General features: G+C 58.6%; 53 protein-coding genes and 5 pseudogenes (1 of these 58 only partly in view). 41 read left to right on the forward strand and 17 right to left on the reverse strand.

Annotated features, from left to right (window positions below; all coding sequences use genetic code 11):
• The 3 genes from RWK44_RS28180 to RWK44_RS28190 form a co-directional block, all read right to left on the reverse strand.
• Positions 1-349 carry the 5' portion of a PIN domain-containing protein gene (locus tag RWK44_RS28180; RefSeq protein ID WP_316029714.1) on the reverse strand. Its footprint begins 83 nt before the window's first position, so the window shows 349 of its 432 coding nt (coding positions 1-349); its start codon is at positions 347-349; the stop codon falls past the left edge of the window.
• Entirely contained in the window at positions 349-648 is a 300-nt protein-coding gene (locus RWK44_RS28185; protein WP_316029715.1) for a hypothetical protein, read from the reverse strand. The genes RWK44_RS28180 and RWK44_RS28185 overlap by 1 nt, the downstream gene beginning before the upstream one ends.
• Positions 649-802: 154 nt before the next feature.
• Positions 803-1942: an ROK family transcriptional regulator gene (locus RWK44_RS28190; RefSeq protein ID WP_316029769.1), complete on the reverse strand. Its 1140-nt coding sequence runs from the start codon at positions 1940-1942 to the stop codon at positions 803-805.
• A 99-nt stretch (positions 1943-2041) separates the two neighbouring features.
• Between RWK44_RS28190 and RWK44_RS28195 the strand changes: the two genes are divergently transcribed.
• The 6 genes from RWK44_RS28195 to RWK44_RS28220 all read left to right on the forward strand — a co-directional run bounded on the left by RWK44_RS28195 (position 2042) and on the right by RWK44_RS28220 (position 8590).
• Positions 2042-3415, forward strand: coding sequence for an ABC transporter substrate-binding protein (locus tag RWK44_RS28195; RefSeq protein ID WP_316029716.1), 1374 nt, complete (start codon positions 2042-2044; stop codon positions 3413-3415).
• 69 nt (positions 3416-3484) lie between these two features.
• On the forward strand, positions 3485-4396 hold the full coding sequence (locus RWK44_RS28200) for a carbohydrate ABC transporter permease (protein ID WP_316029717.1): 912 nt from the start codon (positions 3485-3487) through the stop codon (positions 4394-4396).
• Positions 4396-5460, forward strand: a complete 1065-nt coding sequence (locus tag RWK44_RS28205) for a carbohydrate ABC transporter permease (protein WP_316029718.1) — start codon at positions 4396-4398, stop codon at positions 5458-5460. Before RWK44_RS28200 ends, RWK44_RS28205 begins: the two co-directional genes overlap by 1 nt.
• Positions 5461-5465: 5 nt before the next feature.
• Positions 5466-6578, forward strand: a complete 1113-nt coding sequence (locus tag RWK44_RS28210; RefSeq protein WP_316029719.1) for an ABC transporter ATP-binding protein — start codon at positions 5466-5468, stop codon at positions 6576-6578.
• A gap of 12 nt (positions 6579-6590) precedes the next feature.
• Complete coding sequence (gene ugpQ, locus RWK44_RS28215; RefSeq protein ID WP_316029720.1) at positions 6591-7313, forward strand: glycerophosphodiester phosphodiesterase; 723 nt, start codon at positions 6591-6593, stop codon at positions 7311-7313.
• Entirely contained in the window at positions 7313-8590 is a 1278-nt protein-coding gene (locus RWK44_RS28220; protein WP_316029721.1) for a metallophosphoesterase family protein, read from the forward strand. The genes ugpQ and RWK44_RS28220 overlap by 1 nt, the downstream gene beginning before the upstream one ends.
• 576 nt (positions 8591-9166) lie before the next feature.
• On the opposite strand, the gene RWK44_RS28225 is transcribed toward RWK44_RS28220, so the two are convergent.
• The 3 genes from RWK44_RS28225 to RWK44_RS28235 form a co-directional block, all read right to left on the reverse strand.
• On the reverse strand, positions 9167-10465 hold the full coding sequence (locus RWK44_RS28225) for a DUF6602 domain-containing protein (protein WP_316029722.1): 1299 nt from the start codon (positions 10463-10465) through the stop codon (positions 9167-9169).
• A 113-nt stretch (positions 10466-10578) separates the two neighbouring features.
• Positions 10579-10866 (reverse strand): hypothetical protein, encoded by a 288-nt coding sequence (locus RWK44_RS28230; protein WP_316029723.1) that lies wholly within the window; start codon positions 10864-10866, stop codon positions 10579-10581.
• Between the two features lie 561 nt (positions 10867-11427).
• Positions 11428-11727 (reverse strand): hypothetical protein, encoded by a 300-nt coding sequence (locus tag RWK44_RS28235; protein ID WP_316029724.1) that lies wholly within the window; start codon positions 11725-11727, stop codon positions 11428-11430.
• A 735-nt stretch (positions 11728-12462) separates the two neighbouring features.
• Here RWK44_RS28235 and RWK44_RS28240 point away from each other — a divergent pair.
• The 8 genes from RWK44_RS28240 (at position 12463) to RWK44_RS28275 (ending at position 20681) form a co-directional block, all read left to right on the forward strand.
• Positions 12463-12765 carry a hypothetical protein gene (locus tag RWK44_RS28240; RefSeq protein ID WP_316029725.1) on the forward strand — a complete coding sequence of 101 codons (303 nt, stop codon included), beginning with the start codon at positions 12463-12465 and terminating at the stop codon, positions 12763-12765.
• Positions 12766-13191: 426 nt separating this feature from the next.
• Entirely contained in the window at positions 13192-14148 is a 957-nt protein-coding gene (locus RWK44_RS28245) for a sugar-binding transcriptional regulator (RefSeq protein ID WP_316029726.1), read from the forward strand.
• A gap of 140 nt (positions 14149-14288) precedes the next feature.
• Entirely contained in the window at positions 14289-14918 is a 630-nt protein-coding gene (locus RWK44_RS28250; protein ID WP_316029727.1) for an SIS domain-containing protein, read from the forward strand.
• Positions 14919-14922: 4 nt separating this feature from the next.
• Positions 14923-16368, forward strand: coding sequence for a xylulokinase (gene xylB / locus RWK44_RS28255; RefSeq protein WP_316029728.1), 1446 nt, complete (start codon positions 14923-14925; stop codon positions 16366-16368).
• A 20-nt stretch (positions 16369-16388) separates the two neighbouring features.
• Entirely contained in the window at positions 16389-17414 is a 1026-nt protein-coding gene (locus tag RWK44_RS28260) for an ABC transporter permease (protein ID WP_316029729.1), read from the forward strand.
• Positions 17415-17483: 69 nt separating this feature from the next.
• Complete coding sequence (locus RWK44_RS28265; protein WP_316029730.1) at positions 17484-18443, forward strand: substrate-binding domain-containing protein; 960 nt, start codon at positions 17484-17486, stop codon at positions 18441-18443.
• 58 nt (positions 18444-18501) lie between these two features.
• Positions 18502-20001, forward strand: coding sequence for a sugar ABC transporter ATP-binding protein (locus RWK44_RS28270; protein ID WP_316029731.1), 1500 nt, complete (start codon positions 18502-18504; stop codon positions 19999-20001).
• Positions 19983-20681 (forward strand): hypothetical protein, encoded by a 699-nt coding sequence (locus RWK44_RS28275; protein ID WP_316029732.1) that lies wholly within the window; start codon positions 19983-19985, stop codon positions 20679-20681. The genes RWK44_RS28270 and RWK44_RS28275 overlap by 19 nt, the downstream gene beginning before the upstream one ends.
• A gap of 185 nt (positions 20682-20866) precedes the next feature.
• Here RWK44_RS28275 and RWK44_RS28280 read toward each other — a convergent pair.
• Positions 20867-21301, reverse strand: a pseudogene (locus RWK44_RS28280) (LysR substrate-binding domain-containing protein); the annotation flags it as partial.
• Between the two features lie 78 nt (positions 21302-21379).
• Here RWK44_RS28280 and tnpA point away from each other — a divergent pair.
• From tnpA to tnpC, 3 genes are read left to right on the forward strand one after another with little or no spacing between them, the layout of a single operon-like run.
• The gene (tnpA, locus tag RWK44_RS28285; protein WP_410056144.1) at positions 21380-21826 is read left to right on the forward strand and encodes an IS66-like element accessory protein TnpA; all 447 of its coding nucleotides are present in this window, start codon (positions 21380-21382) and stop codon (positions 21824-21826) included.
• Positions 21807-22160, forward strand: coding sequence for an IS66 family insertion sequence element accessory protein TnpB (tnpB, locus tag RWK44_RS28290; RefSeq protein ID WP_316029734.1), 354 nt, complete (start codon positions 21807-21809; stop codon positions 22158-22160). The genes tnpA and tnpB overlap by 20 nt, the downstream gene beginning before the upstream one ends.
• Positions 22161-22213: 53 nt before the next feature.
• Positions 22214-23803 carry an IS66 family transposase gene (tnpC, locus tag RWK44_RS28295; protein WP_316029735.1) on the forward strand — a complete coding sequence of 530 codons (1590 nt, stop codon included), beginning with the start codon at positions 22214-22216 and terminating at the stop codon, positions 23801-23803.
• 77 nt (positions 23804-23880) lie between these two features.
• Here tnpC and RWK44_RS28300 read toward each other — a convergent pair.
• A pseudogene (locus tag RWK44_RS28300) lies at positions 23881-24360 on the reverse strand (LysR family transcriptional regulator); the annotation flags it as partial.
• A gap of 119 nt (positions 24361-24479) precedes the next feature.
• Between RWK44_RS28300 and RWK44_RS28305 the strand changes: the two are divergent.
• From RWK44_RS28305 to RWK44_RS28340, 8 genes are all read left to right on the forward strand, one after another.
• Positions 24480-25412 carry a VOC family protein gene (locus RWK44_RS28305; protein ID WP_316029736.1) on the forward strand — a complete coding sequence of 311 codons (933 nt, stop codon included), beginning with the start codon at positions 24480-24482 and terminating at the stop codon, positions 25410-25412.
• A 174-nt stretch (positions 25413-25586) separates the two neighbouring features.
• Entirely contained in the window at positions 25587-26504 is a 918-nt protein-coding gene (locus tag RWK44_RS28310) for a LysR family transcriptional regulator (protein ID WP_316029737.1), read from the forward strand.
• 724 nt (positions 26505-27228) lie between these two features.
• Complete coding sequence (locus RWK44_RS28315; protein WP_222007191.1) at positions 27229-27918, forward strand: hydrolase; 690 nt, start codon at positions 27229-27231, stop codon at positions 27916-27918.
• Between the two features lie 62 nt (positions 27919-27980).
• Positions 27981-28268: a XapX domain-containing protein gene (locus tag RWK44_RS28320; RefSeq protein ID WP_003519470.1), complete on the forward strand. Its 288-nt coding sequence runs from the start codon at positions 27981-27983 to the stop codon at positions 28266-28268.
• A complete protein-coding gene (locus RWK44_RS28325) occupies positions 28268-30250 on the forward strand; it encodes an amidohydrolase (protein WP_316029738.1) in 1983 nt (660 codons plus the stop codon). The genes RWK44_RS28320 and RWK44_RS28325 overlap by 1 nt, the downstream gene beginning before the upstream one ends.
• Before the next feature lie 171 nt (positions 30251-30421).
• On the forward strand, positions 30422-30865 hold the full coding sequence (locus tag RWK44_RS28330) for a DoxX family protein (RefSeq protein ID WP_316029739.1): 444 nt from the start codon (positions 30422-30424) through the stop codon (positions 30863-30865).
• Positions 30862-32460, forward strand: coding sequence for an MFS transporter (locus tag RWK44_RS28335; protein ID WP_316029740.1), 1599 nt, complete (start codon positions 30862-30864; stop codon positions 32458-32460). The genes RWK44_RS28330 and RWK44_RS28335 overlap by 4 nt, the downstream gene beginning before the upstream one ends.
• 173 nt (positions 32461-32633) lie before the next feature.
• The gene (locus RWK44_RS28340) at positions 32634-33311 is read left to right on the forward strand and encodes a YoaK family protein (RefSeq protein ID WP_316029770.1); all 678 of its coding nucleotides are present in this window, start codon (positions 32634-32636) and stop codon (positions 33309-33311) included.
• 380 nt (positions 33312-33691) lie between these two features.
• Here RWK44_RS28340 and RWK44_RS28345 read toward each other — a convergent pair whose 3' ends face one another.
• The 4 genes from RWK44_RS28345 to RWK44_RS28360 form a co-directional block, all read right to left on the reverse strand.
• Positions 33692-34360: a response regulator transcription factor gene (locus RWK44_RS28345; protein WP_316029741.1), complete on the reverse strand. Its 669-nt coding sequence runs from the start codon at positions 34358-34360 to the stop codon at positions 33692-33694.
• A 30-nt stretch (positions 34361-34390) separates the two neighbouring features.
• Positions 34391-34759 (reverse strand): response regulator transcription factor, encoded by a 369-nt coding sequence (locus tag RWK44_RS28350; protein WP_316029742.1) that lies wholly within the window; start codon positions 34757-34759, stop codon positions 34391-34393.
• Between the two features lie 70 nt (positions 34760-34829).
• The gene (locus RWK44_RS28355) at positions 34830-36713 is read right to left on the reverse strand and encodes a PAS domain-containing sensor histidine kinase (protein ID WP_316029743.1); all 1884 of its coding nucleotides are present in this window, start codon (positions 36711-36713) and stop codon (positions 34830-34832) included.
• Positions 36714-36870: 157 nt separating this feature from the next.
• Positions 36871-37749: an AraC family transcriptional regulator gene (locus RWK44_RS28360; RefSeq protein WP_316029744.1), complete on the reverse strand. Its 879-nt coding sequence runs from the start codon at positions 37747-37749 to the stop codon at positions 36871-36873.
• A 376-nt stretch (positions 37750-38125) separates the two neighbouring features.
• Here RWK44_RS28360 and RWK44_RS28365 point away from each other — a divergent pair, with 376 nt between their 5' ends.
• Positions 38126-39163 (forward strand): alpha/beta hydrolase, encoded by a 1038-nt coding sequence (locus RWK44_RS28365; RefSeq protein WP_316029745.1) that lies wholly within the window; start codon positions 38126-38128, stop codon positions 39161-39163.
• A gap of 50 nt (positions 39164-39213) precedes the next feature.
• Here the strand turns inward: RWK44_RS28365 and RWK44_RS28370 are convergent, their stop codons facing one another.
• On the reverse strand, positions 39214-40116 hold the full coding sequence (locus tag RWK44_RS28370; RefSeq protein WP_316029746.1) for a LysR family transcriptional regulator: 903 nt from the start codon (positions 40114-40116) through the stop codon (positions 39214-39216).
• A 123-nt stretch (positions 40117-40239) separates the two neighbouring features.
• Between RWK44_RS28370 and RWK44_RS28375 the strand changes: the two genes are divergently transcribed.
• The 3 genes and pseudogenes from RWK44_RS28375 to RWK44_RS28385 all read left to right on the forward strand — a co-directional run.
• On the forward strand, positions 40240-40977 hold the full coding sequence (locus tag RWK44_RS28375; protein ID WP_316029747.1) for an SDR family oxidoreductase: 738 nt from the start codon (positions 40240-40242) through the stop codon (positions 40975-40977).
• A gap of 46 nt (positions 40978-41023) precedes the next feature.
• On the forward strand, positions 41024-41920 hold the full coding sequence (locus RWK44_RS28380; RefSeq protein ID WP_316029748.1) for an SDR family oxidoreductase: 897 nt from the start codon (positions 41024-41026) through the stop codon (positions 41918-41920).
• A 41-nt stretch (positions 41921-41961) separates the two neighbouring features.
• Positions 41962-42416, forward strand: a pseudogene (locus RWK44_RS28385) (OB-fold nucleic acid binding domain-containing protein); the annotation flags it as partial.
• Between the two features lie 281 nt (positions 42417-42697).
• Here the strand turns inward: RWK44_RS28385 and RWK44_RS28390 are convergent.
• Complete coding sequence (locus tag RWK44_RS28390) at positions 42698-43570, reverse strand: LysR family transcriptional regulator (RefSeq protein ID WP_316029749.1); 873 nt, start codon at positions 43568-43570, stop codon at positions 42698-42700.
• Positions 43571-43631: 61 nt separating this feature from the next.
• Here RWK44_RS28390 and RWK44_RS28395 point away from each other — a divergent pair, with 61 nt between their 5' ends.
• The 5 genes and pseudogenes from RWK44_RS28395 (at position 43632) to RWK44_RS28415 (ending at position 48233) form a co-directional block, all read left to right on the forward strand.
• The gene (locus RWK44_RS28395) at positions 43632-44576 is read left to right on the forward strand and encodes a DMT family transporter (protein ID WP_316029750.1); all 945 of its coding nucleotides are present in this window, start codon (positions 43632-43634) and stop codon (positions 44574-44576) included.
• An 84-nt stretch (positions 44577-44660) separates the two neighbouring features.
• Positions 44661-45569 (forward strand): DMT family transporter, encoded by a 909-nt coding sequence (locus RWK44_RS28400; protein WP_316029751.1) that lies wholly within the window; start codon positions 44661-44663, stop codon positions 45567-45569.
• A 96-nt stretch (positions 45570-45665) separates the two neighbouring features.
• Positions 45666-46083: pseudogene (locus tag RWK44_RS28405) on the forward strand (MFS transporter); the annotation flags it as partial.
• A 788-nt stretch (positions 46084-46871) separates the two neighbouring features.
• Positions 46872-47549, forward strand: coding sequence for a transcriptional regulator (locus RWK44_RS28410; RefSeq protein ID WP_316029752.1), 678 nt, complete (start codon positions 46872-46874; stop codon positions 47547-47549).
• A 129-nt stretch (positions 47550-47678) separates the two neighbouring features.
• The gene (locus RWK44_RS28415) at positions 47679-48233 is read left to right on the forward strand and encodes a hypothetical protein (RefSeq protein WP_316029753.1); all 555 of its coding nucleotides are present in this window, start codon (positions 47679-47681) and stop codon (positions 48231-48233) included.
• 217 nt (positions 48234-48450) lie between these two features.
• Here the strand turns inward: RWK44_RS28415 and RWK44_RS28420 are convergent, their stop codons facing one another.
• Both RWK44_RS28420 and RWK44_RS28425 read right to left on the reverse strand, forming a co-directional pair.
• Positions 48451-49302: an SDR family NAD(P)-dependent oxidoreductase gene (locus tag RWK44_RS28420; RefSeq protein WP_316029754.1), complete on the reverse strand. Its 852-nt coding sequence runs from the start codon at positions 49300-49302 to the stop codon at positions 48451-48453.
• A gap of 334 nt (positions 49303-49636) precedes the next feature.
• Entirely contained in the window at positions 49637-50701 is a 1065-nt protein-coding gene (locus RWK44_RS28425) for a GlxA family transcriptional regulator (RefSeq protein WP_316029755.1), read from the reverse strand.
• A gap of 183 nt (positions 50702-50884) precedes the next feature.
• Here RWK44_RS28425 and RWK44_RS28430 point away from each other — a divergent pair.
• From RWK44_RS28430 to RWK44_RS28445, 4 genes and pseudogenes are all read left to right on the forward strand, one after another.
• Positions 50885-51913 (forward strand): annotated as a pseudogene (locus RWK44_RS28430) (class I SAM-dependent methyltransferase).
• A 299-nt stretch (positions 51914-52212) separates the two neighbouring features.
• Complete coding sequence (locus RWK44_RS28435; RefSeq protein ID WP_316029771.1) at positions 52213-52323, forward strand: DUF982 domain-containing protein; 111 nt, start codon at positions 52213-52215, stop codon at positions 52321-52323.
• Between the two features lie 159 nt (positions 52324-52482).
• Positions 52483-52794 carry a hypothetical protein gene (locus RWK44_RS28440; RefSeq protein WP_132613619.1) on the forward strand — a complete coding sequence of 104 codons (312 nt, stop codon included), beginning with the start codon at positions 52483-52485 and terminating at the stop codon, positions 52792-52794.
• Between the two features lie 69 nt (positions 52795-52863).
• Positions 52864-53103: a hypothetical protein gene (locus RWK44_RS28445; RefSeq protein ID WP_132613621.1), complete on the forward strand. Its 240-nt coding sequence runs from the start codon at positions 52864-52866 to the stop codon at positions 53101-53103.
• A 244-nt stretch (positions 53104-53347) separates the two neighbouring features.
• Here the strand turns inward: RWK44_RS28445 and RWK44_RS28450 are convergent, their stop codons facing one another.
• Entirely contained in the window at positions 53348-53572 is a 225-nt protein-coding gene (locus RWK44_RS28450) for a hypothetical protein (RefSeq protein WP_316029756.1), read from the reverse strand.
• A gap of 221 nt (positions 53573-53793) precedes the next feature.
• Here RWK44_RS28450 and RWK44_RS28455 point away from each other — a divergent pair, with 221 nt between their 5' ends.
• From RWK44_RS28455 to RWK44_RS28465, 3 genes are all read left to right on the forward strand, one after another.
• On the forward strand, positions 53794-55896 hold the full coding sequence (locus RWK44_RS28455; RefSeq protein WP_316029757.1) for a putative bifunctional diguanylate cyclase/phosphodiesterase: 2103 nt from the start codon (positions 53794-53796) through the stop codon (positions 55894-55896).
• Between the two features lie 276 nt (positions 55897-56172).
• The gene (locus tag RWK44_RS28460; protein ID WP_410056145.1) at positions 56173-56583 is read left to right on the forward strand and encodes a ferritin-like domain-containing protein; all 411 of its coding nucleotides are present in this window, start codon (positions 56173-56175) and stop codon (positions 56581-56583) included.
• 156 nt (positions 56584-56739) lie between these two features.
• Positions 56740-57336 (forward strand): alpha/beta hydrolase, encoded by a 597-nt coding sequence (locus RWK44_RS28465; RefSeq protein WP_316029758.1) that lies wholly within the window; start codon positions 56740-56742, stop codon positions 57334-57336.
• The last annotated feature ends 59 nt before the right edge of the window (positions 57337-57395 follow it).

The following is a 57395-nucleotide window of genomic DNA, read 5'->3' on the forward strand; positions in this document are numbered from 1 at the left end:
TGGATTGAGCGACGGCAGCCACGATCGTGTCCAACGCACTTCGCGGGCGACCCGCCGCCTTTCCCTGCGCCATCAGTTCTCCCCAGATGAGAGCGGCTTTTTCGTCGAACGGAAGGACACGACCTGCGAAGAGTGATTGTGGCCCTTCAGTGCCCGCAAACCACTTTTCGAGAGTGGCTCGCTTTTTACCGAGCGGTTTTTCCAATATCCCTCGATGTATCTCGGCGACGGTAAGCGATGCGATGAATAAATCAGTGTCAGCTTGCTCGGCCATCCATGTCAAAAGTGACACTGACGGTTCTGGTTTCGTGATGTTGCTGAGAATGTTTGTGTCGAGCAAGTAGCGCATTACAGATCGATCTCACGACCTTCTTCGCGTGAGCGAGCTAAATCAAGATCTGCTCCAACAAGTGGCGAACGGCGGAGCGCCGCCAAAATCCCACCCTTCTTTGGCGGCTCACCGGCGAGCGTCTCGCTTACAACAGCGCGCAGGTTAGCTGCCTCGGGGCCATCTTCTGCCAAACGGCGCGCGAGTGATCTAATTAAGCTGCGATCACTATCACGTCCAAGTACCTCGAAACGAGCGAGACCGCGGTCGCCCAGGCGGCTTCTATAGTTCTGAATTGCACGTGTCTGTGAGCTGGCCACTGGACCCTCCATATGTTTCCAGTAATATAGCCAGACGCGCTACCTTCTGCAAGCAATATGACAATCTGACGTCTGACGCAAATAGCAAGGTCGGTTGGAAATGATAGCAGGACCACAGGTTCGGATCTTTTCAAGGCGGCAGACATGACCATTGCTAAATCACCTTAGTTCCTGGGCCGCTATGCAGGATCATTGCGGCCGCGCCGAAAGCGACGGCGTCGCTCGCCGAGATATCCGGAATGAGTATTTCAGGTTGAATGACCCGTGCCCCCTCAAACGGATTTGACGTCGAGAACTCAAGCCATGTTGCGAGCTTCTCCCGAACCATCCGGGGCAGCGTTCCACCAAGGTAGATCGCCGATGGTGCAAGAACGGCTGTCACCATGAAGGCGAGCCTGGCGAGTTCCAGCCCGGCTCTTTTCAGCCATTCTTCAAGCACAGTCGGGTTTGCTTGCAGATAGGCAGTCCATTGGTCCGAGGATCTGCCTTGCGGTATGCTACCTTGTTGCTCTTTGCACCAGGCTGCCAGATCCTCAAATGACGGGCGTGACAATCCGCGCGCACGAAGAGCGCCGATTTCGCCAGCATTTCCCAGATTGCCGCGATAGAGTTCCCTGCCGATGATAATGCCGGTGCCAATGCCCTCGGACAAATAAAGATACGCAAAATTGTCGTGTTCGGCGGCGTTGCCCAAGGCGAGCTCGCCCATGGCTGCGGCATTGGCATCGTTTTCGATCGTCACCGGGCAGCCCAGTGTCTCTTGCAAAGTGGAGGCAAGATCCGAGCCCGCCCAAGACACGACTTCCTCTGCAAGGTCGAGGATCGCCTCCCCCCGGCGGAACCGAGTCGGCATGGCGACACCGGCACCGATCAGCAGGCGTTCATCGATGCCGTTCGATGCCAGGAGCTCGGTCTTGAGACCCGCCAGGGTGGTTTGGATGTCGGAAAAAGTATCGTAAGGCCCGTCGAGCTGTTGCTCACCAATTTGTTTGCCGCAAAAATCGAGCAGCGTCAGTGTCAATGAGTAGCGATTTGCGTGCACCCCAAGTGCATATCCAATGTTTCCGTTGAGCATCAGGTCGATGTGAGGCGCGCCACGCCGACTGAGGCGCTTAGCACCTTCGATGACGATGCCGCGCTCGATCAGGTCGCGTGTCATCGTGCTGATGGCAGCTGGCGTAACGCCGCAAAGTTCGGCGATTTCTGCGCGCGACGCAATGCCTTTGCGACGTAGGTGCTTGAGCACCGCCGCTTGTGTGTTGCCGATACCGTCCAGGGGCCTTCGTTTGTTCAGCACCGGATTCGGTCCCTCCAAATTAATAATCTGGCGATGTCATAAATCAGTTACTTAAGCAACTTAATTAAACATCCATCTCCAACTGGATCGACAGCCATGACTAAACACATCACCTTTCTCGCCACCGTGGCGATCTCTGCCCTTGCCAGCGGATTTGCGCATGCCGAAGACATCACGATCAAGCTTTCGACGCTTGCTGAAAAGACGGCCCCGGCACGTATCACCAACATCGAAGCCGCCGCAGAGATCATGAACAAGCAGTTCAAGGCCGCCGGCGTCGACAGGCATATCGTAATCGAAGCCAACAACAGTTCCGTGAAGGGCTGGGACGATCTGGCGTTGGAAACCCTGAAGGCATTTTCGGTCGGTCAGGGCCCGGATATCTATGTCCTGCCGCACGAGTGGATTGGCCAGTTTGCAGAAGATGGCTACGCATTGCCGATGGATGAGCGGATCGCAGCTGCTCCTTGGGTTTATGGCGATATCCTGCCTGTGCTGTGGAATGCCGCAAAGGGCACCGATGGCAAGATCTACGGCGTGCCGCAGGATGCCGAGATTCGCATGTTCTTCTACAACAAGGACATGCTGCGCAAGATCGGTAAGGATGAGGCCTTCATTGAAGGTTTGCCCGCCAAGGTCGAGGCAGGCGAGTTCACGCTCGACGATTTGACCGCACTCTCCAAGGAAGTGGTGGACGGCAAGGCTGCGCAATACGGCATGCTGCATCGCCCCAATGTCGGTATCGACTACCTCATGGTCTTCCAGTCCTATGGCGTGAAGTTCATGGATGAGAAGACCGGCAAGCTGATTTTCCCGAAAGCCGAAATGACCAAGGCGCTCGGCTGGTACGAGCGCAACGCCAAGGAAGGTGTTACCCCGGTCGATAACACCGCCATGAGCTGGGAGGCCATTCAGGGTGCCTTCAAGCAGGAAAAAGCCTTCGTCTTCCATCAGGGCGTCTGGGCGGTTGCCTGGCAGGTTGGTGAGAAGAATGGTGCGACGTGGCCGACCGACAGGCAAGGCTATTTTCACAAGATTGGCTGGATCCCTGCACCGGCAGCGGAAAAGGGCGGCAAGCCCGCCAACCTCTCACACCCGCTGCTCTATACGGTCAACGCCAAGAGCCAGAATGCGGATATCGCTGCCGACCTCGTCGCGCTCGCCACCCTGCCGTATTTCAACAACGAGCATGCCGTGACGTCCTATCACACGGCGATCAGCAATGCGCAGACAGCTATGCCGAAATACAAGGACAATTGGGTCCTGTCGGCCGCGTCGCCGATGATGGCGCATGCCCAGTTCGTGCCGAACCACACCCAGTTCAGCAGTTACAATAAGGTCTTGTTCAGCGGCTTGCAGGCTGTAGAGACAGGCAAGATGACAGCAGCTGAGGCTGTCGAATTCATCGCTGACGAACTGGAACTTCAGTTCGGTGCCGATGTCGAAATCCGGGGCGCAGCTAGCAACTGAGTTGTAGCGCTCTTCGTGCCGCCCGGCCTGCTTGCCGGGCGGCACCTCTGTTTTCACAGGTCCTCAACAATGTCCCAATTCCAGCTTCGAGCGCACCGTCCGGCACGGCCGATGCTCTATCTTACGCCAGCCATCGCGCTGCTCGCGGTGTTTTTTCTCGCGCCCATCGTCGTCAATACGGTCATCGCCTTCACCGATATGGGTGCGAACCTGCGCGTCGGGCATTTTACGCTGCAGAATTTTGAGCGCATCGTCCAGCGCGATGCGCGAATGCCGATGGTACTGCTGACAACGCTGATCTACGTGACCGCGACCCTTTTCATCTTCAATATCGGACTTGGGGCACTTCTGGCGATAACATCGACCGCGATACCCGACAGGCTCGGCAATTTCTTTCGTGGGTTGTGGCTTTTGCCGCGTATGAGCCCGGCCGTGCTCTATGGCATTTTGTGGATATGGATTGCTGATCCGACACCGACCGGTTTGCTCAATCAGGTCACCGGCACGTTCGGTCTGCTGCCAATAAACCTGCGTAACGACTTTCCGCTCTTCCTCATCATTCTTGCCAATGGTGTCGTCGGTGCGTCCTTCGCCATGGTCATCTTGACCTCATCGATCCGCTCCATTCCCTCGCACGTTGCCAATGCGGCGCGTGTCGATGGTGCCAGCGAATGGGGTGTGTTGCGCCATATCGTGGCGCCAGCGCTTTCGCAGCCCATCCGCTTCATTACCATCTATCAGGCGCTTTCGCTGATGACGACCTACGAATACATCCTGCTCATCACAGGCGGCGGTCCCGTCTACGATTCCACGCCCTATGCCCTCTACATCTATCGCCGCGCATTCGAAAACGGTGCCTATGCCTATGGTGCAGCGCTAGCGCTGGGTTTGATGGTCATCGGCGTTGCTGTCACCCTCGTGCAATGGCGCGTCACCAACATGCGCTCCACTTTCACTGCCCCCAAGATCGAGGTGCTGTGATGACTCTTGTCCAGACCGACACCGCTTCTTCCGCCGATTGGCGACGCCTTGAACGCCGGGGTACCGTCAACAGAGCCGGCTTTCTGTCGGCAATCATTCTCTTCCTGACAATTATGTCCGTTCCGGTTCTGCTGCCTTACCTCTGGCTGCTGGTGAAGTCGCTGACCTTGTCGGATGATGCCGTCAGCCGGCTTGTCCTTTGGCGGACGTCGGCCATCGCGGGCGTTGCCTATCTCGGCGCGATTGCTCTTGCCCTTCTGGCGGACCGGTTGCTCAAACCTGCCCTTTCCTGGGCCGTGCTCGGCATCGTGATCGTCATTCTGGTGGCGATCTTCCTTGCTCCTCACATGACGATCGACAACTACCGCTTCCTGTGGGAGCGCGACATTGCCGGAACCGCCACCACCCGGATGGACCTGATGCCATCGATATGGGCGGCACTCGGAAGCTCGGTTGTCTTCGCAGTCAGCCAGACGGTGATCGTCACGCTTGTCGCAACGCCTGCAGCCTATGCGCTGTCGCGCTTCGCCTTTGCGGTGCGCGAGAGTTTTCTGCGTGGCCTGCTGATGCTCCACGCCTTTCCGGCCTTGGCGCTGACCGTCGCGATTTTCATCCAGCTTCACTATATGGGCCTGCTCAACAATCTGACCGGCGTGGTGCTGGTCATGAGCGCACTGGAACTGCCCTTCGCTATCTTCGTGCTCAAGAGCTTTTTCGACAATGTCCCGTGGGACATTGAGATGAGCGCGGTGACCGATGGGGCCACCCGCTCACAAGCATTTCGCATGATCGTGCTGCCGCAGATCCGCGGCGGATTGATCGCGGTTGCCACCTTCACATTCTTAAGAGGGTGGGAAGAGTACGTCTTCGTTCAGACGCTGCTCATCGACAAGAGCCAGATGACGATGAGCCTTTACCTCTTCTTCGTGGCACAGGACAATATGGGTGCGGACTACGGCATGATCGCCGCTGTCGGCATCATCTATCTGCTGCCTGTGCTGCTCCTCTACACCTTCACGCAGAAGTACATCACCCAGACGAGCTTCGGCGGGATAAAGGGATAATTGCCATGGCCAAGATCACTCTCGATAATGTCACCAAGAGCTGGGGCGAGACCCAGGTTCTGAAACCGATGAACCTGACCATCGAAGACGGCGAGTTCGTTGCTATCCTCGGGCCGTCCGGCTGCGGAAAGTCGACGACGCTGTTTCTTCTGGCGGGCCTCTATGCGCCTACGGGTGGACAGATCGCCTTTGACGGTCACAACGTCAACCGCATCGATGCGCGCGACCGCAATGTGGGCGTCGTTTTCCAGTCCTATGCGCTCTATCCGAACCTGACGGTGCGCGAAAACATCGCCTTCCCACTACGTTTCAAGAGCATGGAAAAGGAAGAGATCGCCAGCCGTGTGGTGGAGGCGGCAAACCTCGTGCAGATCAGCGCGCTGCTCGATCGTCGGCCCTCGCAGCTTTCCGGCGGCCAGCAGCAGCGCGTGGCTCTGGCCCGCGCGCTGGTGAAGGAACCTAACATTCTTCTGCTCGACGAGCCGCTTTCCAATCTCGACGCCACGCTGCGCATCACCATGCGTGCGGAGCTCAAAAGCATTCAGAAACGCCTCGGTTTCACCACACTGATCGTTACCCATGATCAGATCGAAGCGATCACTATGGCAGACCGGATTATCTGCATGAATGATGGCGAGATCGCGCAGATCGGCACGCCTGACGATCTCTATCGCCGCCCCAACAATTTGTTCGTCGCGGGTTTTATCGGGACACCGCCAATGAATCGCATGAAGGGCCATGCCAAAGGCCGTCAGTTGGAGATCGGCGGGGTGTCTTTCGATTTAACATCCGACCACACCGGCGACGTAACCTTCGGTTTGCGGCCTGAAGATATTACCCTCGTTTCTCGAGAGCGTGCGGTCCTCATAGGTGAGGTCATCGGTGTCGAGCCAATGGGTCGTGAAGTGTTTTACACGATCGCCACACCGGCCGGTCCGGTTCATGCACTCGAATATGGCGAAGCCGTGCGATATGCGCCGGGAGTGCAAATCGGCATCGCCTGCAAGCCGGATCTCACGTTGGTCTTTGACAGGGCCGGCAATCGCATCATTGGCCTTTATGCCGATCTCTCACATGACGTCGAAGCTCGTGCCAAGACGCTCGAACCGGCAAACTGACAGGAGTTTTCAGTGACCAAGATTGTATCCCATCGCGGTGCCAACATGTTTGCGCCGGAAAACACCTTTGCTGCCGCCGATCTCGCTTTAGAGCAGGGCGCCGACTATATCGAGCTTGATGTGCGCGAGAGCGCCGATGGCGTACTTTACGTCATCCATGACGAGACCCTGGATCGCACCACGAACGGCACCGGCCCGGTGGGGCATATGCTGTCGAGCGAAATCGACACGCTCGATGCTGGCACCTGGTTCGATGACAGGTTTAAAGGCGCCATCGTGCCGCGGCTCGATGCCTATCTGGAACATTTGCGCGGTCGCGCCGGCGTTTATATCGAATTGAAGTATTGCGACCCCTCCAAGGTTGTAGCACTTGTGCGCGATCTCGGCATGGTGCGCGGCACTTTCTATTTCTCTTTTTCAGAAGAAATGCGCCGCGACCTGCAACTGATCGCACCGGAATTCCGCAAGATGATGACGCTCAACATTGCCAAGTCGCCTTCGCTGGTTGGAGCCGTCCATCACGCTTCTATCGTCGAGATCACCGCCGAACAGATGCGCCGTCCCGGCATTATCGAGGCAAGCCGCAAGGCAGGTCTTGAAATCATGGTCTATTACGGGGGCGACGACATCGCAGTTCACCGCGAAATTGCAGCCGCCGGCGTCGATTACATCAATCTCGACCGTCCGGACCTGTTCGACGCCGCCCGTGGCGAACTGCGTGGAGTCGCTGCCTGATGAATATCGCAGTCGTCGCCGATGTTCACCTGCATGATCTCTACGGCGGCTACGGATGGGTGGAGGCGGGCAGTGGCCATATTGCCCTTCGCACCCTGGAAGACACGATGGCATCCACCCGCGTCTTCAACGAGAGTTATCCGGCATTTCTCGCCGTGCTGGACGATATCGTGCGGCGCGGCATTCGCGATGTCGTGCTATTGGGTGACTATTCCGATGATGGCCAGCTTGGCGCGGTGGCGGCGGTCAAGCGGATACTGTCATCTTACGAAAGCAGGCACGGCCTGCGCTTCTTCGCGACCTTCGGCAATCATGACTGTTTCGGTCCGGCGAGACGCCATCAGGCTAAATGGCTGACACAAGCGGATGGTCTCGTCCCTGTTATGGTCACGAGCGACGAGAGTATCGCAGCTCCCGCTGTTGTTCGGGGCGGCATGATCGGCATGTCCACTGCCGATGCGATAGAGGCCATGGCGCATTATGGCATCATGCGACCAGAAGGCGTGTTGCACTGGGAAACACCTTTCGGTGACCAGGACGGACTGGAGCAGTGTCGCTCCAAAGACCGCGATCCGGAATGCCTCGACGCGTCCTACCTCGTTGAACCGCAGGAGGGGCTCTGGCTTCTGATTCTGGATGCCAACGTTTTCCACCTGCTTGATGGCATATGGCAGGTCAGGTCGAATGCGGCATGGGATCATGTCTTGGCGCAGCGCCCCTATATACTGGACTGGATCGCCAACGTGGCTGAACGCTCGCGCCAGACGGGCAAGACGCTTCTGGCGTTCTCCCACTATCCCGTCTTGCCCCTGGCAACGACGGGTGAGGGCGGTTCGCAGCAGGCTGCTTGCATGCCGGGTTGGTCAAAACGCATGCCCTCGCTCGAAAGCGGTCGGCTGTTGGCGCAAGCCGGGATGCGCTGGCATTTCAGTGGCCATATGCATGTTGCGGGGCGTGTTGAGCTGTATGGTCTCACCAACATCGCTGTGCCCTCGCCGGCCGCTTTCCCGGGCGGCTATATGGTGGTTGGGGTCGCAGAAGGCCAACCAGCTATCGACCTGGTGCCTCCGACTGAGGTCCCCGGTTTTGATGTCGCGTTCGCAGCCTATCGTCAGCAGTCCTTCAGTGAAGCGCATGCCCAGTTCAAGGCAGCCATAAATGCGACCACTTATGGCGGATTTCTAGAGGCACATTTGAAGAACCTTCTTCGGAACAAGGCCCTGCAGGACGACTGGCCGGCGGAATTGCATGTCGATCTGGGCAGCACATCCGAATGAGTTCACGCGGTTGACCCCGCTATGGCAGTCGCTCTGAGTAAATTACGTTGTTTTAAAGGGCATGCCTTTCAGAATCATGGTCGAAGATTATTCTTGCGGCCGCAGGGTTGGCAGCTCCGGCCGATTCCCTGCCGAACGAGCGTTCCCTTACCATCAGATCAGAAACGCCGCCGCGAATGACACCGCCGAGCTTTCACGGCTTCGAGGGAGGAGCGACTTCCTGCGTCTACTCCTGGCTTGTATGTAGGCCGTAAGGCGGTGAGCGTTGGCGTCCTGCTGTTGGTTACGGAGGCAGCGTTGCCAATCGGTGGTTTAGGATGGCTTGTTCCAGATGAAACATGCGCCATTGCCCCGATGTTCAGAAGCCTACCGATGTCCGCCTGTCGGGTCTTTGAGACACGCGAGCCGTACTTTCCGCGGGCAATCGTCAGTTGCGGTCCTTTTCCTTGCGATGCTGCAGACGTCGAAATACAGCCCTCTCAAGGACAATAACCGACCTGCTCCTCACATCGTCCGGGTTTATGAGTCGCTCTCATGGTGAAACTGGTACCGGCAGCGACGCTAACCCGATGCGAGCTACTCATGAGTGCGCCGCTGAGCCATATATTTCTCAACCCAGCGCGTTAAACGGCCGGTATTGTTGTCGGCAGCAACGTAACGGCCGTCGGGCAGGAGAACGACCTCGCATTTCTTGGTTGTCAATTGCAGTATGTCGCCGTCACGCGCGACCAGTGTCGTCCGGCAAAGGGCTTCAATGAAGGTCTCGGGATCGTGCCCTTTTCCCAGGAGAAATTCCCGAAACCGGGGATCCGTGACAGCGATGTCGTCTCCACACAGTATCGTAACGACGGCATTCTGATCGTCGTCGAGAACGACCGGCGTCCATTCGTCGAAATCTGCACCTTTCAACTGTCGTGGTGTGAAGCTGTTCACGTGATACACCCAACCCCATTTTTCCGATCCTGGTTCCGCAGGTTGTGGCCGCGCATCGAGCAAGGGCGCCAGTCTTTCCAGCTCCAGATCCGAGCCGAAAATTGCCGAGACGGGATTGCTATAAGAAATCCTTGTCCAGATCAGCTCAAGAATGAGGTACGTCGGGTTGACGTGAGAGCTCGCGAGGATTGGCCAGAACCCGTCGTTACCAACGGGCGTGTACCATGGATGGCCGCTCAGTTTCACCAACGATACGCCGTCGCCAACGATTAGATTGGGAAGGGAAGGTGGCCCGAACCCTTGCTTGTTCAGATTGGCTCCAAGAAAGCTCGTAAATCCCTTCCGCAGGCCGGATTCAGTTGAGTAGCCGCCATAACCGAGTGTCACACGTAATGGTGCGATCTGGTCGGTCATGATGGCGTGCCAGATCAGTTGATGCGCACGTTGGTCTTTCGGCCATTTCCCTCTCGATGGGACGACCATCCCGGTGCACTCGGAAAAGACCCGCAGAGAAGGGCCCATCTTAAACTCACCCTCAAGGCCGGGCGTCTGGATCCAGGAACTGAAAATCGATGCGACGCCTAAAAGCTGATCGTATGCATCGGAAAGATCAGGCGCGAAGAGGTTCTTCTTCACTTCGAAAACGACAAGAACATCGCGAACATGCCATTGGAAAAGGCCATCCACAAATGGAACCGGCACGCCTTCGCCTCGCACGAGCATGCAATCGATTTGTCCGCTTGATCCACCGCTTCCATCAACGACAAAACCGCTCACGATCCTCAGGTCTAAGCCGTCTGGTATTGCCCTGTTGAGGATGTCTTTGGTAAGGCCCTCATACATCGCACCGATTGTCGGAGCGTGCCGAATATCGCTTTCGTCGAGGCGCACAGCTTCGGCCTGACGAAGTTCTTCGAGCATTTCACCAATCGATCGGATCATGGAACGTCTCTTGTTCGCGGCACGTTTGACTCATGGGCGCCGCCATGGCCGCCATGATCTCTGGTGAAGACTGGACGCCGACAAGCGGTCGGACATTCCGCGCTGAGCAACAGTTAGAACTCGGTCCCGCCGAAGTCGGGTAGGGGAAATCCCAACGAGCTCCAAATTCCCAACACACAAGCTGTTATTCCAATTCCGGATAGCAGCAGCCAGGTGGATGGATCGTTAGTCACATCGGTAAAACGGCGACGCGACGGTTCACGGTTGCTGTAAACTTGCTGGGATGGATGATCATCGATTGGTTGTCCCGAAGACGTCGGCGATCTGAAGCCGCCCTTCTTGCCCCATGCAATGGAAAACACCACAAGAAGTGCAATCAATCCAATAACAAAAAATGGCATGCGAGGTCCCTTTCTACAGCCATGACGACCTAACGTACCCAGGTAAATGGTAAGATAATAAAAGCAACAGATCCCAACGCTCCGAACCATTTGCCCGAGACCCTTAGAACGCGGAGCCATCGCTAGCTAGCGTGGCGGCCGATCGATTCTATCCGCCCGGAAACCGCCCAATTGCGACGTATCATCCGGCTACCGCGATGATTGGCCTACCACTCGTGGTCGGGCTCGACCCCGGAAAGTTCGGCATTTTGCGTCTCCTCCGTTTGCGGTGTGCAACAGTTTCACGCAGCGCCCGCGCTCTTCCGCTATGGCCTCTATCATCATCGCGACAGGATCATTCTGGCCGCTCACAAGGTGCCCCGCAGCAATGTTCCACGCCATGTTCTCCGCGTTCAATGCAAAGATGCTCGATTCTTTGTTCAAGGGTTTGTCCGTGCCGGGCGAACGACCGCGCAAGAAGCCTCCGGGTCATTGTACGAAGATTGCAGGCCAAGGCATCACGTAGGATGCGTGCTGCGGATTGGCGCTGGCGCCGATAACGTCATCGCCAAGTCGGATCCTTTACTTTATGTCGTCGGCCATCGCGTCGCTCCCTTGCGCGGCGCGTAGATCTTTATCCGTGATATGAAGCAGCATGGCGCCGGCCGCGCCTTCTCGGTCGTATTTTTCGCTCGCGATGCTCTCGAGCAAGGCTCTATGCCTTTTGAGCAATCCGACCGGACCGAGCGCGTCGGGATCGAACGCTTGCAACGTGCTGGCATAGATGTAGACGGTGACGGTCATTCCCTCGGACGTCTGCATTGGCCAGAACAGCCCGAGTTCCTTCGGCGCCGATGCGCCCTGCTTCCTGATAAGCGCCATTTCGTTTCCTGTATGCATTTCTGTTGATGGGGAGATCCGCTGCAGCGGGGGCTGCGAGAACCTCCCCGGTCCATCCGCTTGAGTCGGAAGGACCGTGCATATCTGCCGCGCCACGACAGGAAGTCAAATGATCCCCGCAACCATGGCCGATATGTTGGAGAAATGACGAAGGGCGCTCGACCCTTTTAGGGAGCGCCCTTCGGACCCGGACAACTTACGAACGCGCGACGAGCACCGCCGCTGCAGGCAGTTATCGATTACGGGCAGTGAGCTATAGATGGGATCAACGCTCCCTTGCGGCCCATCTCGCATGGGAGCATCAGGTCCGGCCTGCGGTCGAGACAGGCGTTCAGCCGGCTCCGCTTGTACCGGCGATCACGCGCTATGAGCGCAGCATTGAGGACGTGCCCAGCGAAAAGGCGATGATGCCGGCCATTGATCAGGGTTTGAGTCGTCGCGTCGGTGGCAGCGCGTTTTCCGCCATCCGGGCGAGGTTGCGGGCCGATTGCGCAGCGCGATCACCAAGAAGGGGGGCAATGGCAAGGCGATGGCGAAAGCTATGGCCGAACAGCCCAAGCGGTTCGGAGAGCTACATGGCAGATCCGGCCTGTTCGGTGACAACAAGCAGCGGAATGCGGCGCTACATTTGGCCAAGGCGGTTTCCTCCCACGTCGGGTACGCGAGCCGCCGCTTTGCCAAAACATCCTAGAGCGTCTCGAGGAGGACGGCCGTTCCATGTCCCTGACTTGCGAACTGATCGACGATGTCGGCCACGAGGCTATCCAGTTTCTGGAACAATCGCTCCGGGCTTTTGAATCGTTCGGTCATGGTAAAACCTCCATTCAGACGCTGTTGCCAATCCTTGTACGGCGCCAAAAGCTGGCCCGGAAACCGATCCTCAATGGCCGTCTCGGCCAAGCAGATTTTCGCAAACACGTCGCTGCTGGGTCGGGGCGAATATCGTCGCTTTCTTCTTCAAGTCACTGCATGGTTTCGAACAACTCGTCGCTGCTCATCTCCGCTGGCACCAATTCATGACCGAGAGCCGTCAATGCTACAGATGGAGGCGTGGTCGCTTAAATGTGCGGTTTATAATCTCCGCGCAGATTCCAAATCACATTTGACGCCAAGCGCTGGCAATGATCGCCGTGCATTCCGTCAATACACACGGCTCGAGTGACGTAGCGCTGTCGCCCGGATCTTGAGGCCCATCTGATCGCCAGTCACCCCGGGGAATGAATATTGAGTAACTGATAGAAACCAAGGACGCGATGCCTCACCTTGGGGGTGCTGACGCGTCAACGGCAACGTGTCGCGATTTCAGCGCTGGTCGGGCACACAACGGAACCCGTCTCACCTCTTTTGACAAGTGGCAACTGCTCATCGGGGGTATCGGATGCTCTGGATACAAATGCATCTCGCCAGACATCTTGTCGATGCTAGAATGAGCGCCGATAGGTTCAGATGAGCATAAAGGTATCCGCGATGACACGACGACCGCTTCAGAAGATACAGGCATCACTGGTTGCCCGGCGATTTTATCTACAGCAGCATACAAAATCCCAGATAGCCGATGAATTGGGTATCTCTCGGTTCAAGGTTGCGCGGTTGCTGGATACCGCGCTTGCGGAGGGTATTGTCACCATTGCAATCAACGAGCAAGGAGACCTGCAGACCGAACTTGCGGAGAGCCTCAGGCAAAAATTCAATCTTAAGGCCGCTCTTGTCCTTGACGGTCCGGAACTGGCAGCGGGAGCCCTGATTGAGCCACTGGGGGTGCTTGCTGCCGAGTTTCTCGAGGAAACTCTTGCCGATGGCCAATTGCTCGGCATCGCCTGGGGGCGGACGCTCGCGGCCACCGCGCGGGCCTTGACGAGCCTCCCGAAAGTAGACGTCGTCCAAGCTGCCGGCAGTCCCGCCGGACTGGATTTCGCTCAAAATCCGGTGGAACTGGTTCACCGCTTCGCTCGGGCAAGCGGGGGCACCGCGTTTCCCCTCTTCGGCCCAATGTGGGTAGAGGACCCAAACCTTGTTGAGCGATTACGCAACGAGCCATCCGTCGCAACGGCCATGTCGAAGTATGACGCCATTGACGTGTTCATCGTCGGCATCGGGTCATGGCAACCAGCGGAATCGTGCCTGGCGTCCGGTTTTCCCGAGGAGTGGCGCGTCGAAGCACTGCGACAAGGCGTCTGCGCCGATCTCTGCGCCACTTTGATTGACGCTGCAGGTAGCGAGGTGCCGAACAGGCTAGATGAAGTCGGGCTGAGCCTCACCAGCCGTCAGCTTCGCGCCATTCCGGAGGTGATCGGCGTTGGCGGCGGTCTGGAGAAAACGGAAGCCATTCGTGCTGCTCTTCGCGGAGGGTGGCTGAAGACACTTATCACTGATGCTGGTGTTGCAAGGCGGCTGCTGGCCTGATCGACCACCCCATTTGATGTTCTAAGGTAGAGAATTTGCTCATTGGTATCCCTTATCTTTCTTCGCTCAAATGAGCGCCATGGTGCTCACTTGACGACAATTAACGGCTGCGGTAAAACCTTCCTCACAGGGAGGCAGTCATGCACACTTCACAAAACTGGATGGATCGCGCGAAAGACGTGATCCGGGCTGATGCCGCAGCGATCCTCGGCGCACTGGACGGTATCGATGAAACCATCGTCACCGTCGCCGAGATGTTTGTCGCCTGCAAAGGCAAGATCCTGGTGACGGGCAGTGGCACGTCTGGCGCCATCGCCAGCCGCGCCGCGCATTTGCTGTCAGTCGGTGGAACGCCGGCTTTCTATCTTTCTCCGACGGACGGTCTGCACGGCGGCCTCGGCGTCCTGCAGGCAGACGATCTGGTTTTGGCTCTGTCCAAGGGTGGCAGTTCGGCTGAGCTCAACGAGTTTTGCGAGCGCGCCAAGACGCTCTGCGCGGGACTGATCTCCGTTACGGCGTCGCCCGAATCGTCGCTCGGCAAGATCTCGGACCACGTGATCCGCCTGACAGTCCCCGCCGCCTCTGATCTTGGCGCTGTCGTTGCGACGGGGAGCTCTCTCGCAACGGCGGCCATTACGGACGCGCTTGTTGAAGTATGCCGTGTCGGCAGAGGCTACGGGTGGGATAAAATACTCTACACCCATCCCTCTGGAGCTGTCGGCCGTGATGCCGTCGACAGTCTCAGGCGTCTTCAGGAAGCGCAGGATTAAGGCGATGAAGCGCGATCTTGTTGCCGGTATAGACTCCTCCACCCAGTCCTGCACGGTCGTGCTCAGGCTGGCTGAAGACGGCGCATTCGTTGCGGAAGCTCGCTCACCGCACCCGGTGACGACGCCGCCAAGAAGCGAACAGTCTCCCTTGGCCTGGTGGGGCGCTTTTCTGGCTGTAATGGATCAGTTGCAGGCCTATATTCCGCGGATTGCCGCGCTTTCCGTGGGCGGGCAGGGGCACGGCCTCGTCATGCTGGATGCCGCCGGCGTTCCGCTTCGTGATGCCAAACTCTGGAATGATACCGAGTCCGCGCCTGATGCGGCTCGTCTTCTGGAACAACTCGATCCTCAGTCCTGGGCCGATCGCACCGGGTCCGTTCCGGCGGCCGCGTTGACGATCAGCAAGCTGGCGTGGACCGAGCGGGTCCATCCGGGGCTCGTTGGCCGCGCCAACACCATTATGCTGCCGTCGGACTACCTCGTCTACAAGCTCTCCGGCAGGGCGGTGACCGAGCGAGGCGTCTCCTCGGGTACGGGCTACTTCAATCCTTTCACCAACGCCTGGGATCCATCTCTGGCAGAACTCGCGGCGCCTGGCATTGACTGGTCGGCGGTATTGCCCGAGATCATCGGTTCCAGTGACCGCGCGGGAACGGTCCCGGCAGGACACGAAATCAGCGGTCTTGAGGGCGCTGTCGTCGGGGCTGGCTCGGGCGACAATATGACCGCCGCCCTTGGCATGGGAATTCGCCAGGGCGATGTCGTCATCTCGTTCGGCACGAGCGGAACGATCTACGGCATCAGTGACATCGGCATCAAGGATGGCACCGGTGCGATCAACGGTTATGCCGATGCCGCCGGCGCATTTCTGCCAATGGTGACAACGCTGAACTCCGCAAAGGTGACCGACGCGTTTCGCCGGATCCTGAACGTCGATGTCGAACGCTTCGACCAAATGGCGCTTGCCACGCCGGCGGGATCGAACGGGGTCGTCCTGGTTCCTTACCTTGACGGCGAGCGAACACCAAACCTCCCTGATGCGACCGGCAGCCTTTCAGGGCTCCGCAGCGACGTCACACCCGGCCAAATTGCGCGCGCCGCGGTTGAGGGCGTGATCTGCGGTCTTCTTGAGGGTGGCGATCTTCTTCGGGCCGAGGGTCTGAAGACGGACGGCCGCCTGATCGTTACCGGCGGCGCCTCCCGTTCGGCGACATACAGGCAAGTGCTTGCGGATCTGACGGGGCGACCTGTGTGGACATGCGAACTCGCGGAAGCCGCAGCAGCTGGCGCTGCAGTACAGGCTGCCGCCGCGCTCATGCGCCGTAATACAGCTGACATCGCCGAGGAGTGGACGCCGACCTATAAACTGGTCGCTGAGCCGAATGCGGAGGCATTCAGCCGGGCTGAAGAGGTCAGAAGCAATTATCGAAAGGCGCGCGGGCTTGCCTGAACGCCCCCAGGGAGGATTCCATGACGGACATCACAAAGTCACCGTCTGACACAAAATCAGGCATCCGAATTCCGGCTGAAGCGGGCATCGCGTTCGTTCTTCTTGTCGTGCTGATCGCCGGTTCGATCGCATCGCCGAATTTCATGACGCTCTCGAACATGTTCGTGCTTTTGCTGAACGGCGCGGTCATCGGCTTCTTGTGCCTCGGTCAGTCATTCGTTCTCTTTACAGGCGGAATTGATCTGTCCTGCGGTTCGATCGTCGCCATGACCTGCGTCATCGCCGCCGTGCTTATCCAGACAGTTGGTATTCCATGGCCAGTCGCTTGTGTTCTGGTTCTCGGTATCGGTGCGTTGGCCGGAGCCGTGAATGGTCTCATCATCACGAAGACCGGCGTACCGCCCTTTATCGTGACCTTCGCCATGATGGGCGTCGCTGCATCGATCCCGCAGATCATTACAGGTGCCGAATCCATACGTGTGCTTGAACTTGGCTATAGGATGATCGGCCAGTCCCGGGTCCTTGGTATTCCGTTTCCTGTCATCGCTCTTGCGATAAGCGTTGCGGTTGCGGCGATCTTCATCAAGAGGACAGTCACCGGTACCCATATTTTTGCCGTCGGCGGCAATGCTGAAGCGGCGCGCCTGGCAGGTGTCAATACGTCACGTATCACGATCCTCGTCTATGCGATCTCCGGTTTCTGTGGCGCCTGTGGCGGCCTGATCTACGGGTCCCGCTTGATGACGGGTTATCCGACCGCAGGCCGCGGCGACGAGCTTTTCTTTTCGATTGCAGGCGCAGTCGTTGGTGGCGTCAGCCTGTTCGGCGGTATCGGTTCGATCTATGGCGCAATGATCGGTGCGACGCTGATTGCGACCATCTCCAATCTGATGAACGTGCTCAACGTCAGCGCCTATTGGCAGCCGTTGGTCATCGGCGTCATCATTCTTGTCGGGGTCACCTTCGACACGTTGCGTTCTTCCAGCCGCCTGTCTCTTCCGTGGAGCAGGCTGCTGAAAGGGAAGTTTTCGGGCGGCGCAAAGTAACTGCCCCGAAAGAGGAAGCTGCATGGTGCAGCGTCCTGGGAATGAACATCATCTCATGAGGAGTGCAAGATGACGAAGTCGTGGAGGAGTGCAAAACTGGCTCTGTTGGGGGCATCGCTGTTGGCCATTGCCAGCGCGGCCCAGGCCGCGGACGCCAAGGTGTTGGGCGTATCCCTGCCGAACCTGACCAACCCTTATTACGTTGCCATGAAGAAGAGCTTTGAGGAGAATGCCAAAGCCAACGGCTTTGACATTCGCGTCCTCATTGCCGACAACGACGATGCAAAGCAGCTGTCTCAGGTTCAAAGCCTGGTGCAGCAGGGTGTTTCCGCGGTCGCGTTGAACTGCGTGTCATCCGGTCCGTGTGTCGCCTCGGTCTCGGAGCTCAACCAGGCCAAGATCCCTGTGTTTACGATCAACCTTCTTCCCGATCCGGAAGGTCTCAAGGCTGAGAACCTGAAGGTCGAGCAGGCGGTACAGACCGATCAGAAGGCCGGCGGCAAGTTCATCGGCGAGCAGCTTCTGAAGGATATCGGCGCAGACGGCAAAGCGGTTGTCGGCATCGTCGGCGAACCGACGTCGGTTGCGGCAAATGCGCGTGACGACGGTTTCAAAGAAGGTCTTGCTTCCAACAAGAACGTCAAGTTCGTGGCCCTCGTGAACGGCAAGGTCGAAGAAACGACCGCGCTGAAGGTTACGACTGAAATGCTGCAGGGAAATCCCGAGATCACGGTGGTGTATTCCGATACGGAACCGGCAGCACTCGGCGCGTTGGCTGCGATCCAGCAGCTCGGCAAGGAAAATGACGTGAAGCTCTACGCTTTCGTCGACAAGCTTGGCGTCCAGTATATTGCGGAAAACACCATCCTCAAGGCCGGCGCCATCCAGGAGCCGGCGAAGCTGGCCCAGATCCAGGTCGAAAACATCAAGAAGTTTCTGGCTGGCGAGAAGCTCGAGCCTGTGATCGACAACCCGCCATTGCTTGTCAACAAGGACAATGCGGCGGCAACGGTCGACAAGGCTTACTGAGGTCAAAACAGCGTGGGTCGGTTTCCGGCCCACGCAATCCTTGCGGGAGGTCCTGAAGATGGCGTCTGAAAACAGCTACAAAGCATCCGGTATCACCAAGGCATTTGCCGGCGTCGGCGTGCTTCACGGTATCGACTTCGAAGTTCGCGCCGGAACGATCCACGGCCTGTTCGGGCACAACGGTGCCGGCAAATCCACGCTGTTGAAGATCTTGGCCGGCGCGCAGCCGCAGGACAACGGTCAGATTTCGATCGACGGAGAAGACATCACTCTTTCCTCCCCACGCGATGCGCTTTCCAAGGGGATCGCGTGCGTTTATCAGGAATTGCGGCTGATCCCAAATCTGAGCGTTGCCGAAAATCTCTTCCTTGGCCGAGAGGTCTCCATCCGCGGTGTCAAACAGATCGCGGTGATGAACAACTACGCCCAGCGCCTGCTGTCCGAGCATGGTGTTCACATCGACCCAAGACGTCCGGTCGGCAGCCTTTCCCACCCGGAAAAGCAGTTGGTCGAAGTGATCGCCAACCTCGATGGAAAAGCGCGCTTTCTGTTCCTCGATGAGCCCACGACGGCGCTTGACGGCAAACAGTCCGAAAAGCTGCTCAGCGATGTGCGCAAGATTGCCCTGGAGCGCAACATCGGGGTCGTGCTGGTGTCCCACAAGCTGGACGAAGTCCTGTCCGTCTGCGACGAGGCAACCGTCCTGTCCGGGGGGCGGGTCGTGTTTCATGCGACCGGCGAAGGGCTGCAGAAGCAGGCGATTGTCGACGCGATTGTCGGCGATGCACACGGAAGGACCGTGGAGGTGCAGCGCCAGGCAAGACAGGCGGGCGAGACTTATCTGACGGTTGAGAACCTGCGCGGGACCAAACTGCGCGATGTCAGTCTGGAAGCCAGACGCGGCGAGGTCCTTGGTCTATACGGCCTGGTGGGTTCCGGCCGGACGCGATTTTTGCGCTCCTTATACGGAATGGAAAGCGTTGTCGGCGGGCAGGTCACACTGGCCGGCAAGACCTACCATCCACAGTCTCCGGGCGATGCCATCGAGAAAGGCATCGCGATGCTGACCGAGGAGCGGAAGATCGACGGCTTTGTCCCGTTGATGTCGGCCTACCAGAACGTCGCCCTGTCGACGCTGAAACGCTACCGCAAGAATGGTCTGGTGCAGATCAAGGATGCCACTGAATCGGCGAGCAGGACGCTTGCGCGAATTGGAACCAGGGGCAAACTCGACGGACCGATCAAATCGCTTTCCGGCGGCAATCAGCAAAAGGTCCTGCTGGGGCGCATCATCGAACAGAGCGCCGACCTGATATTGCTGGACGAGCCGACCAAGGGTGTCGACATCGGGGCGAAGGCGGATATCTATGCGATCATTCGCGCGCTTGCCGACGAAGGCCGTTGCATCATCGTGGTTTCCAGCGAGGAAGAGGAACTCATGGAAATTTCCGACCGCATCGCCGTCTTCCAGCACGGCCATTGCGACGGAAAGGCAATACCGGTTTCGCAGGCGTCCCTTGGAAGCCTCCGGCAGGCGGCATGGGCGCCGGCAGCATGATGAAGATTTCAGCCTCGCTCTACGCTGCGGACCCGCTTCGCCTTGCCGAGCAGATCGACGCCGTGGCAGACCATGTGGATTCACTGCACATCGATATCATGGACGCTGCCTTCACGCCGGAATTCGGTCTTTGCGAACGGCTTGTGCGCGACGTCGCAAACTATACCAAGCTGCCGCTGGACGTGCATCTCATGCTGCGTCATCCGGCCAAAGCTGCGGTGCGCTTCGCGGAGATGGGCGCAAGATCGATTGCCTTCCATGTCGAAGGGGACCATTCGGTCTCGGAGATATCGAATGCGATACGACACAATGGCTCGTTGGCTTATGTCAGTCTCCGGCACACTACTCACGTCAGCGAACTCGAACAATTCTGCGACTACGCCGACGGATTTCTGTTCCTCACTGCTCCAGCGGGGGGAGGGCCTTTTGACGACGCTGCTTTCGCCCGCCTTGAAGGCCGGCCCTCGGGCTTTCCCACAACTGTTGACGGAAAGGTAGGGCTTGGAGAACTCAAGCAGATGCAAAGTCTGGGCGTAGACACGGCGGTTCTCGGCGCCGCCTTGTTCGGAAGCGGAGATGCATCGACGCGCTCCGCTGAGATTGCGGGCTTGGTCCGCGTGCAAAAGCAGTTTCCGGCTCTCGACGCAAACCAAGCTTTCATTGTCGATGTGAATAGATAGGTTTGTTGCCGTGAGGATGCCCTTGTCGCAAGAGACCACCGCGACACTGATCGCCAACGCCTGCGGGGAGGGCGGATCCTGCGCCCGATACGCATCCGCGACCGAGACCTCTGGGACCTGCAAGCGCTCGTCGCCGCCGAGATCACCGCAATGCAGGACCGACGGGGCGGGCGGTATGCGTGACGTCAGTCAAGCATGACCATCTGAGCCGCCACCTGCTCTTCGAAGAATTTCGAGAAGGAGGCGATGCGAGGAGGCAGTGCCTGATAGGGTGGGTAGTACAATGTCAACCACAGGTCTGGCGGTGCCCAGCCCTTGAACACATGCATGAGGCGCCCGGTCCGCAAATGCTCCGAGACATGGAAGTTCGGTAGCATGGCGACGCCCGAGCCATCGGCGGCCATGTCGGCGAGTACTTCGCCGTTGTTGGCGCTGAACGCCCGACCGGCCGAAATCGTCATGCTCGATCCGCCATCGGACAGAACCCAGTTCTCACGTCGGCTTTCGCCGCTATAGGCCAGGCAGTCGTCCGGGGTCAGCTCATTCGGATGCTGCATATCGACGAACCGGCTTCCCGGCGCTGCAACGAGAATGCGCGGCACGATACGGATTTTCGTAAGCGCGAATTTCTCCGCACCTTCTGCAATTGAGTGAGCTTTGGCATGTGGTGTCCACTTAAAAGAGGTGGACACCAAGTTATGGATGAAGGTCAAAAACTCGCGGTACGGCTGATTGGTCGGAATGGAAGACGCCGCTTCGATCAAGGGTCGAAGGATCGCCTTGTTGCTGCCTGCCTTGAGCCCGGCGCATCGGTATCGAAACTAGCGCGAGAACATGGGGTCAATGCGAACCTAGTTTGGAAATGGATCAGGAAGCACACCCAGGCCCATCCACTATCGCCGTCTTCGATATCTGCGTTTATCCCGGTTCAGGTCGCGGCCCCGAGCAGGGAGTTCGACATTGAGATGCCTGCGGTGGATCGCGAAGAGCGATTGCCGAGAATGGACAGGAACGGCCCACTTTCCTCTCCAGCAAAGGTGAGCGCGTCCCTGCCCAATGGCGTGAGACTGACGCTGGAGTGCAATGATCTTGGCGGATTGACGGCAATCATAGGAGCGTTGGGTCATGTTCAGACTGGGCGCTGATCTCAAGGTCTACCTGCATCGGGAGCCGATCGACTTCCGGGCCGGCATCAACAGCCTTGCGGTCCTGGTCGAGGAGACGATGGCGCTGGACCCGTTTGCCCCTGCGGTGTTTGCCTTCTGCAATCGCCGGCGTGACCGAGTGAAGCTTTTGTTCTTTGATCGGTCTGGGTTCGTGCTGGTCCTGAAGCGATTGACCGAGGACAAATTCCGATGGCCTCGCCGGGAGGTGCCGGTCGTTGTGCTGACGACGGAACAGCTGCATTGGATCCTCGACGGCATCGATATCGACGCGATGGTGCGCCATCCGGTGCGGCAATATCAGATTGCCGGCTGAGGATGGCGAATTGAGCTGTTGACGCGCGGTGGCGGTTCAGATTCAAGAATCTGATGACTCGGGCCAGCGAACCAAGCGTTGCAGAGCTGATGGCACAGTTGGCGGCAAATGCTGCCGAAATCGCTGTGCTTAAAGCCGAGAAGGAAGCGCTCTCGCAACGTGTCGTCAAGCTGGAAGAGGAGCTGGCGCTCGCACGGCTGCACCGTTTTGCCCCGCGCAGCGAAAAGCACATTGACCGCCTCTTCAACGAAGCCGAAGAAGCCGCGGACGAGAATGATCGTTCTTATGGCGACGACGTCGCCGATCTCCCCGATACAGGGCTGCCAGCAGTCGATGGCGCCGCGGGTAAAAAGCGGGGCCGCAGACCTCTGCCAGAAGACTTGCCGCGCGAGCGTGTCGAATACGACCTTGCTGACGATCAGAAGACTTGCCCGTGCTGCAACAGCCAAATGCATCGCATGGGCGAGGCCGTTACCGAACAACTCCATATCGAGGTCAAGGCAAAGGTCCTGCAGAATGTGCGGTTCAAGTACGCTTGCCGCCACTGCGATCGCACCGGGATCAACACGCCTGTGGTAATCGCACCGATGCCACCGCAACCATTGCCGGGCAGCATCGCCACCGCCTCGACGCTGGCCTTCGCGCTCGTGCATAAATACGTCGACGGCACACCGCTCTACCGCGTGGCGCAAACGTTCGAACGGGCCGGCGTTCCGATCAGCCGGGGTGCTCTTGCTCACTGGGTGATCGGTTCAAGCGAGAAGCATCTGCATCGTCTCTACGACGCTCTGAAGCTGCGGCTTCGATCGCAGCCTCTTGTTCATGGCGATGAGACGACAGTTCAAGTCCTTAAGGAAAAGGACAAGGAGGCCACCAGCACGTCCTATATGTGGGCTTATCGAAGCGGCGAGGACAGTGACGAGCCGATCGTGCTTCTCGATTATCAACCGGGCCGCGGTCAGGTCCACCCGCAGACCTTTCTCGGCGACTACCGCGGCATATTGGTGAGCGATGGCTACACAGCCTGGCGCACATTGCATGGCGCAACCCATGTCGGATGCATGGCTCATTCACGGCGGCGCTTCGTCGAGGCTCTCAAAACCAGGAAGAATGGAGGCGGACCGCCGGAACAGGCACTCCGGTTCTTCGAGCAGCTCTACCGGATCGAAAAGCAGGCGCGAGACAGAAAGCCCGACGCCGGCGAAACGCAGGCCGATTGCATTCGCCGTTTCCGGCAACAGCACAGTCTGCCTGTCCTCAACGCTCTTAAGACGTGGCTCGATACCATCGCGCCAAAGGTCTTGCCGGATACCAAGCTCGGCGATGCCGTGTCCTATACCCTGAACCAATGGAATTACCTGACGCGCTACACCAGCGACGGCAGGATGCCGATCGATAACAGCATTCTGGAACGCGAGATCAGAGTTTTTGCGACCGGAAGAAAATCGTGGCTGTTCAGCGATACCGCCGACGGCGCAAAGGCCAGCGCCCTGATCTACAGCCTGATGCTGACTTGCCGCGCCTGCGACGTCGATCCACTCACCTGGCTGCGCCATGTGCTCACTGAGTTGCCTCAGCGCGAAGAAGCCGACGACATCGGCGACCTGCTGCCGTTCAACTTCTCCAAAACCTCCGCTGCCTGACAGACCCGGATATCGCTTCGCAAAAGCGGCTGGTTCAGAGATGCCGCCTACGTCAATGTGCATGGAAAGTCGCGCTTACGGATTTTCCGCCAGATCGTGAACTTGTCCGATGGCTGGGAGGAGATGCGGATCGCTAGATCGTAGTCGTCATCGACAATGTTCACGAGCCCGTCGGACAAAGAGATCTCGAAGCCCATCTTCGGATACCGCTCCTTGAATCCTGACAGGATTGGCGGCAGCACGGCCTTGCCGAACCATGTGGGTGCGCTGATGCGCAACCTTCCCTGGTCCGCCTTATGGGCATTCACCACGTCGCGGCGGGCTTCTTCGAGCGCCTTTACCGCCGGCTGGATCTGGGCGGCGAAGATGGCGCCATCCGTGGTCAGGGAAACCTGGCGCGTCGTCCGCACGAACAGTTGCACACCAAGTTCTGCCTCCAGCGCTGCTATGGCACGGGTAACGGCCGCCGGCGTCATGTCGAGTTCGCGGGCAACTTGGGCGAAATTCCGCTTTTCGGCTGCAAGCAGGAAGGTCCGAAGAGCTTTGTAATCGTTCATGGGATTGTTTCAAAATGAGCAACACATTCAAAATGAATATTGCAATTCTCTGGATTGATCAATCCGCCTAGATATTCGTCAACAGCCAAACACGAACGGCGACATTGAAAGGCCAGGACATGATCAAGGATATCAAGGGACTGCATCACGTAACCTCGATGGCTTCGGATGCGCGTCAGAACAATCGCTTCTTCACTGACACGCTGGGCCTGCGCCGCGTCAAGCAGACTGTTAACTTCGACGATCCGAGCGTCTACCACCTTTACTACGGCGACGAGAACGGCTCCGCCGGCACCGTCATGACCTACTTCCCGTTCCCGAACATGATGCTGGGCCGTCCGGGTGTGGGGGAAGTCGGTGAAACACAGTTCTCAGTGCGCAAGGGGGCTTTGAAGTTCTGGCAGGATCGTTTGACCGCACAAGGTGTCGGTGGCCTGGAAACTGACACCACATTCGGCGCCAACAGGCTTCGTTTTATGGGTCCAGACGGCGACAGCCTAGCGCTGATTGAATCTGCCGATGACAACCGCGCGCCATGGCTAGCGGACGGCATTCCGAGCGACGCGGCTATCCGCGGTTTTGCCGGTGCGCGTTTCAGTCTGCACGACACTGCAGCGACCGAAGAGCTTCTCGGCTTCATGGGTTACCAGCGTGCCGAGAAGGAGGGTGACGTGACCCGGTTCATCATCCCCAATGGAAACGGAGCTGACACGATTGATCTCGCCGCATTGCCGAAAACACCTTTTGCGCGGCAGGGTGCCGGTTCGGTCCATCATATCGCCTTTGCCGTCGAGAACCGCGAAAAGCAGCTTGAGGTTCGCAAGGCGCTGATGGACACGGGTTATCAGGTCACGCCCGTCATAGATCGTGATTATTTCTGGGCAATCTACTTCCGGACACCGGGTGGCGTGCTGTTCGAGATCGCCACGAACGAGCCTGGGTTCAACAGGGACGAGGACACAGCACATCTGGGCGAAGCGCTTAAGCTACCGAGTCGCTATGAGCAGTTCCGCGATCAGATCCAGGCAAATCTCGAACCTTTGGCAGCCTGATACTACCACTGAAACTGGGGCGTCTCGAATTCTGGGCGCCACATGTCTACCCAGGCGGCGCCATGAGGCTTTGCAAGGAAGATTTCAAAGATTCGACTGCGCCCGACGTCCTGTGCAACAATCGATGATTTAGCCCCAAAACATCGCACACATAGATTTCGATGGAGAGTTGCCATGGATCAATTGGGAGCAATCAGAGCCTTTGTTCGCGTCGTCGAGGCTGGTTCCTTTGCAAAGGCTGCAGGCACGATGGGTGCGCCAAGGTCCACCGTGAGCAAGCTTGTTCAGGATCTTGAGGCCAGCTTGAGCCTCAAATTGCTGGAACGAACGACACGTTCACTCACGGTGACACCCGAGGGCGTTGCTTACTACGAGCGCGCCCTCCGCCTGATCGCCGATTTCGATGAAATGAACAACGAGGCGACCCGCGGGCGCCTTGCCACCAGGGGAAAACTTCGTGTTGACGTAGGAGGGACCTTCGCCAATACGATTCTGATCCCTCGGTTGCCAGAGTTTTACGCGCTCTATCCAGAGATCGAGTTGCACCTTGGTGTGACAGAACGTCAGGCGGACATCGTTGAAGAGGGAATAGATTGCGTCATTCGTGCCGGAGATCTGCCCAGCGCATCTCTTGTTGCGAAGAAACTATGCAGCGTCGAGATAGTCACCTGCGCCACCCCGGCGTACCTCGAAAAATACGGCGTGCCAGCTTCGCCATCGGATCTGCAGCGTGATCATGTTTTCGTTCAGTACTTTTTCGCACGCAGCCTGAAGGCCGCACCAGTGCGATTGATGAATGGTGACGAGAAAATAGAAATCTATAGCCCCATCAAGCTATCCACCAGTGATGCGACTGCGCATTTGCATGGAATATTAGCAGGGCTGGGTATTGGACAGACATTTGAATTCCTTGCGCGCGCCCATATCGCTCGCGGCGCACTGGTCCCCATCCTGAAGGATTGGGCGCCACCACGATATCCTGTTCACATAGTCAGACCAGCGGGCCGGTTTCCGAGCGTGAAGTATCGGGTATTTGCAGACTGGGTTGCGGGCGTGTTTTCTGCCTACGATGAGGGCATCGCCACGTCCTGATAGCTTTATCCATATCCATGGATAGTTACTCCACAACGGCGGGCTTCTCCACGTTCTCCTTTGACGATATCCCACGGCTGATGTGAGCCCGTGGCTCTATCCCGAATGGGAGTATGCTGTGACAGGCTTGGCTCCATGGTCGCACGAACCCACCTGCAATTTGGAATAACGGTTGTTCAGATCAAGTATAAGGCGACGTGATCGCGATATGGGGCGTCAATGCCAACGATGACCCGCCCATCTTGTCGCGTCAATACCCAACGGCAGACTGCCCAGGATTACGCGGCTCACACACCGCGCAACCGTTGTTCACTGGCAGTGCCGCGCAGAGCAAATTCAACCAAATCGCTTCCCACCGAACAGCGGAATCAAGGACGCTGCAGAGGTCTTCAAGGCCGACTCTGCGCATCAAATTCCCTTCAGAAGTTTTCGGAACGAGTGGCCGCGTATCGCAGCCCCGTGCGAAGTCCGCAGCTTAGCCGGATCGAGAGATTATTATTGCGATAGAAGCAATTCATTCGCAATTAATATTGCAATTCTACGGGGTCGCAAGTCGCGCTACCTTTTCTTTCAGCAGCCGAGGCAGCAAGCGAAAGAAAGCATCGGTTTCAATCTCCCGACGGTCTTGGAAGCTGTGTCCCAGGGCACGGCATCCGTCCGGAAGGTCCTGCTCATTTCATAACCGGCCGCATTCGCGGTCCAAAACAACCGAAGAGGAATTGACATGTCCAAGCTTGAAGTTCTTACCCCCGCCAACAGCCAGCTCATTTTCATCGATCAGCAGCCGCAGATGGCATTCGGCGTTCAGTCGATCGACCGCCAGACCCTGAAGAACAACGTTGTTGGCTTGGCCAAGGCTGCCAGGATTTTCAACGTGCCAACCACGATTACCACGGTTGAAACCGAGAGCTTCTCCGGCAACACCTTCCCCGAACTTTTGGCCGTCTATCCGCAGAATGACATCCTTGAACGCACCTCGATGAACTCCTGGGATGATCAGAACGTACGCGATGCGCTGGCAAAGAATGCTGCCAACGGCCGCAAGAAGATTGTCGTCTCCGGTCTGTGGACCGAAGTCTGCAACACGACCTTTGCACTCTCTGCTTTGCATGACGTTCCGGAGTACGAAATCTACATGGTCGCCGACGCTTCCGGCGGCACCTCTTCCGATGCGCACAAATATGCAATGGACCGCATGGTGCAGGCTGGCGTCATACCCGTCACCTGGCAGCAGGTCTTGCTCGAATGGCAGCGCGACTGGGCTCGCAAGGAAACCTACGATGCGGTCACCACACTAGTGAAGGAGCATTCCGGCGCTTACGGCATGGGCATCGATTACGCAGTCACCCACGTCCACGGCGGTGCCGAACGCGTCAGCCATGGCAAGCGCATCGGGCCGAACCCCGCGAAGTAAGCCAGATCAACCGCTCCGGTGACGCATCGGAGCGGTTGTCCGTTTTAACGAGGATGACTCTCATGAAAATCTATCTTCTGTCTCTTGGCGCGGGTCTGCTGGTCGGCATCGTCTACAGCCTGCTCAACGTGCGTTCGCCTGCTCCGCCGGTTATCGCGCTTGTCGGCCTGCTCGGCATTCTCGTCGGTGAGCAGATCATCCCGCTTGCCAAATCGCTCTGGAGCAAGGAGCCGGCAGCGGTTTCCTGGCTCCAGCAGGTGAAGCCGCACATGTTCGGTCACATGCCGAAGGGCGGAAATTCTCCGGAGATTGCCCATCGTTCGCAAACCAATTTGGAGGAGCGGAGCTGATGACGACGCGCCGAACCTTCCTTGGAGCGGCCTCGAGCCTGGCGTTTTCGAACCTCTTCTCAAAGGCCAATGCCGCCGATCCCAACCAGACCGGAATAGATACCATGCACCCAGACTTGATCCTCCATAACGGTCGTTTCACGACCCTTGACCGCACCAATCCAAACGCGACCGCGGTCGCCATCAAGGATGGACTGTTTCTTGAAGTCGGTTCAGACAGCGAGGTCATGTCCCTTGCTGGTTCCAACACCAGGATCGTCGATCTCAAGGGCAAGCGCGTTCTGCCCGGCCTCATCGATAACCACACCCACGTTGTGCGTGGCGGGCTAAACTACAATATGGAATTGCGCTGGGACGGCGTGCGCTCGCTGGCAGATGCAATGGACATGCTCAAGCGCCAGGTGGCGATAACGCCAGCCCCGCAATGGGTGCGTGTTGTCGGCGGGTTCACCGAACACCAGTTTGCGGAGAAGCGTCTGCCGACGATCGAGGAGATCAACGCGGTCGCGCCAGATACCCCAGTATTTCTTCTGCACCTTTATGACCGCGCGCTCTTGAACGGCGCTGCACTGCGCGCCGTCGGTTACACCCGCGATACGCCCAATCCACCCGGTGGCGAAATCACCCGTGATGCCAACGGCAATCCGACTGGCCTGTTGCTGGCCAAGCCTAATGCCGGCATTCTCTACTCCACCCTTGCCAAGGGACCCAAACTGCCTCTCGACTATCAGGTCAACTCCACCCGCCATTTCATGCGTGAGCTCAATCGTCTTGGCGTAACGGGTGTGATTGATGCAGGCGGTGGCTTCCAGAACTACCCTGATGACTACGAGGTCATTCAAAAACTCTCTGACGAGAACCAGATGACGGTGCGTCTGGCCTACAATCTCTTCACCCAGAAGCCCAAGGAAGAAAAGCAAGACTTTCTCAACTGGACGTCTTCAGTCAAATACAAGCAGGGCAACGACTATTTCCGTCATAACGGTGCCGGCGAAATGCTGGTCTTCTCCGCGGCGGACTTCGAGGACTTTCGCCAGCCACGTCCGGAAATGGCGCCGGAAATGGAAGGCGAACTCGAAGAAGTGGTGCGTGTGCTGGCCGAAAACCGTTGGCCATGGCGCCTTCACGCCACGTATGACGAGACAATCTCCCGTTCCCTTGATGTATTCGAGAAGGTCAACAAGGACATTCCACTTGAAGGTTTGAACTGGTTCTTCGACCATGCCGAAACCATCTCCGATCGCTCGATCGACCGCATTGCGGCCCTTGGTGGCGGCATCGCAACCCAGCATCGCATGGCCTATCAGGGCGAATATTTTGTCGAGCGATATGGCCAAGGCGTTGCCGAAGCGACCCCACCGATCCGAAAGATGCTCGACAAGGGCGTCAACGTTTCCGCCGGCACGGATGCGACCCGCGTCGCCTCCTACAACCCCTGGGTCTCACTGTCCTGGATGGTGACCGGCAAGACGGTTGGTGGCATGCAACTCTATCCGCGTGCCAACTGCCTCGATCGCGAGACGGCTCTGCGGATGTGGACTGAAAAAGTCACATGGTTTTCGAATGAAGAAGGCAAGAAAGGCCGTATCGAGAAAGGCCAGTTCGCTGACCTTGTCGTTCCCGACAAGGACTTCTTCTCCTGCGCCGAAGACGAGATCTCGTTCCTGGTATCGGAGCTGACCATGGTCGGCGGCAAGATTGTCTATGGAGCGGGTGACTTCAAAACGCTCGACGAGAACGACGTGCCGCCTGCGATGCCCGACTGGTCTCCAGTTCGCAAGTTTGGCGGGTATGCTGCATGGGGCGAGCCGGAAGGTGCTGGCGCGCGTTCTCTAAGGCGCACGGCGATCTCGACCTGTGGCTGCGCGAGTGATTGCGGCGTGCATGGTCACGACCATGCGGGAGCCTGGACTTCGAAACTGCCAATCGCCGACCTTAAGGGTTTCTTCGGCGCTCTTGGCTGCTCTTGCTGGGCAGTCTGATCCTGTCCTCGCTTGGGCGGCCGCTGTTCGCCCAAGCGAGCGATCTTATAATTGCAATACTGGCAATTAAATCGAAACTATTGCTGCAATTGTTGGCAGAGCGATCACCAGCCAATATCGCTCCATCAAACGCGGCCGCTCGATCACGTGAGCGACCATAAAGGAGCAGATATGACCTACCAATCCCATCAATCGAATTCGGCACTAAGCGGACTGGCACGTGTCGTCGGTTCTCCCATTACGCGAACGGTATCGTTGCTCGCACTTTGTGCCGCCTATATCCAGGGTCCACTCACCAAGATATCCGACTTCAGCGGTGCCCTTGCCGAGATGGATCATTTTGGCCTTCACCCTGCCGCTTTCTTTGCGGTTACCGTCATCGTGTTCGAGCTCACGGCCTCCGCGATGGTTGTCTCGGGCTTCCTGCGCTGGGGAGGCGCGCTTGCGCTTGCAGGCTTTACGCTTCTCGCAACACTCATCGCTCTCCGTTTCTGGGAAATGGCTCCCGGCATGGACCGCATGATGGCAACCAACGCGTTCTTCGAACACATCGGTCTGGCCGGCGCATTCGTCTTCGTTGCAGCGGCCGACCTTGCAAAGGGAGCGGGCAAATGAGCGCCGCGAAAACATCCGGGGGCACCTTTGCTCCTCTCGCACAGCCCGTCTTCGCGGTCCTGTGGATCGCAACGGTTCTCGGCAATACCGGAAGCTTCATGCGCGATGTCGCAAGCTCATGGCTGATGACGGATCTCTCGGCATCCCCTGCCGCAGTCGCCATGGTGCAAGCGGCAGGAACCTTGCCGATCTTCCTGCTTGCCATACCGGCGGGCGTTCTCACCGACATTCTGGATCGCCGCAAGTTCCTGATCGCGGTCCAGATCCTGCTGGCCTCAGTCAGTATCTCGCTGATGTTTCTGTCTCAGGCAGGAATGCTCTCAGTCAGCGCGCTGATCGGCCTTACCTTCCTCGGCGGCATCGGCGCTGCGTTGATGGGGCCAACATGGCAGGCGATCGTACCGGAACTGGTAAAGCGCGAGGACGTGAAAAGCGCGGTGGCGCTTAACTCACTCGGCATCAATATCGCTCGCTCGATTGGCCCTGCCGCCGGCGGCCTGCTACTCGCGGCCTTCGGTGCGGGTATTACCTATGGCGCAGACGTCGCAAGTTATTTCTTTGTCATCGCTGCGCTGGTCTGGTGGCCGCGGGCCACGAATGCCAACGATGCGTTGCAGGAAAACTTCTTCGGCGCATTTCGCGCCGGGCTTCGCTACACTCGGTCCAGCCGGCCGTTGCATGTCGTGCTTCTGCGGGCCGCGATCTTCTTTGCTTTCGCCAGTGCCGTCTGGGCCCTTCTTCCTCTGGTTGCCCGTCAACTGCTGGGTGGTGATGCCAGCTTCTACGGCATCCTGCTGGGTGCGGTCGGTGCCGGTGCGATCGGTGGAGCGTTGGTCATGCCGAAACTGCGCGAACGCCTGAGCTCGGATGGTCTGCTTCTTGGCGCAGCGATCATCACCGCAGTCGTCATGGGTGTCCTGTCGCTCGCCCCGCCGAAGATCGTCGCCATCATTGTGCTTCTGTTCCTCGGTGGCGCCTGGATCACGGCGCTGACGACGCTCAACGGAGCAGCCCAGGCTGTTCTTCCAAACTGGGTTCGGGGTCGCGGCCTTGCCGTCTATCTGACCGTATTCAACGGAGCCATGACGGCGGGCAGCCTCGGCTGGGGTGCTGTGGGCGAGGCCGTTGGAATTCAGACGACATTGCTTATCGGGGCAGCTGGCTTGCTCGTTGCGGGCTTCATCATGCACCGCGTAAAGCTTCCGGCTGGTGACGTCGACATGGTGCCGTCCAACCACTGGCCGGAACCGCTGGTCGCCGAGCCTGTTGCTCATGACCGTGGTCCTGTCCTGATACTTATCGAGTACAAGGTCGAGAAAGAGCATCGTTCTGCCTTCCTGCGCGCTGTCGACCACCTGTCTCACGAACGCCGCCGCGATGGCGCCTATGGGTGGGGTGTGACCGAAGACTCCGCAGATCCGGAAAAGATCGTCGAGTGGTTCATGGTGGAATCCTGGGCTGAGCACCTTCGCCAGCACAAGCGGGTTTCCAACGCCGATGCCGACCTGCAGGGAAAGGTTCTGACCTACCATGTTGGCCCGGACAAACCCGTCGTTCGTCACTTCCTGACGATCAATCGGCCAGGGGTGGCTTGAGCAAGCGCAAAGGATGGGGCGGCCACGGCCGCCCCTGCCATTATGTCATCCAGCGCAACGAACTCCGAACAATTGATGCAATTGTGAGCAGGCCGTTTCAGCTGCAGAACCAGCTCACGCCGCGACACAGACTATCGCCGCAGCACCAACACTCATTGAATCGAGTCACCACTGTGAAACATCCTTCACTTCCAACGCTCCTCAGCTTCAACGGCGGTTATGTTGATACCTTGGGGTTTCTGTCGCTCTCGGGTCTGTTCACCGCGCATGTCACAGGTAACTTCGTCACCCTGGGCGCGACGATGGCACACGGACTGGATGGAGCATGGTCCAAGCTGCTGGCGCTGCCGATGTTCTGTGCGATCGTGTTCCTGTCCCGGCTCGCCTGCCTGATGCTGCAAGGTCGCAATCGCTCGCCAATCCGCCCGATGTTGGTCGTCAAGTTGATGCTACTGACCGCAGTCACAGCAATGGCGTTTATCTATGGTCCATTCAATGGTGATAACAGCACGATCACACTCGTGGTTGCTCTGGCCATGGTTTCCGCGATGGCGATCCAGAACGGCCTGCACAAGGCTCACCTCGCGAAGGCGCCACCATCAACACTGATGACTGGAACGACGACGCAGATCATGCTCGATCTGGCTGACATTCTGGCTAACCCGAAATCCGATGAGATCGCCGCCGCGAGGGCACGGGTGAAGAAGATGGGCGCCGCCGTGATCACGTTTGCCGTCGGCTGCGGGGCCGGTGCTGCAGGCTTCATGCTTGCCCCGGTGGTCGCGTTCAGCCTGCCGGCAATCCTCGCGTTCATCGCTTTGTTCGCAAGCAGTGCGACCGCCGAGTCTTGATGTCGTTTGGCAGTTAATCGTGAGAATGCGCCCGTTAGAGCAGCTCTTGCCAGTTAATTTGAGACGGACCGCCGACGTTCCGCACTGGCCAATCCTGATTTGGCTTTTGAAACTATTCAGATTTACCTGGACCTCGCATGCTAGCACGGACAGCTCCTGTTCTTGTGGTAAATATCAATTCAGGTGCCAAATCACGAACTGAAATCTCAAATTAACTGCCCAATCTCAAATAATGTGCCGTGCTATCTCGGTGAAATGGTTGCAGGCATTGTCTCACGATTAACTGCCAAACGACAACCGGACACGCAGCCTGGATGCGATCGCTGCCACATTCATCGATACAGACCCCCGCAGTCATCGTGACAGGCTCCCGGAGGAGTTCAGCGCGCCTCGTGTCCAAGCTTGCGATTGTAACGAGTGACGGGCTCGCGGATTCCAAGAGCTTCCGCCATTCGAACCAAGTCGGCGACGGAGTCCCCCTTCATCTTTTTTACCATGTTGCCGCGATGTATCTTCACTGTGATCTCGCTGATCGCCAGGCGCCCAGCGATCTGCTTGTTCATAAGGCCAGCCGTCACGAGGCCGAATAATTCGCGCTCGCGCGGCGTCAGGCTCTCATACCGGTCCTGAACGCTCATCAGCGCCGCCATCTCTCGCCGGCGCATGTTATTACTCTCCATAGCCTCCTCGATGGCCGCGAGCATCGCTACCTCGTCAAACGGCTTCGTGAGGAAGGTGACCGCGCCTGCCTTCATTCCCCGTACCGTCATGGGCACGTCACCGATGCCGCTAATGAGTATAATCGGTAAGGCGGTTGCGTTCTCCCGGAGTGCTTCCTGAAAGTCGAGGCCGTTCGCGCCTCCAAGGTTGATATCCAGGATAAGGCACGCCGCAGTGTCGGCGGCATCGCAAGCCATGAACTCATTCGGTTCGGCGAAGGAGCGTACATTGTAATCCGCGGAACGCAGCAGCACGTCCAGCGAATCCCGGACGTCCTCATCGTCATCAAGCACGCAGATTAGGCCGCTGCCAGTGCCACTTTCCACCATCGTTCGCCTCGTCCTTTCTGCACGTCCTGGTTACGAGCTGAGCAGCGCTTCCACCTTTTCAAGAAGGGTCTCGGGGTCTGTCGGCTTTGCGACGAAGGATGACACACCCTGCGTGTCCGCCCGTTCCCGCGCCTCGGCGCTCGGGTACGCTGTCATGAGAATGACGGGAACTTCGCTACCCAGGCGCCTGAGTTCGCGATGAAGCTCTAATCCGTCCATGCCCGGCATGGTTAGGTCGGTGATTAGGCACCGCATCATCAGCAGGTTTGGCCAAGCGAGAAGATCTTCAGCATTGCGGAACTTGGCGACCTTAACGCCGGCCGAGCGGAAGAAGGTGCCGATGCTTTCGCGCACTTCATCATCATCATCGACGACACAGATCACAGCTTCAGGCGACACGTATTGCTCCTCGACGGTCCTTTCGTCTTCGAACCCATAAAAGCTCATTCACGTCGGGATCGATATCATATCAAGATATGGGTTCGAGTGTTTTCGCCGCCTGCGGCACACCGATCGGAAGCGTGAAGGACACCGTTGCGCCGAACACCTCATTGTTCGCCGCGCTTATACGCCCGCCCTGATGCTCGATGATCGAGCGACAGATCGACAACCCGATCCCCATGCCGTCGGGTTTGGTCGTGAAAAACGGCTCGAAAATCTTGGCTTCACCGCTCGCTGGGAAACCTGCCCCGCAGTCGACCACTGCCACCCGTACCATTCCGTCGGGCAGGACGGCGGTGTCGATATATAACTCCCGCGCACGATCACCCAGCTCGCGCATTGCCTGGATGCCATTCAAGAGCAGGTTTACGAGCACCTGCTGCACCTGGACGCGATCGGCCATGACGTCCGGTAGGTCACCAGACGACCGCCGCCGCAATCTTACACTGTGCGCGCGTGCCTCGCTCTGGATCAGCGCTATCGCGTCCTCGATCAGGTCGGTGAGATTGACCGGGTCGGTTTGAGGGGCGGTCTTTCGCGCCAACCTGCGGACCCGATCGACCACGTCGGCGGCCCGTGTGCCGTTGGAGATCATCTTGTCGATGCAGGAGCCGACATCCTCCAGGTCCGGTTGAGGACGGCGAAGAAAGCGTTTGGCGGACTTGCCGTAGTTGATAATGGCGGCCAGCGGCTGATTGACCTCATGCGCGATCGAGGCGGCAAGCTGACCGAGCATGGAGACACGCGCAGCATGCGCCAACTCGGCGGAAACCTGCTCGTATCGGGTCCGGGCCTCATTGCGCTCGGTGACGTCGAACGCTATCACGAGGACATGCGACCAGTTCTGCCCCCCAGGCAGGATCGTGACCCGCAGGACAACGTCGGCGACGCGTTCGCCGAAAGTTTGCAGCCGCACTTCGGTCTCCGCCATTGTCTCTCCGGCGGCCAGTGCCACGATGACGTCGGAAAGAGCGCTCGCGCCTCCCGGAAGATAGCGTCCGCAGAGGTTGGAACCGACCAGCGCCTCGGAATCACCGGCTTCGAACAAGTGGACGGCCGCAGGGTTAGCGTCGCGGATGACTGCAGCCGCGATCGCCTGCTGCGTGATTTCGGGATGGCTCTCCAGCCACGCACCTAGCTGCTGTCCGTCCGGAACGCTCGCGAGTGCAATACGCATGGTTTCCGACCAGTCTGATTCCCAGGTGGCGAAGCCGGCGGAGTCGAAGATGGTGCGATACTTTTGCTCAGAGGCCAGCGACTGCTCATCGGCCCGGCGCTTCTCGGTCAAATCCGCACTGGACTCGATCGTGCCAATGGAACGCCCGTCGGGGTCGCGGCGCCGAAGCCACCGACTGGCCAGAACGAGGGGCGTGCCGTCACGCCGGGTCCGAACGATCTCGCCCGACCACTGACCTGCCTCATCCATGGCTGTTGCGATCTCTTGGGCGGGGAACCGGCACTGGAGCAGTTCACCACATTTCCGGCCAAACGCTTCACCACGCGACCAGCCATAGAGCTTCTCCGCGCCGTCATTCCAGTAGACGATTACATCGTTTGAATCGCGGATGATAACGGTGTCATGCGACAATTCAAAAATGCGGGCCTGCTCCCCCAGTGTGGTTCGAGAGGATCGGTCGCGCAGCGACATCAGTGTCGTGATCAGGATCGCAACTAGGCTCACGATGAAGCGCGACGCGGCGCCGTCAGACGCGTTAGGCAGATGCCCGAATGCGAAGGCAAAGACCGTGAGTAGCGCGGCAATGAGGCCGCTCGCCATCACAGCTCGGCGGCCGGATGGAGCCAGCAACAGGATCACGCCGATGTAGAGAACGGCGATCGCTCCATCAAACGAGGTGAAGACGTCGATGGCAAAGATGGTTGCAGTGAGAACGATGGCGAGCGCGATCAGCACCGCGCTCCGACGCTGTCGGGGCTCAAATGAGGCCAGTTCGTATCCTGCTGGTGTATGCATCCGCGTTTGACGCCTCCGCATACACTCCTAACCTTACAAACGCGTCCGAGTCGTTCGCGAGCTTGCTCTAGATGTACGCGTAATTGCGCTCGGCGGGTCACCGCGCGCTCCTACGGTACTCCGTCGGCGAAAGCCCGAACATTCTGCGGAACGCCGTCGCGAAGTGTGTGGCGTTTTCGTAGCCGCACGCGAATGCGATCACTGTTATGGTCTGCCGGGTTGACGACAGCAGGCGACGACCTTCCTCCAGGCGGTATCGACTCAAGCGCTGTCCAGGCGTTTCGCCATAGCGCCGCTTGAATGCGCGCAGAAGATGGAACTTGCTGAGGCCCGCTGCCGCTGCGAGTTGGTCGAGCGTAACCTGCTTGTCCAGGCTCTCGCGCAACCAGCTGTCGACAATGAGCAGCCGGCGGTCGTCGACTGCGGCGTCGGCCGGCGGGCGCCTTCCCGCATGGAACTGCAGCAGGTGGCTGGCTAGGAAAGTCACGGCAGTCTCTGCGTGCAGCTCAGATGCTCCGGTCTGCGCCGCGCGGCGCAGACCCAGCATGACACCTGCTACCACCGGGTCGGGGCGAACAAGCTGGTTTGGTAGGCTGGTGTTTCCCACGCGCGTCGGATCAAGATGGGCAACGTCTGCAAGGGTTAAGGAGGACAGGTGAAGCTGGAGTGTCTGCAGCCCGCTGCCCTTATGCCAGCGCAGCTGGACCTCTTCGCCTGGAGCGGTCATACCAATATCGCCCAAACCGTAGCGCGACTGATGCCATCGGCCCGCATACCGCCCTTCGATATGGCAGCTTCCGTTCGTGACGAGGACGATAAGTTGGTCGGAGGTAGGTGCAGTGACCAAATCGTTGACCTCATCCGGCTCGTCGTAGGCGCGCAATAACAACGATCGCCAACCCGCGCGCCAGCTGCACAGCCCTAGTGATCCCTTCAGGCGTTCATGCGCGTTCAGGCTCGTCGATGCGATCGTCACTGTACCTCCTGCAACAGCACCCGCTGCCCCTGTACACGGTGGGCCGAAATCAGCTTTCAAATAGGTGCATCCAAGGCAACAAGCATAGATGCCCGAGTTTCGTCTCCAGACGAAATCTAAACATCTGCGTTGCGGTGGCTGGACGATATCATACGTAGGTATGAAACGCACGCTCATGCACGAAGGCTAAGTGCTTCTACGTTACATTGCAATGGGTTACGGCGATGTCGCATCGATTAACACCTTCGCATGAATTCCGCCGAGCCGGCCTTCGATCATAGCTTACTGGAAGTCGCCGAGATGTCCGCAAGACAAGTCTCGATGATTGCCGGGTCATGCTCGGCCATTTTTGAACTGTAGTGTCGGAGAACAGGACATGAAGCGCCTCAACCAGATTTCAGCCCTCTTGATCGGAGCAACGATGATGACCCAGACTGCCTTTGCCCAGAACGCGGATCCCAAAACGGATCCAAACCTCGATCCGAAGGTCCGTGCCTTCCTCGCCGAGGTCAACAAGGATCCAAGCCCGTTCTGGGAGCTCCCGCAACCGCAGCCGCAGGACGTGCTGACGGGTCTTCAGAACAAGACCCCGGTCGACATGTCGGGCGTGACGACGACGACGCGCACGATCACTCAAGACGGACGCACCGTGAAGATCTACATCATGAAACCTGACCATGTCGTCGGCAAGCCGGGCGTCGTGCTGTTCATCCACGGCGGTGTATGGATCATCGGCAACTTCGAGAATCACAAACGGCTGCTGCGCGACATCGTCGTCGGCTCGGGCCAGGTCGGCGTCTTCGTCGAATATACCCCGCTTCCTGCCGCCAAATTCCCGACCCAGCTCGATGAAAGCTATGCTGTGCTCGACTGGGTGTCGAGGCACGCCGACGAGTTCGGCGCAGACGGCAGCCGCATTGCGGTGGCCGGTAATTCGGTCGGCGGCAACATGGCCGCAGCGATCTCGCTGATGGCAAAGAATCGGAGCGGCCCGAAGATCAGCTACCAAGTACTGCTGATCCCCGCGACCGATGCCAGCGTCGACACGGCCTCCTATCGCGAATTTTCCAGTGGGTTCTTCCTCCCGCGCGCCTTCATGAAATATGGCTGGGATCTGTACGCGCCAGACGCCAAGACCCGCGACAACCCAAATGTCTCGCCGTTGCGCGCCCGCGACGACGAACTGAAGGGTCTGCCGCCGGCGCTCGTTGTCACGGCGGAGAACGACCCGTTGCGCGACGAAGGCGAGGCCTATGCCCATCGCCTGATGAAGGCCGGCGTGGACGTCGCGGCCGCTCGTTACAATGGCACAATCCACGACTTCGTGGCGCTCAACGCCCTGCGTAACGTGCCATCCACCGTCGGCGCGCTGCAGCAGATCTCGGACGGCATCCGCAGTCACATCGGGCGCTGACAACGCGAGGGGCCGGCCATTGGGTCGGCCCCTCCGCCTGGCAGAATGCTTCAACCCGTGATCTCGCGGACGAACTCCAGAAAAGCCTGAACCTTTGCCGGCACGATGGAGGAGGCATGATGATACGCATAGAGCGGAAAGGTCTCATCGGACCATTCGGAGAGGAGCGGCACCAGACGCCGCTGCGCGATGATGTCTTTGGCATAGAGTTCAAGGAGTTGGGCTATCCCTGCTCCGCCAAGGCAAGCACCGAGGAGCGATCCGGTGTCATTGACCACGAGCGATCCGTTCGCCGCGATCGGTATCACACGCCGGCCCCGCTGAAACTCCCATTCGTAAGGGCGCCCCGTGACCTCATTGCGGATCAAAAGGCAGCGGTGCCCGTCTTGCAGGTCCTTCGGGCTCTTTGGCTCGCCATGGCGAGCGACGTAGGGCGGCGAGGCGCAGGTCACGACGCGTGTCTTCAGCAGCAGCCGCGCCTTCAGCGACGAGGATTCCGGTTCGCCGAACCGCACGGCGACGTCGAAGCCGTCCCCGACGAGGTCGCCCATTCGATCCCGTACGCCAACATCGACGATCAACTCGGGAAATCGCTCCAGGAATTCGCCTATCCTTGGCGACAGCAGGTGATGACCGAATGTCCCGTCCACATTGACGCGCAGTCGGCCGCGAACCACCGCGCGGCTTCCACCCGCCCGCACAGCAGCATCCTCGATGCCCGCCAGAAGGGGCGCAACGGCTTCATAGAAATTGCGTCCCTCGTCCGTCAGCGAAATTGCACGGGCCGTGCGATTGAAGATCCGGATACCCACGCGCTCCTCCAGCCGCGCTACAGCGCGGCTAATGGCTGGCTGCGTTAGACCCATCGCCTCACCGGCCCGCGCGAAGCTCCCGGCCTCGACCACGGCGGACACGACACCGATACCACTCAGCAAGCGACTGTCGAACGTCATCGAGCCATACTTTCAGTCATCCTCACACTGACACCTATGTATTATTTTAATGGACGGAAATCTCCTAAATTATTTCCTGTAGCAGCCGAAATTGGTCGGCGGCATGAGAAACAGGAGCAAGACATGAGCAAGAATGACAAGGTTGCGCTGATCACGGGTTCGTCGCGCGGGATCGGCGCCGAGATCGCGCTGCGGCTGGCGGCGGATGGCTTCAAGGTGGTCGTGAACTACGCCGGCAGTGCCGGTCCGGCGCACGAGGTCGCCGACAATATCAAGGCAGCCGGCGGCGAGGCCATCGTCGTCCAGGCCGATGTCGCCGACCCCGCCGCCGTCATTGCCATGTTCGATACCGTCGAGCAGCAGTTCGGCGGTCTGGATGTCGTCGTCAATTCCGCTGGCGTTCTGAAGCTCGCCAAGATCACCGAATATGACGACGCGACCTTCGACCAAAGCATGGCGATCAACGTCAAGGGCACGTTCAACGTTTGCCGAGAAGCGGCCAAGCGTGTGCGCAAGGGCGGCCGCATCATCAACCTTTCGACCAGCGTCCTTGGCATGCGGATGCCGACTTATGGCGTCTATGTGGCCACCAAGGCAGCCGTTGAAGCTCTGACCCAGGTTCTGGCGCAGGAACTGCGCGGCCACGAAATCACCGTGAATGCCGTCGCCCCCGGGCCTGTCGCCACCGAGCTGTTCCTCGAGGGCAAGACGCCGGAACTGATCGATCGCATCGCCAAGCTGAACCCGCTGGAGCGTCTCGGCCAGACCAACGACATCGCGCCGGTGGTCTCCTTCATCGCCGGGCCCGAGGGCGGCTGGATCAACGGTCAGGTCGTGCGCGCCAACGGCGGCATGTGCTGAGGCGATCCGTTCAGCGGATTTCATTCTCATCGCCAGGAGATTCACAATGAAGGAAGTTATTCTCGTTACGGGCGCATCCAGCGGCTTCGGCCTGCTCTCCGCCCGGGCCCTCGCTAAAGAGGGCCACACCGTCTATGCCTCGATGCGCGAAACGACGGGCCGAAATGCGCCGCAAGTCGCGGCGGTCGCTGCGTGGGCGAAGGAGCATGGTGTCGATCTTCGCACCGTCGAACTCGACGTCAGCGATGACGCCTCGGTGACATTCGGGGTGGAAAAGGTGATTGCCGACACGGGCCGCCTCGACACCATCGTCCACAATGCCGGCCATATGGTGTTCGGACCGGCGGAGGCGTTCACGCCCGAGCAGTACGCCCAGCTCTACGACATCAACGTGCTGTCGACGCAGCGGGTGAACCGGGCGGCGCTTCCTTTCTTACGCAAGCAAGGGCGTGGGCTGTTGGTCTGGGTGTCTTCCTCTTCAGCCCGGGGCGGGACGCCGCCTTTTCTGGCGCCATATTTTGCGGCCAAGGCCGCAATGGACAGCCTTGCTGTTTCCTATGCGGCCGAAGTCGCGCGCTTCGGGATCGAGACCTCGATCGTCGTACCGGGCGCCTTCACGAAGGGCACCAACCACTTCGCACATGCGGGCTCGCCGGCCGACAAGGAACTGGCGGCAGTCTATGAGAGCGGCCCCTATGCCGGCGTTTCGGACCAGGCGCTGAAAGGCCTTGCCGCGCTCGAGCCGGCCGATGCGGACGCGGGGGCAGTCGCAGTGGCGATCGCCGACCTAGTCAATCTCCCATTCGGGAAGCGGCCTTATCGCGTCTTCATCGACCCGTCACAGGACGGCGCCGAGGAAGTGTTCCGGGTCGGCGACCGTGTCCGCCGCGAGATGTTCCAGAACATCGGTCTCAAGGACCTTCTGGCCCCTCGCCAGAACTGAAATGCCAACCGGTAGAGCCTGAAGGCGTCGCCGCCAGCGGCTCTGCCGGCCTCGTTCTCATACGACAGCGACCGGGATCGGCAAAGGGCGTGATGTTCCTGACCCTGGAAGACGAGTCCGGCATCGTCAATGCCGTGGTCTGGCCATCGCTGTTCGAACGCAGCGGCGGATCCTGATGACCGCGAGCTTGATGGCCATCAATGGCCGTATCCAGCGGGAAGGCGAGGTCGTGCACCTCGTCGCCCAGCGCCTGTTCGACTTTTCGTCAGACCTGGCGAGCGTTGGCGATAGGGATGGCGGACTTGGCGACTTCCCGCTTCCCCACGGTCGCGGCGACCAGGTCAAGCACGGAGGAGGACCGGACCCACGGGGTAATCCCAAGCCTGCTGTGCAGGCGCGCGACATCTATGTGCCTTTATGCCGAATTCGGCATAAAGCAGACGTAGCTGAAATTCCGCACCCCCAAGGCCAATCAACCCGCCGAGGGCACCGATAATTCCTCCACCTGCAAAGGGTATGGGCTGGGCAGCACCAGTCTTGTTGCTTGACTATCAGGATAACGCGGAACTGCGGAGCGCGTGCGGCGAGCGTCGCTGGAGCTGGATTGAGCAGGAGCTGAAGACCGCCGAGAAGCACAGCGCGCCGAGCAGGAGGCCGCGTTTGACACACCGCTATGGACCGAACCACCCGAATAGGGCGGGCAAAACGACCAGGGACCGGTGAGGCTAAGCTTCCCATTGCGACCGTCGCAAACCTACGGGACTTTTTCGACAGCGGTTAATCGAGATTACGGGCCTCGGCATGAATCCAGCTACAGAACTGCCTGACTACTCTCGAATCCGAGCGGCGCTGGTAACGATATGATCCGATCTCAACCGGATCATATCCGGGCAGGGCGACCAGCGCGCCAGATCGTGTTTCCTTCGCGATAAGGATCGGCGGGGCCAGCACCATGCCGAGACCAGCTACGCAAGCATGAAACGCGGCGTCGTCTGTGTCGAATTGATGGGCAAAGGAAATCTCTGCCAGGGAAACACCGGTTTCCTCGCACCAAAGCTTCCAATCCCAATTGCCAGCGGCACATATCAGCGCGGGCAGTGTTTCCTGGCGTTCAAGGCTTTTCGCAAGCAGGCTCGGAGAGACGACAGGCCGACCGAAATCGCGCTCAAGCAGCTCCCATCCTTCAGGGATAGGTTCAATGGCCCGAAAATAGCGAATGCTTACATCACAAATCGACATTGCGGCGAAGCCTTCAGGTGTGGGACTTGTTTCCACGCGGACCCGGGCCTTGGGGCAGACAGCACGAAAACGGTCCAGAGCGGGGATGAGCCAACGCACAGCAAGGGACATCGATGCTTGCACGGTGATCTCATTCTCATCACGCGAAAGGGCCCCAGCCGAGTGCTCGATAAGGCCGATCAAGGGCGCAACCTGCTGATAAAATCGTTCACCGACATCGGTGAGGAAAACAGAATTGTTTCCTCGCTGGAACAAGCTCACTCCAAGCCCATCTTCCAGCTTCCTGATCTGGTGGCTTACCGCGCCTGGAGTGACGCCAAGCTCAGCGCCGGCCGCCGTCAGGCTGCCGGTCCTGGCCACGGTCGTGAACACTCTGATCGCATTGAGCGAGATGCGGCCGCCGATCTGCATGAATTTTCTTCAAGCTCCCCTAAAATTCCTCGTTTGAGCGCCGCACGAGTATTCAGCATATATGAAAATGAAAAACCTTACAGGACGTGCGATGCGCTCAAGGCAGCTTTACACCAATACCAAAGCCATCGCATGGGTGACTCTCGGGACAGCATTATTTTCTTTGATTTTTGCATCCGGAAAGTTCGCTGACGGAAGCACGAGTTCTTTGCAAATCCTCTTCCTCAGATACATCGGCGGTCTCGCCACGCTTCTGTTAGTCGTGGCCGCGCGGCGCGAAAGGCTGTCAGCCTATCGAAGCCCAAAGCCGCTCTCCCATTTCATGCGGGCTGTCTTCGGTGCTTCAGGCGGTGGAGCGCTGATCTACGCATCCGCCAACATGCCGATCGTGGACGCCACCGCAATCGGCTTGCTCTATGTCGTGTTCGTTATCCCTCTTGGGGTTGTGGTCCTGAAGGAAGGACTCAACGGGCAGCACCTTCGAGCGATTGCCATCTGCTGCGCTGGAGCCGTGCTCATCATGGCGTCCCGCGGAGCATTCACCGCGTTCCATCTGGCATACGTCTTCCCGGCCGGCATTGCGGTACTCGGTGCGGCGCTGCTCGCCGTCGAAGGGCTGATGATCAAGATGCTGTCCAGCTCCGATCGCGCGATGACGGTGCTGCTGTACGTCAACACGTTCGGAATTCTGCTGATGGCAAGCCCCGCCACCACGCAATGGGTACCGCTCTCTTTCGAAAGTGCGACGTCGTTCATCCTGCTCGGGCCGATCGCAGTGACGGCGCAATATTGCATTGTCCAGGGCTACCGCCTTGCATCGCTTTCGATTGTCGGCCCGGTCGATTATACGTGGCTGATTTTCGCCGGGCTGATCGGCTTCCTGTGTTTTGGCGAAAAACCTACCTTGGGTGTCGCAGCAGGATCGGTGATTATTGCTGTCGGTGGCATCATGCTTGCCATCATCAAGCCACCTGCCAGCGAACGGGAAAACACGTCGCAGGCCTGATATATGTTCCCGCAATCCGGCCGGCTCTGCATCGGGAAGCAGGGTCTTCCCAACGAGAGTTTCCCGGAGACGGGAACTGTCGTCATGCGCCTGACTTATGTGGTCTTCACTCTCCTTGGCCTCTTCTGGGGTTCGAACTTCATCTACATGAAATGGGCGGCCGAGCTGATCACGCCGGCGCAGATCACACTGCTGCGGGTGTTCTTCGGCTTCCTTCCCTTGGCTTTCGTCGCATGGCGGAAGGGTGTGATCCATACGGATCAGGTACGCCACCTGCCGCATTTCCTTGTCATGGGGGTGCTGGCGACAGCGTTCTACTACTTTGCGATTGCGGAAGGCACGGCGCTTCTTCCCTCCGGAATCGCCGGTGTTCTGGGCGGCTCAATCTCGCTGTTCACGACGATCGCCACCCATCTGTTCCTCCGCACCGAAAAGCCAAATGTTCCGATGTTGACCGGCGTCCTCGTGGGCTTCGCCGGTATCGTGTTGATCGCCCGACCAGGGGAGGGGGCAGACAGGGCCATAAACATTACGGGGGTGTTTTGGATGCTGGCTGCGACCACAATCCTCGGCGTCTCCTATGTCTACGTTCGCCGTTTCCTATCGCCCTATAACCTGCCACCGCTGGCGCTCGCCACATGGCAAACCGGCCTTGCTCTACTGGTCCTTCTGCTCGTCGTGGACCGAACGGGGATGGGCAACATTATGCAAAACTGGCATGCAGCGGCCGGTGTCGCGATCGGCCTCGGCGTATTGGGAACAGGAATGGCCTTCCTGATCTATTATTACCTGCTGCAGGAGCTGGGCGCGGTCGCGGCCTCGGGATCGACCTATATCACGCCCAATGTCGCGCTGCTGATTGGATGGGCCACCGGCGAAAAGATCGGCATCTTGGAAATCGCGGCCATCGTCCTTGTGCTGGGGAGTATCGCAATGTTGCAGATCGGCAGGCAGCAAGCGATGAAGCAGGCCGAGCTTTCGCAGAAATCCTGATTTTTTTACGAATCCTCTGTCGCGCTCGGGCGCAGCTGTCATGTGTCTGACATACGACGCCTGCTATTCGAAGGTTTTTCTAACGGCAGATTATGTATGCATCTCCATGGTCCTGACAAAAATATTGCCGTTGCGCTGTTTGTTCTTGCAGTGACGCAGGTCATCGGATGGGGGACGGTCAGTATTCCCGCCATCGTTGGACGACAGATTGCCGACGATCTTAGTAGGAACATCGAGGCAGTCTTCGCCGGCAGTTCGATCCTGTATGTCGTTATGGGCCTGTGGGCTCCGGTGCTGGCTAAGGCTTTCACCCGGTTCGGCGCCCGCCGCATGATGATGGCGGGTCAGGTCCGGTGCTTTATTTCGCCGCCTGGGTCATCCTGGGCACGGCCGGCAGCGCCACACTGACCACTGCCGCCTATATCATGTCAATGAGATCGCCGGCCGAAATGCAAAGAGCGCAATCGGCGCGCTCATGCTGATAACCGGCCTGTCCAGCAGCATCTTCTGGCCGGAGGCAGGCAATGCGTTCCTGCCTGACTTCATAGAGCTGTTGAAGCGGAAAGCAGCGCAAAGCCCGGCGCAGCGACAACAGCCCCCGGTCCAGCCGGTCCAGTCGGGGGCTTGCCTAAGCGCAAGTGGACATGCCGAGTGTCGCATTTCTAAATGGCTGAAGACACACCCAAAGTGACACTTCTACTTTGCACACAAACGGACATTCCAACCCTGCCGCCACAACGCTGAAAATAGCGGGGTCAACGGTTCTGGCACGGCGAGAGCTTTCCGGGCCAGAGTCCGGCTTGTTGCTATGGAGCTCACGTTTTAGGCCAAAAAGATCGCGTAATCTATCGAAGGGAACTGGCCCGACAGGCGAGCAAAGAAGGACAAGGTTGACAGGCGCATTGCTTCTTCTATGAGGGTTCGGCAGTTCATGCGTGACGACGGTGGCGCCGATCGAGCGGGCCTTCGCCCGCGCGCTGGCAACGCCGGAGCTCTGGATGCGCTACATAGACCGACGTCGGGGTTGCGGAAAATCTTTTAAGACTCCGACGATGCACAACAAGGACGCTCGCCGATAAGTCCGCGCGCCCACGTGCAACTTTTGATTCAGTACGGTTCGACTTCGCCAATGTGGCCTCACGCGGCTCCAGTCCGCATTCGATTGGCCACAAATTCTGCTCCGGGAATGGTGCGGTGGATCTGATAGGAGCATGCCTATAGACTGGCAGTCCGCTAACCGATATTGCGGGTATACCAGCATTTCACCAAACCATCCCGCGGATCCTCCAAGGCCCTCCTATATTGAAAAAAGTGCAACGCAGTTTTGCCGTCGAGTACAAAAGCGGCAGGCGAAAGCTTGATACCAGGCCGAACTCGATCTGGGGCAACATGGATCTAAAGTCCGTGGCTCGTGACCTGGAGGAAGAGGCATTGCCGTTTCTGTCGGGTAGCTCTCAGAGTGGCAAATCCAACAATGAGATGTCTTTACCGGAACCAGATGAAGCCGATGCGTTGTTGACACCGCCTCTCGGGGCGTCAACAACTGCATCAGATACACAGGAGATGAGCATGGCCGACGAGACTGATACGGCAACCAGTGCCGATGCGCCGATCGTTGTTGAAACGCCTATTGCGCCGAAGAAACAGCGCAAACCCCGGGCCAAGAAAGCCGCCGCACTCGAAACCGCGTCAGCTGACACTACGGCAGAGCCAGCAGCTGCTCTGGCCGGCGTCGCCGGTGGTGTGAAGAGGAGAGGGCGCAAGACAAAGGTGATCGAAGCTGCGGCGAGTGCCAAACGCGCACCTGTGCGCCGTGCTCCAAAGGCCGTGCAGGCGGCGGCGCCCGCACCGATGACGGCGATCGATGAGATGGCGGATCTCTTGCAGTTGGAAGAGGAAAATCAGCGGCTGCGCAAGCTTCTGGCTGAAAAGCTTCGCGCTGAAAATGCCGATCTGCGCAAACGGCTCAAGCTCGACTGATATAAGCAGCCGGTCAACCGCCGGCCGCATTTCCATGCTTATCAAGAGATACAATTTGGCAACGGTGAATGCTGTTGCCGAAACTAAAATTTGCAGCCTGCTTGTGGGATAAAGCGCGAGGTCGGATAGATGGCGTCTCCCTGGAAATTTCTTGCCCGACTGGTCTCACCGGGACGCGAACAAAAGCGAGAAAACGGCTCGACCGAGAAGGTTTCGCCGGAGGCGTTGCCTAGTTCTGGTTCGACTGAAACGCCTGCCGAGGACAGCCTGAATAGCGATGGTCGGCCGGCAGGCGAGGAGCTACCTCGTCACAGTCAACCCGGTGCAATTTCTCTCAAGCCTGTGCATTCCAAAGAAGCCGAAAAAGACGTCCACGACAAGGTCGACGGCGAAGTCGCCGAAATCGTGGAGGTCGCTGATCCCGCTACATCCGGTGGTACTGGTATTGACGTCACCGCTGTACATGATGGTGCTAGGATCAAGCGAACCGCCGAGGTCACACTGCGCGAGCAAAGGAGCCGCAGCAAGGAAGCGGTGGCCATTGCGAACGATCCCCAGGTTATCCACACTGCAAACGAGATGAGCCTCGATGACGAGATCAGGGTGCTCAGGGATCAGCTGGCCAGAAAGCTAACGTTGCAAAACGCGCAGTTGAGAAAAAAGCTAGAGCGGTTTGAGCGGTGAGCGTGGAGCGCTGCCTGCCTTTTAAGCTTGTTGCAGGTGAACAACCTCAGATTTGAATAGGGTGTCGCCGGTTCGAGTCCTTTCAAGGCGTGATTTTCTATGTAGAGCGAGAGGTCGGGGTTGCTGATCCAATTGGCACTAAAAACAATAGCGGTTCAGAATACGCTAGATTTTACCTTATGGGTTCGAATTGCCGCTGCTGAGAAGGCGTTCGGTCTCAAGGGGCTTTAAAATCCTGTATGGCGAGTGGGCGCGGTCGCTTGCCGTCGATGTCGGAGATGTCATACTCTTGCGCTAGATTCGCGGCGACATGTGCCGATCCGGATTTGTTCATTAACTGCGAGTCTTGCCAGAGGCCTTCTATCACTCGGCCAATAAAACGCGGCGACTCAGAGTTCGACAGATCAAGATACTCGGCGGCGCGCAACACCGCCTCGGTGCGCACCAATCCCGGATAAAGTGCCAATGCAGCGACACCATGGGGGCGCAGGTCATGGGCGAAATCCGCCGCCATTTTATTGGCTGCGGCTTTGGCGACGCCATAAATCGCGTTCCCTTCAAAAACCTCCGCTGCCCAGAACGAGATATTGACTATCAATCCACGACGTCGAGCGATCATGGCGGGCGCTACAGCGGAAGATGCGACAAAAGCGGCGCGCAAGGCGACGCCTATCATCGCGTCCCAACGCCATATGGGCTGCTCCCAGAACGGGCGCGCCCATGTGAACTCGTCGTTCTCCACCATATTCTCATAGCCTGGCCAGGCGTTGTTAACGAGCAAGTCGATCTTGCCATGCCGGTGCAAAATACCGGCGATGACGGATTTGGTTTGGCGGTCATCGGCGTGGTCGCAATAATGAATGCCCAGCTCACCAGGCAAGCCTTTTGCCTCCTCACGGAGGCCCTCAAGCGAGCCAGAGCCTTGTGGATGAGCGGATGCCTCTGTTTCGGTGCGGGTCCGCCCTGTGACGTGCACGGTCGCGCCAGCCTCGATCAATGCCAAAGCCACGCCGCGTCCGATACCGCGGCTTGCGCCGGTTACAACACATACTTCACCCTCGAGATTCATAGCGTTCTCCTTGTCTTGCGAAGAACATATAGGGAACAAATCAGAGTCGCAACCAAATTGCTATTTATACGCTGAACGTCGGCTTCGCGCCTCATGTCGGTCATAACGCGAGCCTTTGCCTCTGCTCGAAAGCAGACATCACATTGGTTTAGGCGCGACGCCCTGTCGTCGGCAACCACTGCGAGTGAGGGCGGGTGCCGCCTGCGCGGTGGCGGGGCGAGCGGAGATTGGTCGCAGCAGCCGACATGGCCGCACTGGCAGCAGAGCCTGAGACGAAACCATGCCTGTCCTGTTTTCTGGTGCCGATCGTTAGTGCTTCAACGATTAGCCAAATCTATTTGCTGTTAGCAGGCCGCCTAGCATAGGCCGGCACCTGAAACCGGCGGCGATAGTTCCCCGGAGCCAAGCCGGTTATCCTCCTAAACAAACGTCGAAAGAAGGCGGATTCCTCGTACCCTACCTGCCAACTTATCTCGTCGACGGAAGCCTCAGTTCGCTCTAGCCGCCGCTTCGCCTCCTCGATCCGCAGCCGTTGGACATAGACGATCGGGCTCATGCCGGTCGCCTGGGTGAACCGTCGCTTGAAGGTCCGTTCCGTCAGCCCCGCCTGCTTGACCATCTCCTCCAACGGGTTGGCGACGGAATAATGGGCGGCAAGCCAGTCCTGTGCAGTTTGGATCGCCTGGTCGCGGTGGTCGCGCCGCCCCTCGAAGACCATGTAGGGAGCCAGCCCGTCCTGGTGCCATTGCAGCGCAAAATAGCGGGCCACCGTCTGCGCCGCCGTCGCCCCTGCATGGCGGGCGATGAGGTAGAGAACGAGATCGTGCCATGTCATCGAGGCGCCGGACGTAATCAACTCGTCGCGTTGGCCAGCGACTACCAGCACCTGTTCCGGATGGATCGGGACCTGCGGGTAGGCGTCGCGGAACGTCTGGGCATAGCCGAAGTGGACGGTGGCATCGGCGCCATCGAACACCCCGGTCTCGGCAAGCAGGAAGATTCCCGAACAGGCTGAGCAGATCAGCGCCCCTTTCGCGTGCATCCTCCGGCACCATTCCACCAGCGCAGGATAGCGGCGCTTCTCCCAGCCCTCCGGCCCGAGCACGACCGACGGCACGATGACGATGTCGGTCCGGTCGATTTCGGCGACCGGCCGCTGCACCACAATCGGCACGCGGCTGGCGAGCGTCAGCGGGCCGGCCCGTTCGCCGACGATCTCGACGTGGAAAGGTGGTGTCTTCGTAATGCCGCCGTCCGGAGGTACGATGGAAAAGGCGTTCATTACATCAAAGATCCCGCTCAACGTCGATAGTGCTGCCTCCGGCAGCGCCACCAGGCTGACATGGAGCGGCTGCGGCCCCGGCGCCCGTTCCGCCTCCTGCTGCGTTCTCGTCATCATCGGTTCCCCTCTGGCAGCAATAATAACCCCGGAACGCAGCGGGGGGCCACGTCGAACGCGACAGCTTCGGCTTTGCGTGGCGTAAATGACCCGATCATGGCCTGCACCGCTCTGCCGCTCACCCTCGTCGCCTGCGATCCTGACCTCACCTCGAATGGAGGTTTCCAACCAGGGAGAAACATCATGGATACCATGCAGACCAAGACCATTGACAGTGCAAAACTCGAGACGCTGGTCAGTCGCGTCGTTAGCGATCTTTCCGCCGGCTATGGCGGGGTCATGGTCAGCCTCGGCCACCGCCTCGGTCTCTATAAGGCCATGGCCGATCGCGGGCCGCTCACATCTCGTGAAATCGCCAGCCGCGCCGGCTGCAGCGAACGATATGTGCGCGAATGGCTGAATTCGCAGGTGGCCGGTGCCTAGGCTTTCGTGCTGGCGAACGAGGACAGCCCCGTCTTCATCCCGAATGCCTGGGCAACGCCCGCTTCCATGTGGGCCGACGAAGAAAAGGCGGTCGAGGCCTTCCGCACCGGCGCCGGCATCCCTTGGGGTGACCATGATGGCCGACTCTTTTGCGGCGTCGCTTCCTTCTACCGCAACGCCTACCGCGCCAGCCTCGTGCCGGAATGGCTACCGGCGCTCGATGGCGTGGTGGAGAAGCTGAAGGCAGGCGCACTGGTGGCCGATGTCGGTTGCGGCCACGGCCATTCGACGGTGCTGATGGCGGAGGCATTCCCAAAGTCGAAATTCCACGGCTTCGACACGCACGAGAAGTCGGTCGACGAAGCACGCAAAGTGGCGAGCGAGGCGGGCGTTTTTGATCGCGCGACCTTTTCGACCGCGCGGGCGGAGAACTATCCGGGGAAGGGCTATGACCTCATCTGCTTCTTCGACTGCCTGCACGACATGGGTAATCCGGTGGCAGCCGCCACGCATGCAGCCAACGCCCTTGCCAAGGACGGCAGTGTAATGCTGGTCGAGCCCTTCGCCAACGACAGGGTAGAGGACAATATCTCGCCTGTCGGCCGGCTCTACTATGCCGCTTCGACGACGATTTGCTGCGCCCATGCGATTTCTGATGGAGGTCACACCGTGCTGGGTGCCCAAGCCGGCGAGGCAAGGCTCAAGGACATCTTCCGCAAGGCGGGCTTCACCCGCTTCCGCAAGGCGATGCAGACGCCGTTCAACCTGATCCTTGAAGCCCGCCTCTGACAGAGACCGGCGACTGAGGGCGCCGGGTCTTGGCACGACCAATGCAGGCCTCCGATGTCTGGACGGAGCCTGCATTGCCGCCGAACCCGGCCAGAGGTCGTCGAGATAGAGAATGAATGGCGCCGGGGCGATATCGGCAGTGACCTAAATTTGGTGAGGACGTCAAGCCGCTGTCGTCGAAGTTCGCCATCGCGCCAAGGCCCTGCAAACCCTTCCTTCAGCACGTTCTTTCCGAATTTTTGCCGTTCTCTTCATGATGCGGCGGCTGGTGCGTTTGTGCCGCGTGCGATGGCCCGTGTATCGAGACCGCTAAACGCCGTTGTGTCGAGGCTATCAACAGCTTGGCTCACATTGAGGTGGCCAGGGAGGCCTTTATATCTGCGGCGCCAGAAGCCAAAGTTTTGACCTAAGTGACCAATTCGGCGAGCCATTCACGTGTGGGCGACGTTTAACCAGGCGGCGTCTTCTCACTCGTCTGCTGCGCCTCGTGTGTGCCCTCTCATGAACTCTTCCGATGCTTCAGCGTTGTTGTTGCTTGTTCCCGCAATTCACGCCAGTCAAGAGGCACGATGTTATCTCCAGTCGATTTTCCAGCCGAACGCATCCAACAAATCCTCAACAGCGCCGTCGATACCGGGATCATCACCCTCGACGCAAATGGCAATATCACCAGTTGGAGCAAATGTGCCGAAAGGGTGAGCGTGATCCTGTCAGTGTTGGAGGTCTGGCGCAGCAACGCTCTCAGAAGACTACGCCTAGCAAGCCACGTCACCTCCCTGAACCGCTTTAGCGACGCGACTTGCTTGGAGCGCGCCGATGCTAATCGTCGTTCGCATCAATGGAGTCGTCCGAGGACGACGATGAAGACAAATTCTGCCTGATCACGAAGGGATAGGAGAAGGTTGAACCAAGGGGCGGCAGACCTAGCTCTCTCTTGTAAGGAAGCGGCAATGGAAAAGATGAACAGAGAGCAACTGACCCAGATGCTGTCGCGCGCCGTCCATCGGTGGTTCCGCTACTACGGACTGGAGCGAGACAACTATGCCTCGCAAGTGCTTTGCAACGCAGCACTCGAATTCTACAACGAAGGCTATCGCTCCGAAGACGATATCGCGACAATTCTGATCGGAACCTATGTCGGCATTGACGCCACGAAGATCAACGCGCCGACCTCAGCGGCAGTTCATTGATCGCCGTCAGACTTTGGTCGGAGAACGACCATACCATGCCGATGAACGCCAAGAGGTCAGCGCCCATTCCACAAATCAACGTCATGCCGAGAGATTCTGTTTATCAGGCGCTTAGATTATCTGACTTGATGCGCCGCCGGTTCGGATCCGTTCAAGGCGACCATTTCTGGCTTTCAGCGGAGGCATCTCGGTCCAGCGGAACGATCGAGGTCGGAGGTTTGTCTACTGAGGGCGATATAGCCCTTCAGTGCGGAATGGCTTTTACCGGGTAGAGGCCGGGGTGGCCGAGAGAGGGTTGGCCCTTGGTTTCACCGAGATAGAGACCGATCTGCGCGCGGAAGCGCTCCACGGCTCCTCGGTTTGCAAAGAAACGACCAAAGGCGGTCGGATCGCCATTGCTATATTCCCAGATCGGCTTGTAGCCCGCCGGCGGGACCACATCCGTGCGCACAAAGTGGCAAGCACGCATCCAAGCTCGCACTGAGTAGCACGAACCCAACTGGAAGTGCGCGACCGCGCGGGTTGGTTTGCAAGGAGAGTACCGTGGCGGGAACGCGATATTTGCCAGTCGCCTAGAAGATGCACCGCTACACTCAAGGTTAATCATACACGCCACTCGTCGCTTAAATTAAGTTGATCTCAATGGGAAGCTGGGAGAGTGCGTCACGAATTCCCCAGGCAAAGAAAAAAATGATTTCCGTCGTTAACTGCATCACAACGCAACATAATATCTGGCTTGTGCTAGTAGCCGCTCTGGTCTGTGTTTCAGGAAGTTGGGCGGTACTTCGCCTATTTTCGCGCGGGCGGAGCGTCAACGGCGCCGAAGCCATCGGCTGGCAGTTTCTCGCTGCAACAGCCGCAGGCGCGTCAATCTGGTCGACGCATTTTATCGCCATTATTGCTTATCATGCCGGCACGCCTGTGACATTCGATCCGCTGCTGACCATCATCTCCTTGCTGATCGCTATGGCCGGCTCATTCTGCGGCCTGATGGTAGCCGGTACCATCCGCATCTCCTGGTCACCAACTGTCGGCGGCGCCTTGGTCGGGCTGTCAATCGCCACGATGCATTACACTGGTATGCTGGCTTATGTTGCTCAGGGCACGGTTGAATGGGATATGAGGTTTCTCATCGTGTCCATCTTGCTCGCCGTAACTATCACATCCGCTGCGATACACGTCGCAAGTCGTGACCATGGAACCGCCAATAAGACCATCTCGGTGGGATTGCTCACGTTGGGGATCGTCAGCCTGCATTTCACCGGCATGACAGCGTTCAAGCTCACGCCGATCCTAATTGACGACAGTTATTCCAATCCGGCCGCTATGCAGGCAATGGCGCTGGCGATTGCGCTCCTCAGCGTTATCATTATCGGTGCCGTCGCCGCGAGCTATCTCATCGACAATCAGAACCGGGTGCGGTCAATCAGCGAGCTGGAGCATATGGCGCTCAATGACGCATTAACTGGACTCGCCAATCGCGCGTCCTTCAATGATCGCCTTGATGCGCAAATTCGGCTTGCCAACTATGGCGGGCCTAAATTTGCGCTGGCGGCGATCGACCTCGATCGTTTCAAGGAAATTAACGACATCAAGGGGCACTCGGCTGGCGATGAGGCGCTAAAAATCCTCGCCCAGCGCATGCGTGACTCAAACGATGGCACCCTGTTCATCGCCCGCACAGGCGGCGACGAGTTCTCGATTATTGCGCCTGTCGATAATCGCAGCCAACTGCGCGAGGTGCTCCTTCAGTTACGGGCCGAGATCATCAAACCGTTCACGCTTGACGGTTTTCAGGCCTCGGTGGGCGCAAGTTTTGGCGCCTGTATGTTTCCCGACGACGCGCAGGAAATGGAGACTTTGATCAGTAACACCGACTTGGCGCTCTATCGCGCCAAGACTGAGATTGCGGAAAAGATCTGCTTTTTTGATAAGCCTATGGACGACGCTGTTCGTGACAAGCGCCAACTCGCCGTTGACCTTCGCCACGCGTTGGAGAACAACCAGCTGGAAGTCTATTATCAAGTTCAGACGCTGGTATCGGATAGTTCGGTCACGGGATATGAGGCGCTGCTGCGCTGGCAACATCCGCGCCGTGGTTTTATCCCACCGGTGGAATTCATTCCGCTCGCCGAGGAAAGCGGCCTAATCCTGCAACTCGGCGAATGGGTGCTTCGAACTGTCTGTAGCCAATGCTCGGCTTTGGGCACGAACATAAGGATCGCGGTCAACCTCTCACCGGTGCAGTTCCTCCACCCCGATCTGCCCGGCTTGGTCGCCGGTATTCTCAGCGAGACCGGAATGAAAGCGGAAAATCTTGAACTCGAGCTCACGGAATCGGCCATCATTCAAGACAAGGATCGTACGCTCCTTCAGTTGCGGCAGATTCGTGAGCTTGGTGTGACGATCGCGCTCGACGACTTCGGGACGGGCTATTCCTCCCTCGATACGCTGCGAGCATTCCCGTTCGACAAGATCAAGCTCGACCGCAGCTTTATGGGCGAAATTGAGACCAGCAAGCCGGCGCGCGCAATCATCCGCGCTGTGCTGGCGCTTGGCCGCAGCCTCGAAATCCCTGTCCTCGCCGAGGGGATCGAAACACGCGACCAACTGGCGATCCTGCATGCCGAAGGCTGCGAATCTGCCCAAGGCTACCTTTTCGGCCGACCGACGCCCTTTGCAAATATCCTCTCCGGACACAAAGATGCGCCGGAGGGAGCACTTCGGTCGGCCCTCAACGAAATGGATCGCGCAATGACGGCAGTGGCTCCATCGCTCGGCCGTCTTGGTTAAACCACCGGCATTCCCGGGCCAAACCTGATGGAGCTCGTCGTCTACGCCTTCCTGCCATTTCAATCTGCCCCAGCGTCATGCGCTTTGGGCCATCAAAGCGCTCCTAGTCCATTTCCGCCAAGGGTGTGCCCCGGCGTCGATCAACGCTGCGGCTCGGTACGATACAAGACAAACGCGGAACATTGCTTTCGGACGCCCATTCCCAATTCTTCAGTTCAGCGCGAAGGAGAACCTAATGGTCACCATGGTCGGTAACGAATCCAGCATCAGAAGCTTGTGACGGACCTCATCTACCTGGAGCATGATGCGATCGCGGCATACGAGTCCTGCATTGAGCGCCTCGACAGCAAGGAGTTCAGCGCTCAGATCGCGACGTTCAGGGAAGATCATCTGCAGCACCTGCAGGTATTAAACGAAATGGCGCGCGAACTGGGCGTCGAGGCGCCGACCGAAGGCGACATGAAGCAGATGCTCACCACCGGCAAGATTGCGCTTGCCGACATCATGGGCGACGCCGCCATTCTGAGGGCAATGAAGACCAACGAGGAGGACACGGTCAGTGCCTACGAGCGGGCATCCCGCCACGAAGACGCGATCCCGGCATCGAAAGCTTTCTTTATGAAGGCGCACCAGGACGAGGAGCGCCATCGCGCCTGGATGAGCACGACGGCCGATACACTATCCTGAAAGGACAGGTCGCAATTCTCATTTAAGGCCTACCCACCCAAATTTATGGCCGATGACGGCGACATGACCGTCGCAAGCTCACGGCCGCTCGGGTGACGAGGGCGCTCCCCCATGATGGGGTAGAGCGCCCTCTGTGCCTTCAACGACAGGATCTTTATGCGAAGCAATTCATCCCTCGTTATCTTCCTGCACGGGATCGGTGCATCAGGCGCGCAGCTCATGCCGCTCGCCGCCTCCTGGCGCTCGAGCCTGCCGAACACCCGCTTCGCTGCACCGGATGCCCCCTTACCACATCGCTATGGCCATCAGTGGTTTATCGCGGAGGGAAATCCGCTCGATCCGACCCGCATCCGAACGGCTCGCGAGGCATTCGACGGACTGATGAACGACGTCGTCCGCGCTGAGGGTTTCGCCGACGCCCACGCCAGGATCGCATTCGTCGGCCTTTCGCAGGGTGCGATCGTTGCGCTGGACGCGGTTGCGTCCGGACGATGGAGGATCGGTGCGCTGGTTTCCTTCGCCGGACTTCTTCCGCCCCAGCAGATATCCTCCGCGGGTAGGGACACCCCAGTGCTTCTGGTCCACGGCCAACATGACACGACGATCCCTGCGACCGCCTCGACGCTTGCCGCTGCCCAACTCGGAGCGGCTGGCTTCAAGGTCGAGCTGAATGTCGAACCAGGGGTCGGTCACACTATATCCTCTTCAGGGGCGCAGAAGGCGCTGGCGTTTCTGAAGCAGACGCTCGCGTAGCTTTGGTTGCCCGATCCATTTGAAGTGGACTCCGCATGACTTTTAGGAGGGCGTAGGGG

It is taken from the genome of Rhizobium sp. 25PS6 (assembly GCF_032464655.1).
In the GTDB taxonomy this organism is placed as follows: Bacteria; Pseudomonadota; Alphaproteobacteria; order Rhizobiales; family Rhizobiaceae; genus Rhizobium; species Rhizobium laguerreae.

Coding starts and splice junctions, on each gene's coding strand:
- RWK44_RS28195 (WP_316029716.1), top strand. CDS start 2,042: ATGACTAAACACATCACCTTTCTCGCCACCGTGGCGATCTCTGCCCTT.
- RWK44_RS28200 (WP_316029717.1), top strand. CDS start 3,485: ATGTCCCAATTCCAGCTTCGAGCGCACCGTCCGGCACGGCCGATGCTC.
- RWK44_RS28205 (WP_316029718.1), top strand. CDS start 4,396: ATGACTCTTGTCCAGACCGACACCGCTTCTTCCGCCGATTGGCGACGC.
- RWK44_RS28210 (WP_316029719.1), top strand. CDS start 5,466: ATGGCCAAGATCACTCTCGATAATGTCACCAAGAGCTGGGGCGAGACC.
- RWK44_RS28220 (WP_316029721.1), top strand. CDS start 7,313: ATGAATATCGCAGTCGTCGCCGATGTTCACCTGCATGATCTCTACGGC.
- RWK44_RS28225 (WP_316029722.1), bottom strand. CDS start 10,465: ATGATCCGATCGATTGGTGAAATGCTCGAAGAACTTCGTCAGGCCGAA.
- RWK44_RS28230 (WP_316029723.1), bottom strand. CDS start 10,866: ATGCCATTTTTTGTTATTGGATTGATTGCACTTCTTGTGGTGTTTTCC.
- RWK44_RS28235 (WP_316029724.1), bottom strand. CDS start 11,727: ATGGCGCTTATCAGGAAGCAGGGCGCATCGGCGCCGAAGGAACTCGGG.
- RWK44_RS28240 (WP_316029725.1), top strand. CDS start 12,463: ATGTCCCTGACTTGCGAACTGATCGACGATGTCGGCCACGAGGCTATC.
- RWK44_RS28245 (WP_316029726.1), top strand. CDS start 13,192: ATGAGCATAAAGGTATCCGCGATGACACGACGACCGCTTCAGAAGATA.
- RWK44_RS28250 (WP_316029727.1), top strand. CDS start 14,289: ATGCACACTTCACAAAACTGGATGGATCGCGCGAAAGACGTGATCCGG.
- xylB (WP_316029728.1), top strand. CDS start 14,923: ATGAAGCGCGATCTTGTTGCCGGTATAGACTCCTCCACCCAGTCCTGC.
- RWK44_RS28260 (WP_316029729.1), top strand. CDS start 16,389: ATGACGGACATCACAAAGTCACCGTCTGACACAAAATCAGGCATCCGA.
- RWK44_RS28265 (WP_316029730.1), top strand. CDS start 17,484: ATGACGAAGTCGTGGAGGAGTGCAAAACTGGCTCTGTTGGGGGCATCG.
- RWK44_RS28270 (WP_316029731.1), top strand. CDS start 18,502: ATGGCGTCTGAAAACAGCTACAAAGCATCCGGTATCACCAAGGCATTT.
- RWK44_RS28275 (WP_316029732.1), top strand. CDS start 19,983: ATGGGCGCCGGCAGCATGATGAAGATTTCAGCCTCGCTCTACGCTGCG.
- tnpA (WP_410056144.1), top strand. CDS start 21,380: ATGGATGAAGGTCAAAAACTCGCGGTACGGCTGATTGGTCGGAATGGA.
- tnpB (WP_316029734.1), top strand. CDS start 21,807: ATGTTCAGACTGGGCGCTGATCTCAAGGTCTACCTGCATCGGGAGCCG.
- tnpC (WP_316029735.1), top strand. CDS start 22,214: ATGACTCGGGCCAGCGAACCAAGCGTTGCAGAGCTGATGGCACAGTTG.
- RWK44_RS28305 (WP_316029736.1), top strand. CDS start 24,480: ATGATCAAGGATATCAAGGGACTGCATCACGTAACCTCGATGGCTTCG.
- RWK44_RS28310 (WP_316029737.1), top strand. CDS start 25,587: ATGGATCAATTGGGAGCAATCAGAGCCTTTGTTCGCGTCGTCGAGGCT.
- RWK44_RS28315 (WP_222007191.1), top strand. CDS start 27,229: ATGTCCAAGCTTGAAGTTCTTACCCCCGCCAACAGCCAGCTCATTTTC.
- RWK44_RS28320 (WP_003519470.1), top strand. CDS start 27,981: ATGAAAATCTATCTTCTGTCTCTTGGCGCGGGTCTGCTGGTCGGCATC.
- RWK44_RS28325 (WP_316029738.1), top strand. CDS start 28,268: ATGACGACGCGCCGAACCTTCCTTGGAGCGGCCTCGAGCCTGGCGTTT.
- RWK44_RS28330 (WP_316029739.1), top strand. CDS start 30,422: ATGACCTACCAATCCCATCAATCGAATTCGGCACTAAGCGGACTGGCA.
- RWK44_RS28335 (WP_316029740.1), top strand. CDS start 30,862: ATGAGCGCCGCGAAAACATCCGGGGGCACCTTTGCTCCTCTCGCACAG.
- RWK44_RS28345 (WP_316029741.1), bottom strand. CDS start 34,360: ATGGTGGAAAGTGGCACTGGCAGCGGCCTAATCTGCGTGCTTGATGAC.
- RWK44_RS28365 (WP_316029745.1), top strand. CDS start 38,126: ATGAAGCGCCTCAACCAGATTTCAGCCCTCTTGATCGGAGCAACGATG.
- RWK44_RS28370 (WP_316029746.1), bottom strand. CDS start 40,116: ATGACGTTCGACAGTCGCTTGCTGAGTGGTATCGGTGTCGTGTCCGCC.
- RWK44_RS28375 (WP_316029747.1), top strand. CDS start 40,240: ATGAGCAAGAATGACAAGGTTGCGCTGATCACGGGTTCGTCGCGCGGG.
- RWK44_RS28380 (WP_316029748.1), top strand. CDS start 41,024: ATGAAGGAAGTTATTCTCGTTACGGGCGCATCCAGCGGCTTCGGCCTG.
- RWK44_RS28390 (WP_316029749.1), bottom strand. CDS start 43,570: ATGCAGATCGGCGGCCGCATCTCGCTCAATGCGATCAGAGTGTTCACG.
- RWK44_RS28395 (WP_316029750.1), top strand. CDS start 43,632: ATGAAAATGAAAAACCTTACAGGACGTGCGATGCGCTCAAGGCAGCTT.
- RWK44_RS28400 (WP_316029751.1), top strand. CDS start 44,661: ATGCGCCTGACTTATGTGGTCTTCACTCTCCTTGGCCTCTTCTGGGGT.
- RWK44_RS28415 (WP_316029753.1), top strand. CDS start 47,679: ATGGCGTCTCCCTGGAAATTTCTTGCCCGACTGGTCTCACCGGGACGC.
- RWK44_RS28420 (WP_316029754.1), bottom strand. CDS start 49,302: ATGAATCTCGAGGGTGAAGTATGTGTTGTAACCGGCGCAAGCCGCGGT.
- RWK44_RS28425 (WP_316029755.1), bottom strand. CDS start 50,701: ATGATGACGAGAACGCAGCAGGAGGCGGAACGGGCGCCGGGGCCGCAG.
- RWK44_RS28440 (WP_132613619.1), top strand. CDS start 52,483: ATGTTATCTCCAGTCGATTTTCCAGCCGAACGCATCCAACAAATCCTC.
- RWK44_RS28445 (WP_132613621.1), top strand. CDS start 52,864: ATGGAAAAGATGAACAGAGAGCAACTGACCCAGATGCTGTCGCGCGCC.
- RWK44_RS28450 (WP_316029756.1), bottom strand. CDS start 53,572: ATGCGTGCTTGCCACTTTGTGCGCACGGATGTGGTCCCGCCGGCGGGC.
- RWK44_RS28455 (WP_316029757.1), top strand. CDS start 53,794: ATGATTTCCGTCGTTAACTGCATCACAACGCAACATAATATCTGGCTT.
- RWK44_RS28465 (WP_316029758.1), top strand. CDS start 56,740: ATGCGAAGCAATTCATCCCTCGTTATCTTCCTGCACGGGATCGGTGCA.